The sequence below is a fragment of the Verrucomicrobiia bacterium genome (assembly GCA_019634625.1).
Taxonomy (GTDB): domain Bacteria; phylum Verrucomicrobiota; class Verrucomicrobiia; order Limisphaerales; family CAIMTB01; genus CAIMTB01.
Genome location: JAHCBA010000010.1, coordinates 57,672 through 115,342 on the forward strand (window position 1 = coordinate 57,672; position 57,671 = coordinate 115,342).

At 65.7% G+C, this 57,671-nt stretch carries 39 protein-coding genes and 1 tRNA gene (2 of these 40 cut by a window edge); 19 read left to right on the forward strand and 21 right to left on the reverse strand.

The features are described 5' to 3' along the window. The 16 genes from KF833_08065 to KF833_08140 form a co-directional block, all read right to left on the reverse strand. Positions 1–257, reverse strand: partial view of a hypothetical protein gene (locus KF833_08065; GenBank protein MBX3745253.1) — the 5' portion only. It extends 172 nt beyond the left edge of the window; 257 of the gene's 429 nt are visible here — the first part of the coding sequence; the start codon lies at positions 255–257; the stop codon falls past the left edge of the window. 462 nt (positions 258–719) lie between these two features. After that, positions 720–1,724, reverse strand: coding sequence for a hypothetical protein (locus KF833_08070; protein MBX3745254.1), 1,005 nt, complete (start codon positions 1,722–1,724; stop codon positions 720–722). Between the two features lie 558 nt (positions 1,725–2,282). Next, on the reverse strand, positions 2,283–3,758 hold the full coding sequence (locus KF833_08075) for a glycosyltransferase family 39 protein (protein ID MBX3745255.1): 1,476 nt from the start codon (positions 3,756–3,758) through the stop codon (positions 2,283–2,285). A 220-nt stretch (positions 3,759–3,978) separates the two neighbouring features. Next, positions 3,979–4,374, reverse strand: a complete 396-nt coding sequence (locus tag KF833_08080; protein ID MBX3745256.1) for a hypothetical protein — start codon at positions 4,372–4,374, stop codon at positions 3,979–3,981. Further along, a complete protein-coding gene (locus tag KF833_08085; protein MBX3745257.1) occupies positions 4,371–4,631 on the reverse strand; it encodes an AbrB/MazE/SpoVT family DNA-binding domain-containing protein in 261 nt (86 codons plus the stop codon). Before KF833_08085 ends, KF833_08080 begins: the two co-directional genes overlap by 4 nt. Positions 4,632–4,762: 131 nt before the next feature. After that, on the reverse strand, positions 4,763–5,248 hold the full coding sequence (locus KF833_08090) for a GtrA family protein (protein ID MBX3745258.1): 486 nt from the start codon (positions 5,246–5,248) through the stop codon (positions 4,763–4,765). Further along, positions 5,245–6,030, reverse strand: coding sequence for a prepilin-type N-terminal cleavage/methylation domain-containing protein (locus KF833_08095; GenBank protein MBX3745259.1), 786 nt, complete (start codon positions 6,028–6,030; stop codon positions 5,245–5,247). Before KF833_08095 ends, KF833_08090 begins: the two co-directional genes overlap by 4 nt. Positions 6,031–6,395: 365 nt before the next feature. After that, positions 6,396–6,881: a hypothetical protein gene (locus KF833_08100; GenBank protein MBX3745260.1), complete on the reverse strand. Its 486-nt coding sequence runs from the start codon at positions 6,879–6,881 to the stop codon at positions 6,396–6,398. A gap of 844 nt (positions 6,882–7,725) precedes the next feature. After that, a complete protein-coding gene (locus KF833_08105) occupies positions 7,726–9,012 on the reverse strand; it encodes a hypothetical protein (protein MBX3745261.1) in 1,287 nt (428 codons plus the stop codon). An 821-nt stretch (positions 9,013–9,833) separates the two neighbouring features. Next, the gene (locus KF833_08110) at positions 9,834–10,655 is read right to left on the reverse strand and encodes a prepilin-type N-terminal cleavage/methylation domain-containing protein (GenBank protein MBX3745262.1); all 822 of its coding nucleotides are present in this window, start codon (positions 10,653–10,655) and stop codon (positions 9,834–9,836) included. 1,192 nt (positions 10,656–11,847) lie between these two features. Beyond that, on the reverse strand, positions 11,848–12,861 hold the full coding sequence (locus tag KF833_08115) for a hypothetical protein (GenBank protein ID MBX3745263.1): 1,014 nt from the start codon (positions 12,859–12,861) through the stop codon (positions 11,848–11,850). Next, positions 12,858–14,234, reverse strand: a complete 1,377-nt coding sequence (locus KF833_08120; GenBank protein MBX3745264.1) for a tetratricopeptide repeat protein — start codon at positions 14,232–14,234, stop codon at positions 12,858–12,860. The genes KF833_08115 and KF833_08120 overlap by 4 nt, the downstream gene beginning before the upstream one ends. A 1,739-nt stretch (positions 14,235–15,973) precedes the next feature. After that, positions 15,974–17,281 (reverse strand): hypothetical protein, encoded by a 1,308-nt coding sequence (locus tag KF833_08125; GenBank protein MBX3745265.1) that lies wholly within the window; start codon positions 17,279–17,281, stop codon positions 15,974–15,976. A 232-nt stretch (positions 17,282–17,513) separates the two neighbouring features. After that, on the reverse strand, positions 17,514–22,634 hold the full coding sequence (locus KF833_08130) for a c-type cytochrome (GenBank protein ID MBX3745266.1): 5,121 nt from the start codon (positions 22,632–22,634) through the stop codon (positions 17,514–17,516). Between the two features lie 5 nt (positions 22,635–22,639). Continuing rightward, positions 22,640–25,423, reverse strand: coding sequence for a response regulator (locus KF833_08135; GenBank protein MBX3745267.1), 2,784 nt, complete (start codon positions 25,421–25,423; stop codon positions 22,640–22,642). Positions 25,424–25,427: 4 nt separating this feature from the next. Then, complete coding sequence (locus KF833_08140) at positions 25,428–26,246, reverse strand: transporter substrate-binding domain-containing protein (protein ID MBX3745268.1); 819 nt, start codon at positions 26,244–26,246, stop codon at positions 25,428–25,430. A 591-nt stretch (positions 26,247–26,837) separates the two neighbouring features. Between KF833_08140 and KF833_08145 the strand changes: the two genes are divergently transcribed. Continuing rightward, positions 26,838–28,016 carry a hypothetical protein gene (locus KF833_08145; protein ID MBX3745269.1) on the forward strand — a complete coding sequence of 393 codons (1,179 nt, stop codon included), beginning with the start codon at positions 26,838–26,840 and terminating at the stop codon, positions 28,014–28,016. Between the two features lie 244 nt (positions 28,017–28,260). Beyond that, a complete protein-coding gene (locus KF833_08150; protein ID MBX3745270.1) occupies positions 28,261–28,554 on the forward strand; it encodes a hypothetical protein in 294 nt (97 codons plus the stop codon). A gap of 81 nt (positions 28,555–28,635) precedes the next feature. Here the strand turns inward: KF833_08150 and KF833_08155 are convergent. Continuing rightward, positions 28,636–28,710 (reverse strand) — tRNA-Asn (locus KF833_08155). A gap of 315 nt (positions 28,711–29,025) precedes the next feature. Here KF833_08155 and KF833_08160 point away from each other — a divergent pair. The 5 genes from KF833_08160 (at position 29,026) to KF833_08180 (ending at position 35,421) form a co-directional block, all read left to right on the forward strand. Continuing rightward, entirely contained in the window at positions 29,026–30,552 is a 1,527-nt protein-coding gene (locus KF833_08160) for a hypothetical protein (protein ID MBX3745271.1), read from the forward strand. Positions 30,553–30,828: 276 nt separating this feature from the next. Continuing rightward, positions 30,829–32,373 carry an O-antigen ligase family protein gene (locus KF833_08165; protein MBX3745272.1) on the forward strand — a complete coding sequence of 515 codons (1,545 nt, stop codon included), beginning with the start codon at positions 30,829–30,831 and terminating at the stop codon, positions 32,371–32,373. Between the two features lie 22 nt (positions 32,374–32,395). Continuing rightward, complete coding sequence (locus KF833_08170; protein MBX3745273.1) at positions 32,396–33,184, forward strand: class I SAM-dependent methyltransferase; 789 nt, start codon at positions 32,396–32,398, stop codon at positions 33,182–33,184. Positions 33,185–33,196: 12 nt separating this feature from the next. After that, positions 33,197–34,342 (forward strand): glycosyltransferase family 4 protein, encoded by a 1,146-nt coding sequence (locus tag KF833_08175; protein ID MBX3745274.1) that lies wholly within the window; start codon positions 33,197–33,199, stop codon positions 34,340–34,342. 8 nt (positions 34,343–34,350) lie between these two features. Beyond that, on the forward strand, positions 34,351–35,421 hold the full coding sequence (locus tag KF833_08180) for a glycosyltransferase family 4 protein (GenBank protein MBX3745275.1): 1,071 nt from the start codon (positions 34,351–34,353) through the stop codon (positions 35,419–35,421). Here the strand turns inward: KF833_08180 and wecB are convergent. Then, the gene (wecB, locus tag KF833_08185; protein ID MBX3745276.1) at positions 35,397–36,575 is read right to left on the reverse strand and encodes a UDP-N-acetylglucosamine 2-epimerase (non-hydrolyzing); all 1,179 of its coding nucleotides are present in this window, start codon (positions 36,573–36,575) and stop codon (positions 35,397–35,399) included. The two genes, KF833_08180 and wecB, sit on opposite strands and share 25 nt — an antisense overlap. After that, entirely contained in the window at positions 36,572–37,807 is a 1,236-nt protein-coding gene (locus KF833_08190) for a glycosyltransferase family 4 protein (GenBank protein ID MBX3745277.1), read from the reverse strand. The genes wecB and KF833_08190 overlap by 4 nt, the downstream gene beginning before the upstream one ends. Before the next feature lie 463 nt (positions 37,808–38,270). Here KF833_08190 and KF833_08195 point away from each other — a divergent pair, with 463 nt between their 5' ends. The 3 genes from KF833_08195 to KF833_08205 are packed head-to-tail and all read left to right on the forward strand — an operon-like array spanning position 38,271 to position 44,067. Continuing rightward, positions 38,271–39,728, forward strand: coding sequence for a DUF362 domain-containing protein (locus tag KF833_08195; protein ID MBX3745278.1), 1,458 nt, complete (start codon positions 38,271–38,273; stop codon positions 39,726–39,728). After that, entirely contained in the window at positions 39,725–41,578 is a 1,854-nt protein-coding gene (locus KF833_08200; protein ID MBX3745279.1) for a PAS domain-containing protein, read from the forward strand. Before KF833_08195 ends, KF833_08200 begins: the two co-directional genes overlap by 4 nt. 5 nt (positions 41,579–41,583) lie before the next feature. After that, entirely contained in the window at positions 41,584–44,067 is a 2,484-nt protein-coding gene (locus KF833_08205; protein ID MBX3745280.1) for a PAS domain S-box protein, read from the forward strand. Between the two features lie 984 nt (positions 44,068–45,051). Here the strand turns inward: KF833_08205 and KF833_08210 are convergent. Next, positions 45,052–46,002, reverse strand: a complete 951-nt coding sequence (locus tag KF833_08210) for a shikimate dehydrogenase (GenBank protein MBX3745281.1) — start codon at positions 46,000–46,002, stop codon at positions 45,052–45,054. Between the two features lie 517 nt (positions 46,003–46,519). Between KF833_08210 and KF833_08215 the strand changes: the two genes are divergently transcribed. The 9 genes from KF833_08215 (at position 46,520) to KF833_08255 (ending at position 56,957) form a co-directional block, all read left to right on the forward strand. Then, positions 46,520–47,962 (forward strand): hypothetical protein, encoded by a 1,443-nt coding sequence (locus KF833_08215; GenBank protein ID MBX3745282.1) that lies wholly within the window; start codon positions 46,520–46,522, stop codon positions 47,960–47,962. Next, positions 47,959–48,426 carry a DUF1425 domain-containing protein gene (locus KF833_08220; GenBank protein MBX3745283.1) on the forward strand — a complete coding sequence of 156 codons (468 nt, stop codon included), beginning with the start codon at positions 47,959–47,961 and terminating at the stop codon, positions 48,424–48,426. Before KF833_08215 ends, KF833_08220 begins: the two co-directional genes overlap by 4 nt. Positions 48,427–48,552: 126 nt before the next feature. After that, positions 48,553–49,149 carry a penicillin-binding protein activator LpoB gene (locus KF833_08225; GenBank protein MBX3745284.1) on the forward strand — a complete coding sequence of 199 codons (597 nt, stop codon included), beginning with the start codon at positions 48,553–48,555 and terminating at the stop codon, positions 49,147–49,149. A 34-nt stretch (positions 49,150–49,183) separates the two neighbouring features. Then, positions 49,184–50,242, forward strand: coding sequence for a hydrogenase expression/formation protein HypE (hypE, locus tag KF833_08230; GenBank protein ID MBX3745285.1), 1,059 nt, complete (start codon positions 49,184–49,186; stop codon positions 50,240–50,242). A 217-nt stretch (positions 50,243–50,459) separates the two neighbouring features. Further along, positions 50,460–51,551: an RHS repeat-associated core domain-containing protein gene (locus KF833_08235; protein ID MBX3745286.1), complete on the forward strand. Its 1,092-nt coding sequence runs from the start codon at positions 50,460–50,462 to the stop codon at positions 51,549–51,551. A 485-nt stretch (positions 51,552–52,036) separates the two neighbouring features. Continuing rightward, the gene (locus KF833_08240; GenBank protein ID MBX3745287.1) at positions 52,037–52,573 is read left to right on the forward strand and encodes a hypothetical protein; all 537 of its coding nucleotides are present in this window, start codon (positions 52,037–52,039) and stop codon (positions 52,571–52,573) included. Between the two features lie 413 nt (positions 52,574–52,986). Further along, the gene (locus tag KF833_08245) at positions 52,987–54,279 is read left to right on the forward strand and encodes an aromatic ring-hydroxylating dioxygenase subunit alpha (GenBank protein ID MBX3745288.1); all 1,293 of its coding nucleotides are present in this window, start codon (positions 52,987–52,989) and stop codon (positions 54,277–54,279) included. A 10-nt stretch (positions 54,280–54,289) separates the two neighbouring features. Further along, the gene (locus KF833_08250) at positions 54,290–55,510 is read left to right on the forward strand and encodes an FAD-binding oxidoreductase (protein MBX3745289.1); all 1,221 of its coding nucleotides are present in this window, start codon (positions 54,290–54,292) and stop codon (positions 55,508–55,510) included. A 64-nt stretch (positions 55,511–55,574) separates the two neighbouring features. Beyond that, positions 55,575–56,957: an MFS transporter gene (locus tag KF833_08255; GenBank protein ID MBX3745290.1), complete on the forward strand. Its 1,383-nt coding sequence runs from the start codon at positions 55,575–55,577 to the stop codon at positions 56,955–56,957. Between the two features lie 398 nt (positions 56,958–57,355). Here the strand turns inward: KF833_08255 and KF833_08260 are convergent, their stop codons facing one another. After that, positions 57,356–57,671: the end of a CRTAC1 family protein gene (locus tag KF833_08260; protein MBX3745291.1), read on the reverse strand. Its footprint extends 1,208 nt past the window's final position; the window shows 316 of its 1,524 coding nt (coding positions 1,209–1,524); its start codon lies off the right edge, out of view; its stop codon occupies positions 57,356–57,358.

Here is a 57,671-nt window from a genome sequence, read left to right on the forward strand (position 1 = left end):
GCCAAGCGGTATGATAGAAATATGGCACCGGTCGTGGCCGAGAGATATGCCAAGGCCCGCAAGTTTCTGGACCGGAAAAGCACCAGGGCAACAGCTCCTTCGAGTCCAGCTGCCAAAGCGAAAAGGTTGCGAAATGTCAACCCGGTAACCAAATCCAATGTACCCAAGACCGGATCTGCCGCGACCAGGGATGCGAGCTTTCCAAAGGCCGTGACAACCAACATGCTCCCAATCCCGCGATAATAGATGGTCATCATATCGAAGGTAAAGGGAGGAGCAGAGCCTCCTCCCTTGGCCGACACGCGCCGAACTCCAAATGCTCAGCCGCCCGTATTGCATGAAGTACCACTGGGTGCTACATGACTACTCCCATTTAAGTCCACGGTTACTGTCTTTCCCTCGCAGTCCGGGCTGATCTTGCAGCCATACTTGCAGGTTCCTTGATTGGTGCTGTTGTTCTTGCCGGCGCTCCCGTTCGCATCCTCAATGACGTTGCGGCTTCCGAGAGAGGCTACTGTGCCCTGCTGCGACGTTGAACAGTTGGGGGAGGTGGCAGTGCATGCGTCTCCGACCGAGCCCCCGAAACAGTTTACCGGGTCGCCCGCCTTGTAGCATGCGGCGATTGCAGTGAATGCTGTCATGGCAAGCGCTACCGCGACTATGGTCCGTGGAATTTCGTGTGGTCTCATGATCTGTGCTTTGGTGGGTTACCTATTGCATTAGTTGGCTGCACGGCATCCTCTCCTATAGAAGTAGAGGAAAGTGGCTACTATCAGGATGACGACGGTGAGGACGGGGAAGATGCGCTGGATCGACTTCTGACGGTCGAGGATTCGGTCGAGGCTGCTCTCGCTCGCCTTATACGCGAGCTGCCCAAGCGCATTCGTGTAAAGCAGCCTTCCCTGGCTTTGGACGGCATATAGAAAACTGATGTTGGTGCCGAGAATGGCGTGGGGATGAAATGCTTCGGGCGGCAATGGTGCTGCGCTCCGCACTTCAATGAACCTCACCCCCTCCAACTGCTTCCTAGAACCATCCGGTTTCCGGGCCACGTATTGCATTTCGGCCGGATACACCGGGAAGTCCTCCGGGGCAAGCTCGCCACTGTAAGCGATTTCCCATTGGAACTCGCGCGGTGTGGAGAACCGATGATCTACAAGCTTGAGAAGCAGATTCGCTCCCTGCAACGTGGTGCCGTCGGACGTCAGGAACGTGCCGGCAACCGTGTGCCCGTCGCTGCGATTGGCTCCGCTGAAGTCATGCCCCTCAACTTTAATCCCCCCCCTGTCGGCGTAGGTGATGCCGAGGTTAAGAAGATTGTTGATCTCAAGGAGCGCCAATTGATCTGCTTCGATGGCAGGATTGTTGGTATCCACCTCGATGCCCAAGGCGATTGGATCATAGGAAATGACCGCTCGATCCTCAGGAGTATAGGTCCACCGAATATGGTCTATCCGCGCTTTGATTTCCGGTTCGCTTCTGCCGGGAATCCAGTGCGGGACTCCGATCGCACCGGAAACCTGGTGACGGCGCAGAATGTAGTCGTTGGTCTGGAGGTGAAGCTCGAACAATTCCCAAGGGATCGCAGGTTTGTCGGGGTAATATTTGATGTATCTGGCGTGAAGGACGTTGGGAGGCCGATGGAGATGCTCAACCACCTCAGACAATATCGGCACAGTGCTCGCCGGACAGCAGAAGATTGCCGGCGTGAGGACCAACGCCAAGAGGACACCAAGGTGCCGAGATGCTCTTATTGGGAGCCATAGGCTTTTCGTGAACGAGGTGCCTTCCCCCAGGAGCGGCATGATCTTGTCAGCGAATCTTCGCACCAAGGACTCATGTGCCCTTACGAGCGAATTCACGTTCCACTCGGTAGCCCCATTCAGCCCGGCTGGCAGATTCGCGCGGGTTCCAACACGCAAAGGGGCCCTCTTCATCCGCCCCCCGTCACTCTCCCATGCCCGGAGGGGGTCCCGGCTTCGATCGCCTCCAAGTCTTGCGGAAGTCAGGCGGGATCGATGCCGAAATCCCCAAGCGTCGCCGATTCCTGGATTGCAGGAGTGAACGGGCGCGGGGGCGGGGGGGGGGGAGACAGCAAGCAAGGCTCCCAAGGGCGACGACATCTTCGCCGAACACATCTCCACGAGGCGAGCGATGCCAAATCAAGCGTTGGACTTGCGGTGTCATCAAAAATCTTCGGCGATTGACGGAGTGTGTAGTCGAAATCCGGAGTCCGTGTCAACCGGTTCCTCGGACATTTTTCACTCCACGCCCTGCTTCGCTCAGGGCGATCCCAGGCGTCGATACAGGGTGTTGCCCCATCCAAAGGGCTGGGCGCGGTAGTCGTTCTCGATGACTTCGTGGAGACCGAAGCGGGCGGTCCAGTCCGGGGGGATCAGGATCAACTCGGGACGATGCCGTTCGAGGGCGTCCCGGACATCTTCCGGGGAGATCTGACCCGACCAGAGGCGTTTCCAGGGGATGACCGCCAGTTCCGGCGGCACCGCGAGCCCGGCGTGGAATGCCGCACTCAGCTCACGGGTGAAGATCCACTCCGCACCTTCGGAGTTGGCGCGCAGTCCCTGAACGTAGGGGTTGTCCGCTGCGGCGGGGGCGGAGCGCAGTCGCCGCCACTCGAGGTAGAGTTGTTCGCCTCCAAGAGTGAGCGTGATCGAGAGCACGCCGCACCACACGAGAAGGCCCAGGGCGAACACCGTCTTCCGCCAGAACGATCCGCGGAGATCGGCGCGGATCAGACAGCGCCAGGCCTCGATGAGCCCCACGCCCCCCAGCCAGGCCATGGGGATGAAAAAGTGGACGCTGTAGTACGCCCAGTAAGGCCGATGCCAGGAGTGAACGGCCACGGCCGTGAGCAGCATCACGACGGGAACGAGGACCGCACGATCGCGCCGGACCATGCCCACAAGGAGCCCCAACCCGCCGGCAGCCGCCAACGCCATCTCATTCGCCAGAGTTCGGGGGCTCCATTGGGAATCCCGCGTTGCCGCCTCGGCCAGGGTGCGTTCCGAGAAATGGGAGGCCCGGAATTGTTCGATCGTGCCGGGTTGCCAGAAGAGCCATGCCCAGCAGGCGAAGCCGAGCGCAACGCCGGCTCCCAGGGCGAGCAGGGCATGCCAAGGAATTCGTCGGATCCACGACATACGTTCCCCGGGTCCGGATCGATCCGGCGAGTTCCGCGCCAGAACCACGGTCAGGGCGAGCGCCGGACCCACCAGCGCCGCCGTCAGCTTGATCTGGAGCGCGCAGGCAAAGAGGACCCCGGCCAGCATGGCGCGCCGCCAACCGCGGCCCGGTCCAGGCGGATCCGGTACCGAGGCGACCCAGATCGCGGCCAGCGCCACAGACCAAGCCGGCACTTCCAGCATCACCGACACTCCCAAGCCCAGAAATCCGGACGCCGAGATCAGGAGCGCCACCGCGAACAGTCCCGCGGGTCGGCCTGACCGGACGCTGACGATCCGATACAAGGCCATCAATCCCAACGCCGTGAACGCAAGACTCAGCCAGCGCCCGACACCGACCGACGGGCCGGTCACCTGGAACAGTGCCGCCAGGAGCACCGTGTGCAGCGGCGGCTGATCGTTCCAGATCTCCGAGTACAGCGTGTGACCCCGGCTCACCAGGAGCGCCTTCATCAGTTCGTAACCCTCGTCGGGCCAAAACTGGAACGTCGCCCCCAGCGGCACGAAGCAGCCCAGCACGAGGATGAACCCGGCCGGAACGAGCCAGTCCAGCATGGCGGAAGGTCTCACAAGGACGCCATCAGACTGAAAGGACCCCTGCCGCGCCGTCAATCGCGGCCACGTTCCAAGTCATCTGGCAATCCGTGACGATGCGATGCGTGCCGTTTCCAGTGCCGAGGGATAGTCCATCCGATCGCAGTCGGAAAGGGCTCTTCGGTAAGTGAGTCCTCGCGATCGACACGCCCCCCCTGCGTCGACTACGACAGGACACCGATTACAGCACCCGAACCGAGGCCAACTTGCCGGACGCCTTCTCGAAAGTAGCCATCTCATCGCCAGCACCGCCGTAAGCGCCGTGAATCAATCGGTCCACAAAGCCTGGCTTCGCAGAGGCCAACCCATCCGTCGCCAGCACCTGTGCCGCGGCCCCCAACGATTCGATTTCACCGTCGGCGAACAATCGCCGCAGGCCCATCAGGGCGTCCCGCTTCGACACGCCGTAATGGTGCTGCAATGCGAAATACGCCTCCGCCACCACCAGGTCCGAAACCGCGGCGCGACAGCACCCGCGGGACAGTTCGTCCAAAAACGCCACCGCCCGCGCCGCCTGGTCCGCCGGCTGCCCCAGCAGCAGTCGCAGCACCACCGACGTATCCAATCCAACCCTCACGCCGCGCCCTTGCGTCCGGCCGCGATACTCTCGCGGATCGCCGCCATCGAATGATCCTTCGCATGGCCGGCGTAGGATCCAAGGCAACCCACCCAGTCGCGGGGGCGTGCCGCCTGGCGTCGCAACACCCAGACTCGCGTTCCCGCTTCGTCACGAGGCTCCAGCTCGATCGCATCGCCCGGTTTCAGGCCGAGCGCCTCACACGTCTCCTTCGGAAAGGTCGCCTGCCTCTTCGAGGTCAATGTCAGCCTTGGCATGAGGAGACCCTCCGCAGGGACGCCTTACCCGTCAAGCATACGGTAAGGGGCCCTCGCCCGAAGAACACCCCGAACCCCCGCGTCATCGGCACCATCCCCACCACCACCATTCCCCATTCGCCACTCCCCCCTCACCGCCCCCCAACCCACCCCAGCCTCAGGTTCAGCCAGAAGTTCCACACACTCACCACCACGATCGCCACCAGGTTCGCCAGATACACATTCATCCCCAGCCCGTGCACCTGCGCGTTCAGCAACCCCGCGCTCAGTCCGATCCCCAGCACGCAGATCAAATTGAACCGCGCCAATCGACCCAGCCGCGCACCCGCCCCCCGCCGCGCCCGCGCCAGGTCCCCGAACGTCCATGCCTCGTTCCACACGAAATTGTTCAACACCGCCACCTCCGCCGCCATCACCTTGCTCCACGTCAGGTCCCAACCCAGCCGCCCCGGATCCGCCAGCAGATACAACACCCCCATGTCCACCACCACCCCGCTCCCGCCCACCACGCAGAACCGCAGGTACCGTCCCAGCACACTCCGCCGCCCGTCCGCCCCATCCCCTCCCCCTCCCAACTCCGCCCCCCTCCTCCCTACATCCGCCGCGAGCCGGCTCATCGCCCCTCCGCCCGTTCCCGCCAGGTCGCCCGGCGCTGCATCCACAACACATCCGCATTCCCCGGACTCGCCGCATCGTCCCGGGGCGCATTCACCGTCCGCCGATCCCGCCACTTCCGATGTTCCACATGCCCGTCCGCAAACGTCACGTTCGCCCCGCCCCCATGCTCCGCCGACGGCTTGTCCCGCAGCACCCATCGACCCGGCTGCTCCTCCTCGAAGTTCCATTGCAATCCGAACGACGCGTCATTGATCGTCTCGATCCGCTCGTCCACGAACACCAGCGCCTCCGCCGGACCCGGACGCACAATATCCCCCACACGCAGGTACGTCGTCGCATGCGGCACCTCCACTGGCGAACCTATGAACGCATTCAACGACAACGTCCGCACCCGCCCCTGCCGGATCCCGATCACCGTCGGGTCCCGCGGCGCCGGGCACCGCCACAACTCCGGACCCCCAAGATACGGACCCACCAGACTCCGCCGGAGAAACAGCGTGTTCGTCGCATCCCGCCCCGGCAACCCCAGCCACCCCTCCACCCACGTCTCCCCCAGCGGGATCCCCTCCCCGTCCCGGTTCGGCAGCACCGCGTCCCCGTGATCGTCCGCATACATCTGAAACGCCATCGCGAACTGCCGCAGATTCGACTGGCACGCCGCCGTCTTCGCCCGCCCCTTCGCCGCCGACAACGCCGGCAGCAGCATCCCCGTCAACACCCCGATCACCGCGATGACGACCAGGAGTTCGATGAGGGTGAAGGCACCATGAGGTCGCGCCAACCCCTCCGCAGGATCCCCCACTCGGAGCCCCACGTCCCCCTGAAGGCTTCTTGGATAGGTATTCCTCAAGGTCCACTCTCCCTGCACTCCCATACTCCACCCGGATGCTCCTACCCACCGACACAACGGCAATCTCTGCATGGAGACCGTTGGGCATTGCAGGACTACCACTCTATGCTGCCCACTCGCTTCCGTTACCCGCCGACGCATCAAACCTTGCCCCTCTAGATTTCTCTCATGGCCAGATGAACAACAAGCACCTCCGCAACCGCTTTCTGAACAAACCGTGTCTTGGCGTTCTCCTCTGTCGCGGACCCGGCAAAGACCACAGCACCCGCCACGACAAGCGTTGCTAAGAAACCGGGTCAATGATCAACCGGAGCCGCGGGCCTCTTTCCACTTCCTCCTTCCTTCGAATCCCGCAGCGCCAGCGTGACCACCCTCTCCCACATAATGGCCGCCAATGCAACGCCCGAGAGGTATCCGAGCAGACCAACCGCCAGTCTGTCACCGACTCCTGCCGGAATATCCAAGTACTGGACCAAGGAACCCAGACAAGGACAAGCCTGCCCATTACCCGCTTCCTGGGACCAAATCATACGATAGACAAAAAACACGGACGCCAACCACAGCAACGCGTATCCCTTGCTGCGAAGCGACACAGATGATAGCAATAACGCCAACACAGCGAGTTCCAACGCGATCGCTGCGATCCAGACACCCCGCACGGAAAAAAGCGGCAGCACCAGATCGGGCCGGGACCCGGCACTCGGACTTAACACCACCGAGACCCCCTTCAAGACAACTGTCAGCAACAGAATGAGCCCCGCAGCAGTTACAGAAAGCGCCATGACTCGCGTCAATAAGGGAAATCCGCACTCGCCCGTGGAATCCCTAACCGTTGAGTCATTCTTGGTTTCCATCGGGAAGCCCTCTGCAGCTCAACATCGCGCCAAACCTCCGCTCCACAATCTCGGTCCTAATTGGGACGCTTCCGGCCGCCGTCGACCCAACCAAGATCGACCAAACCCCGCTGACAAAATGGCCATTTCACCCTTAGGCATTATATAGCCAAAGGAAGGGTGCATCCCGCATTCCCCACGCCGCCCGACCACGTTATAATTGAGGCGGGTAGCATGGCTTGCCGTTATGGCAGATCGAATGAATTGCAGTATCGGATAGTGTCGATCAACTGCCACCGCAGGGACTTGAGTCCCATGAATACCAATTCAACTCAGCCCATGATTCATAGTTCGTGTAGTTTTCACAGGTATCCTGAGGGCTGCATCCGCCCAACTGTTTAATCACAATTACGGTCGTGTAGGCTTCGGTACACCTATGTTGGCTGGCGCCAGTCCACTCACAGACTCCAAACGCCTTCCTTGGTGTGTCATTGGTGGTGATCAGCCTTGAACACAAGCCCGTTGTGTTTGGACACTGCGGAGTAGGACTATAACAGCATACAACATAGCCAGGACGGTGCGCGCAATAGCTTGCTGCCGCAAGTGCCGCAACAGGCAGGCAAGTAATCAGCGCGGGGACCCACATATTGCGCTTTGACCTCATTGCAATCGGTGTTTGAGGGTTACGAGTATTCATATATCATTGCCGGGGTTGATGGACTGATAAGAGATCACGGGAGACTGCTATTCTCTCCTCGAAAACGGGGCTTGATTACGGTGCGCTACAGTTGGCTCAACAGCTCTTCCTGCTTGATCCTGCTATGCTTCGTTGAAAATTGATCCTGGAAAGGATCAGTAAAAGGACAGGAGCTGCCACAACCAAAGCGAACAGTGCTCGATACCGTTGGGTCGATCGTCCACTGTCCGATACCATTGCATCCTGCGCGGCGTGATATGCTGCCTGAGCGGCCTTCACATCGAGTAGAGGTGGCCAGGAGTTGGTCAGCATAGAGAAGTTCAAGAGCCCCATCCCATCACCAAAGTGTCCATGCACACGAATCCAACTCACTCCAGGCAGCCTTGGAGCACTTGGCCGGACCGTTCCACCGGTCATGGTGTTCGTGGAACCGATCGAGATCTCGGACCGTATAAAGGGTGGCCGGTCCCCCAACTTGAAGTAATGACGAATTCTGGTGTCCTTCGCCAGGCTCAGCTCGCTCGGTTGCCAGAATTCAGAGATTTCTAAAATGCTGTTTGTCGTGGATTCATTTGCAATGAGCCGCACCCCGGAGGAATCAATGATGTAACTGTGTGCGATAATCGCCCGGTATGGAGATCCGGGATGGTTCGCCGGTTTAATGCTCACAGGAACAAGGACCGGCTCTCCCAGTTCCAACAGACTGTCTCCGGCACCTGCAGCCAGGGGATAGGCGAATCCCGACCTGTTTGTGGCCAGATAGGATTGGGCGCCGTAGGTGTACCACAACGCCATGATAAGATCGTCCGAGCCCATCGGAGCGCGCCTTCGGGTCCAGAGCGCGTTGGCAACGTTTGCAAGGGACGCGAATCCTGCCACGTTTGTGGAAAGGGCGTACAAGTAGTAGAGGTTTTCCCCATCAAACCGTGCCTGAATGTACTCAGGCGGGGCTTCACCGATTGTCTTTCCCTCCACCACCCGCGTTCCCCGTCCGCTCCAGGCGATCGGCTTCAGCAATGCCTCCCAACGATCGTCGTCCAGTACGAAATCGAATGAAAAGCTGCGAGAGAGGGGCGGATCGAAGGGATCGAAAAGATGCTGGTGTATGATCCCCTGAACAGATAATCGTTGTGGAGCGATTGACGGTGACGCATCTCCAGCAGCATGAGCAACTGGAGCGACGGCAAGGTGGAAGATCAGTTGCCAAAGAGCCAGGTGTCGCAGGGAGACTGCTCCACTGCCGGCAGCGTCTTTCGTCACCATTGTCCGCTCGCGAGACCCCATTGCGCCCGTATGGGCGAATTCTCTCTCTTCGCGGTAGGCCCCTTTCAGCCCGGCTGGCGGTTTCCCCCAAGTTCCAACACGCAAAGTGGCCCTCTTCATCCGCCGCCCGTCACCCTCCCATGCTCGGAGGGGGTACGGTTTTCGATTGCCTCCAAGTCTTAGGGAAGTCAGCCGGGATCGATGCCGAAATCCCCAAGCGTCGCCCATTCCTGGATTGCAGGGGTGAACGGGCGCGGGGGGGGGGGGCGCAGTAAGGAGGGCTCCCAAGGGCCACCGCATCTTCGCCGAACCCATTTCCCCAAAGCGAGCGATGCCAAATCAAGCGTTGGACTTGCGGTGTCATCAAAACCTCGGCGATTTACGGAGTTTGTAGTCGAAGGGCGGGATCCGTGTCAACCGGTTCCTCAGAATTTTTTGAACTTTTCGCAATCCGTTCGGAGGCTGCGGGATGGGAGCGCTTGCGAGCTGCTCCTGACCTTCTTCAAGACTTCATCGATCAGCCGGGATCGGGGTTCCAAGTTCGCGATCAGGATGGGTGCCTGTCCTTCGAGTACGAGAGTACGAGTACCGCCCTTCGGGCTGAGTACGGGAACGAAGTGTGATCCGGGCGGGCGCCCTTCTCTCGTCCGGAGCGCGGACAGCCCTGTCCGCCCCGCCCCGCCCGGGTCATGAAACCCGCGGACACGCCTCTCCGCACTCCGAACCGCGACGTTCAAGTTCCTCGACGCCGAAGAAGTTCAGGGCCACGTCGTCCTCACATCCGCGCCGAAGAGGATGGAATCGCTGCATTCACAAAGCCGCAGGCCCTCGCCGAAAAGAGCGCCCGCGTCTCCCCCCATTCGCCATTCCCCATTCCCCACTCCCCACTCGCCACTCCCCAACCCACCCCAGCCTCAGGTTCAGCCAGAAGTTCCACACACTCACCACCACGATCGCCACCAGGTTCGCCAGATACACGTTCTCCACAACACATCCGCGTTCCCCGGACTCGGCGCATCGTCCCGGGGAGCACTCACCGTCCGCCGATCCCGCCACCTCCTATGTTCCACATGCCCGTCCGCAAACGTCACATTCGCCCCGCCACCATGCTCCGCCGACGGCTTGTCCCGCAGCACCCATCGACCCGGCTGCTCCTCCTCGAAGTTCCACTGCAACCCGAACGACGCGTCATTGACCGTCTCGATCCGCTCGTCCACGAACACCAGCGCCTCCGCCGGACCCGGACGCACAATATCCCCCACCCGCCGGTACGTCGTCGCGTGGGGCACCTCCACCGGCGAACCCATGAACGCATTCAACGACAACGTCCGCACCCGCCCCTGCCGGATCCCGATCACCGTCGGGTCCCGCGGCGCCGGACACCGCCACAACTCCGGACCCCCAAGATACGGACCCACCAGACTCCGCCGGAGCAACAGCGTGTTCGTCGCATCCCGCCCCGGCAGCCCGAGCCACCCCTCCACCCACGTCTCCCCCAAGGGAATTCCCTCCCCATCCCGGTTCGGCAGCACCGCGTCCCCGTGATCGTCCGCATACATCTGAAACGCCAGCGCGAACTGCCGAAGATTCGACTGGCACGCCGCCGTCTTCGCCCGCCCCTTCGCCACCGACAACGCCGGCAGTAGCATCCCCGTCAGCACCCCGATCACCGCGATGACGACCAGGAGTTCGATAACGGTGAAGGCCGACAACTCCCCGTTCGAACCGATCTGAAGGCGTCTCCAAATGACCGCACCCCGCATCCACTACTCCTTCCGCAACACGCTGCTCAATGATCGCGACCTCACTCGTCAGAAGTGACTCCAATCTCCACAACATCAACATCAAGAGTAGGCATCTCATTCCTCAGCGTCCACCATAGGCAAGTACCGCGCAACCAGGAGCGCCCAGAACAAAACCGTCATATCGAGCGCCAATCCGTTGAAGCCAAGTTTCAAGCTCAAGCACAACCACCACCATCCCAGCATGACTTACAGCTCCAGACAACCGCGCTCCCTTGCAACCTAAGGCCGCCCTTGCAGTATCCTCATGCACAGCAACCCACCCGTGCACACATATACCAGCATCGCCCACGCCCCGACGCTCGTCCAAAACGTCGAAAGCCCGAGCCAATCCGGGACTGCTCCAAAGCAACGACACCAAATCCCTGAACCATTAAATCCCGACAAGACGCGATAAGTGAACACTGCGAATCCCATCCATGTCAGCATGAACGCCCCTACACTCGACTTCAAGAATGCAACGCTCACAGACCCGACGACTTCGAGGATTCCCGCGAACATGTAAAGGTCATACTCTACAATGCCAAGCAGTGCGTCACGCCTCAAGACATCCCTATCCTGGGAAAGAACCCACGACAACTTCAGGACTCCCGACAAGATGAATGCGCCGCCCGCTGAGACCAAGAAGCAGCGAACGATCAACCGATGCATTGTTGTGCGCATAACAATCGACACTTGAGCCTATTCCCGCCAACCCTTCGACATGGGCCCTCACCACTCCGCCGCCGGATGTCAGACTAAGTCCCACACCCAATAGTTGACAGCTCCATGCGCCAATGGGTATCCGGCCCTAGCTCGAGGATCTTCTCACACTGCCCATTTTGGTGGCTGATTGCACACCAGCCATCGCCGTCACACGCATAAGGACATTCGTAGACCCAGGTACTATACGAATACTGCGCCCCCAACGTGCAGACATCGAAACCTGTGTAAGTGTAACCGGAAGTGCAGTACTGGAGTGCCGGAATACTCCTCTTATAAGTACAGGACGCCGATCCGCAGTAAACGGTGGAGTACGCACGGAATTCTACCATATAGTAGCATGCATAGCTCGACAAGGCGATAGCGAACGGAAGGCTCGTGATCCAACTTCGCACTCGATTTCTGTGTTTCATGGCGCTCAATTGTTTAATGTTGTTTGCTACACACTGCCTCACCCTCGGGCACTTCGCCAGAACCAGGTGAGAAAAATTGTCATAAGACCCAGCATGGCTGCAAACACCAACACTCGACCCCACCCGGGTTCCCTTACCGGAGGTCCGTCCCTATGGACATACAACTTCTGTTTCTCCGCTTCGAACGTAACGAAGGGATCATCCCTCGGTGGTACGACACCATTTGTCACCAGGTACTCCACCGGCCTTCCCCCGGCCCTCTTTCCTCGAAAGTCCTGAACTATTACGCCCTTGGACTCTGCAGGAAGCAACCCAAGATCGACCCCAGCCAAGTCCTTGGTCACACTTATGACCTGGCCACTAACCTGCAAACGCGGTTCCAGCGCAGTCCCATCTGTCGACGCACGATAGATCTTCAACGCAAACTCACTTGGAATATCCAAGCCAGTGTCCGATTCCAACCTACCGCTCGAACGAAAGGAGGCCGCCGGCCGCTCCGTCTTCCCGGTCGCCGTCCCATCGAGGTAGTTCACCCAATCGGGCAGGTGGGGCTCTCCAACCCGCACTTCCCATTCCGAACGCATCTTATAACCCGCAAGGCGCGGCTCTACCGCTGATACCCATACCGGTTCAATCTCGTCCGGCGCACGAACTCCCGAGAACTGGCTCCAGGAGCAACATGCCAACCATATCGCCCCAACCATCGGATCGAACCCCGGTCCGGGAAGCCCGCCCTCCAACAACTGCCCCACACCGTCGTTGATCGTCTCCGTGGGCTGGAAAAGAGTAACGCCCACGACCTGAGCACCATCAGCGGCATAAATCTTGCGTAGCTGGCTGCCACTGTCAGGTATTGCGACATTGGCCAACCAGATCTTCCAGTATTGGTTCGAAACCGCAAAGCCGAAATCTGTCTCCAGAACACCGGGGCGCCCAAGGTAACTAAAATGCTGGACAACCCTCCCTTCTCCCCGAAAGGGAGGTATCGCCCCGGTTGCAGTCAGGACAACAGTCTGGAGAACTAGCAGTCCCGATTTTGATGCGAGTCTCATTCAGTCCCTATGTTTATGGTTCTGATGCCAAGAATACTTCGAGCCTTACCCGGCTGATCGCTCTCCAGATATAACCTCTCCAGAGTGTCATACCCTTCACGCGACCAAGGGTCAGCCACAACAGCCTTCTTGGCAAAACTGATTGCTTGCCGCATGTCCCCCAGCTTAGCCTGGACAAGAGCGATTTGGCGCAGGGCGCGGGGTTCCGATGGCCTGTAGTCTAGCACACGCGCGAATGAATCCCTTGCGGCACTCAGACTGTCCAGTCGGAAGAGCGCAAGTCCCTTGTTGTAATGGAGGACTGGATCATTATTCCTCCAGCGCAGCGCGCGATCGAAGTACTCTAGGGCCTCGTCATAGTGTCCGGCCCCAAGAAGAAGCGATCCCAGATTGTTCTCGGCGACATAATTGCCAGGCCGCTCGCAGGACAGGGTGTGCCGCCAGAGTCCTTCCGGCGTTTCCCAATAGCCGAGCTGACGGCGAGTCTGAACGGAATACGCGATTAGTACTGCAACGGCAGCCGCCGAAGTCCAGGCCCTGCGATTGGTTCGGTAGGCTAGCAACGCATACGTGAAGACTACAAGCCCAACCAGCGGCAAATAGGCGTACTTGGCGGCTGTTGAGTGGGCTCCGATCCGGAGGAAGCCCAAGGATGGTAGAATCAGCAGGAAGAAGGAGAGGAGGCCAAATCTGGAATTCCCTGGTAGTTGCTTCCAAGTTAGGACAGTTGCAAGGATTGCAAGGGAGCCTACCCCGGCGAGGAAAATGTCCCGATTCCCGAGGGCATCGCGGTACGGTCTATAGACGGGTATCCCGAATGGAATAGCGGCCTTTTGGAGGTACCAACCCAGGTTCATCACCGGGTCTAGAAGTCGCCTTGGCTGAAAATGCTCCAGGTTTCCATCTAAGGCACCGATTCGGAACTCGGCGAAGAGGGACATCCCAACCGTCAAGGTCGCCGGAACGATAAAGCAGATGGCATACCGCCATTTCCTGCCTATGTTGCGCCAACCGCGGTGGCCAGCAACGGCCAAAGGAGCGAGAAGGAAAGCAGGTTTCGATGCGAGGGACAGACTGTACCACGCTGCCTGGCGAACGATGGTAGTCGGTTTCCTCCCGGGACCATGCATGGTGACCAGCAGCATGAGGCAGAACATCGCAGCAAGCAGTCCTTTGCGCTCCGATACCCAAGCTACGCTCTCGACCTGCAGTGGATGGCAGGCCCAAAGCGTAGCGCATAGTCCTGCAGGCATTGGGGATATGTGCCTGCGGCGGAGCAGTTCGAAGACCAAGCAGGTGTTGATTAGGTGGATCAGTAGATTGGTGAAGTGAAACGCGGGTGCATTGAGTCCGAAGACATCGTAATCAACCATGTGGCTAATCAACGGGACTGGCTGCCATAGGCCAAGGTTGGGTGTGATTGCATATTGAATCGAGGCCCATGTAAGGCCTTGGCTGACAAAGCGATTGTAAAGAATGTATTCCGGATCATCCAGATTGATGAATGGGAGCCTGAGGACAGGGCTATAGATTACCGCAGTGAGCATGCACGCGATGCTCACTGAAACTCCATCAAGCCGGCCGGAAGCCGGCTCCCGGACCTTGTACTCCAACCTGGTTAGGTCTGAAGTAGCCATGAGTCTCCTTCACCCCTAAGATGCGGTACCTCAGGCCGACGAGGCCCCCTAACGTCAGAATAATCCACATGCCTCGTCGGTCTGAGGCAGCGCCTCGTTAGTGCTGCCGAAATGGAAGCCCGGTTGAGAACAATGAGGGCGGTTCCGAGAAGGATTTCCACACTGGCCGAGAGCCAGGCCAGCAGCCGTCGTGAGACGAAGGGGAGAACCGGATCCAAAGGGGAACCAAGTTCTCGCAATTCCGGCCTGGAAAGAGAATATACCTTTAAGGCAGCCACTAAGAGGACGGCCGCTCCGGCGAGTCGCAAGCCCCAAACCAGTGCCCCCCCCCCCCCCAGACACAGCGCAGGGCCATTTCTTCTCTGCAGCCCTCTCTCGCTTTAGTAGTCGAGTCCATAGGGATATAGGGGATATAGGGGATATAGGGGATATAGGGGATATAGGCGTGTTACATACCGCGAATCGGCGGTCAAGCGAAGTTGCGTGACAATCGCGTTGCGTCGGCGGGCGAGTGTGGGCGCCGTTTTCACGGTGCAAAGCGCGCCGACGCCCAAGGATTCGACGCTTCCGGGACGGGGGGATACTACGACAGGCGGCCGAGGGGCCACAATTCCTTTGCCGAACGCCCTTCCCCGAAGCGAGCGATGCCAAACCAAGCACTGGAGTTGCGCTGTCATCAAAACCTCGGCGATTGACGGAGTTTGTAGTCGAAGCGCGGAATCCGTGTCAACCGGTTCCTCGGACTTTTTTTGCACTTTTCGCAATCCGTTCGGAGGCCGCGGGATGGGAGGGTGGCAGAGCTGCTCCTGACCTTCTTCGGGACTTCATCGATCAGCCCGGATCGGAGTTCCCGGTTCGCGATCAAGATGGGTTGCTCCCCTTCGGGTACGAGTACCGCCCTACGGGCTCAGTACGAGAACGAAGGGTGATCCGGGCGTGCACCCCTCTCTCCTCCGGAGCGCGGACAGCCCTGTCCGCACCGCCCCGCCAGGGTCACGAAACCCGCGGACACGGCTCTCCGCGCTCCGAACCGCGGCGGTCAAATTCCTCGACGCCGATGAGGTTGAGACCCCCGTCGTCCTCACACATCCGCGCCGAGAGGGATGGAATCGCTGCATTCCCAAAGCCGCAGGCCCTCGCCGCAAAGAGCGCCAGCCTCCCCCCCCTCCCATTCCCCACAGTGCGGATCGGCTACAAGTTCCACCCCGATCCAAACCTGTCCGATGCCCGGTTCCGCTCCGTGTCTTGGTGTCTCCGTGAGAGGCCCCCCCTGCGTTGACTGCGACAGGACACTGATTACAGCACCCGAACCGAATACGGTAAGGCAACCTCGCCCGCAAAACACCTCCAACCCGCGCTTCCTCGGCACCATTCCCCCCTCCACCAGCCCGCTCCCTCCCACCACACCAAACCGCACGTACCGCCCCACTCCTTGCTCCCAAGTGCCGTCCTGACTTTGCCTTTCAATCGGCCTGTTAAAGTTCGCGCTCCTCGAGCTCCTGATAACCTCTCAAGACGTTGACCGAAAGCACCTGCAACTCCGGACCCAGGTTGATCTCCGGAAAACGCCCTCTTACATCACTTGCACTTAGCGTGATACGAATGGCTCCTTCCCGGACGGCGACCTTCCGGCACCTGAATCTGGAGTCGGCATTGAAAATGCCCCGGGCCTTTTCACCGAGCAGGTCCAAGACCTTCCAGGATCGATCCGGTGGAATCCGAAGCCCATTGTTTACAAACTCACTCTCAAACTGACGAATGTGCTGCCGAAAAACAGTGACGCTGTTCTCGTTCATGGGAATCGTCACATGGGTGCTCTCAACCACCTCAAGATTCTCGTCCGCACCCATTCTGAAACCGAATAGCCTGCCATTCAGACTGACCAACTGGCAGTTCACGGGCCCTCGCCACAGAGAACCGCCCGGAACCGATACGGCAACACGCAGGACCTGGGAGCCGATCTCTTCACCCAAGGCATCTTTCATGGGGAAGGAACGGGAAAACGGGAGTACGGCCATCGGATCGGGCGCCGAATCGATGGGTGCGATCCCGCCTCCACCCCATTGACCCGTGTGTACATCCGGAACGACTCCGTCGAAGAGAACCGGAATCCCGGTGCCATCCACGGAAGCAGCGACGATTCGCTGATCCGAAGACAACAGGATCTCGCAACTCCTGCCCCATGCCGTTGCCACCTTCAGGACAACTCCATTGTTCAAGACCCTGGCGACGGTCATCCTGATGTCCTCGCTCGACCTGTGCGGAGCAGGAGTCATGACGTTGCCACCCAGCACCCGATCAAGTCGATACCGCATTGAGCCGATGGCAGGATCCAACCAGGATGCGGGATCGGGATCCTTGAGAAACCTCCTTAAGAACGTCTCCACGACCGCCCGCTCTCCACCCGGAATGGAGGCCGCGGATTGCGACCTGTTCACCACCAGGTCCCCGCCGCTCAAGGTCAGACCATAGAGACGACCCGACATAGAGACGAGCGTGTCCGACTCTTCTCCCAGCCACAGCTCCCTCGTTTCGGAATCCCATACCGACTGAATCTGTACTTCGTCCATGCCGCCACGATTGCTTGTGACGCGCACGGCACACCGGCGCATCGGGAGAAGCGTCGATCCCGCCTCCGTTCGGACGACGACGTCAGAAGCATCGGACCAATCCCCAAACTCGAACCTTGCAAGCGGCGTTGAAGCAACTCCGGGGAACGGCGTCTGGGCACCTGCGGAGGGATGTCCCAGCACAACCAACATTGAGATGATTAGACGGTGCATCGCCGGAATGTTCAGTCCATACCACTCTCCGTACAGGCTGCCAAGACGCTTCGATGCCGAAAAGGTTCAGGCCCGCGTCTTCCTCACATCCGCACCTACAAGAACTGGAGCACTGCATTCCAAGAGCAGCAGGCCCTCGCCGGGAAGAGCGCCAGCCTCCCCCCCATTCCCCACTCACCACTCGCAACTCGCAACTCACCACTCACCACTCACCACTCGCCACTCCCCCCTTTTACCGCCCCCCATCCCCGCCGCTCAGCCACGCCAGCAGATCCGCCATCTCCTGAACGCCAAGATCCGCCTCCAATCCCTCCGGCATCAGCGAGATTCCTGCGTCGTGCAGTTCCGCGAGGTCCCGTCGCAGCACCGTCCGCAGACTCCCGTCCGACAGCCGCAGCACGACGCTGTTGGCCGTTTCGGCGGCGATGACCCCATACAATTCCTCCCCGTCCCGGAGCGTGCAGGAGTACGCCTGATAGCCCGGCTGCACATCGGCGTTCGGGTCCAGGATGTTCACCAGGAGCTTCTCCAGGGAATGCCCGCGAACCGATCCCAGGTCGGGGCCCACGTCCTGACCCTCGTCCCCCAACCGATGACAGGAAACGCACAGGCGCCGGAAGGTGTCCCGGCCCCGGCCCGCGTCGCCCTTCAGGGTGAGCGCAGGACGAAACCGTTCGATGACCTCCCGGCGGTCGGTGTGCGTTTCCCTGGAAAACACCGCCTGCGCCCGCTCGCGGACGGCCCGGTCCCCGTGCTGCAACAGGCGCGTCCTCCTGTTCGCATCGAAGGCATGCGCCGCCAGCGTCCCGTCCGACACCTCCTGAAGCACCTGTGCCGCCCACGACGCCCTCGAAGACAACGCATCGAGGATCGCTCCCCGGATCTCCGGCCCGTGACCGGACCATGACGCCAGCGTGAGTTTCGGCACGGCGGCATCCCCGCTGGCGGTCAGTCGCCCGAGGGCGGCACGCTGCACTTCGATCGGAACGGCGGGTGTCAACATCGCGGCCAGGGAGGCCATCGCCGGTTCCCGACCGGAAGGGTCGTGCATCCGCAGCGAAGCCGCGGCGAGGCGGAACTCCGTTCCGGCGGCAGGGTCTTCCACCCCGGCCTTCGCGGCCTCGATCAGGGTCTCGGCCCGTCGTTCCCAACCGGCCAACGGATCGCCCGGGTCCGACCCGCCCAACCGGCGCCAGTCGATCTTCTCCCGGCTCAACAGGTCCAGGAACCGCGCCAGTGCATCCATCTGCCAGGGCTCGAATCGTTCCCCCTCCAACGCCAGCATCGGCTCCACCAACCGGGCCAGCACATCCCGTTGCCCGGTCCCCAGCGCCATCCGGATCATCGGCGCAGCCAGCGGTTCCCAGGCCCCGGCCCCGGCCCGTGCGACCGCGTCCGCCACCGCCCGCGCATGCGGCAGGACCGAACTCAACACCGCGGCCACCAGGAACGGCTGGTCGAGATTCGCGACCGCCAGTTGCCCAAGCGCTTCACCGGCCCGCGGTGAATCCCAGGCCCCCAGGCTGAACGCCAGTTGGAGACGCACCTTCGGATCCGGATCGCCCACCCGTCGCGACGCCGCCTCCACCAGCTCCGGCGATTCGAGCGTCTCCGCCAACCGCAGTGCCTGCGCCCGCAGGCCCGGATGCGGATCGTGCATGGCCCTTCCCACCCGCCACGGCTCCAACCCTCCCAGTCCCTGCAACACCCACAACGCATGCAACCGCGCCAGCCGGTTCGGGCTGCGTTCCTCGAGGTTTCTCAGCGGACCCACCGCCCCCGGGTCCGCCCGCCACAGCAGCATCCGGTGCGCCATGTCCCGCTGCCATCCGTTGTCCGACTCGAGGGCCGCGACGAGTTCCCCGACCGGCCGGTCCGCCAGTCGCAACGGGCGCCGCGCGGCAACGCCCTCCGGCACGACCCGGTACAGGCGTCCCCGCGTGTCCCCTTCCCGGTAGTGCGGCAGCAACTCCTCCCGCCCCTCCTCCGGCAACCAGTGCGGATGCTCGATCATGTACCGGTACATGTCCGCCACCCACAACGCCCCGTCCGGCCCCGTCCGCACCATCACCGGACGCCACCAGGGATCGTCCGACGCCAGGAACTCGCGCTCCTCCTCGCCCGGCACCCGAACCGCCCTGAAACTCACCCCGTCGTCCTCCAGCGCCACCCGCTGCACCAGGTTGTGCACCGGTTCACAGACGAACGCCTGCGGGCGCGCATCGCCCGCGAACAGCAACCGGTCCCGATAGATCATCCCGGAACACGCCGAGGTGAAGTGCCCCGCCTGCTCGAAACTGTGGTACCGCTTCTCCGGGGGCCGGACCGGGTACACCCGCGGGTTCGCCGGACTCAGGATCTGGTGCATCGGGTCCGGCGCCGCCACATGCGGGTTCCTCTGAAGGTAATGGTCCGGCAGGATCTCCTGCCACAGCGGCCAACTGTTCTGCGTCCCGAACCATCGCCCCCAATCGTCCCGGTTCCGCCCGAACTGCGTCGGTCCCGACTGGGGCTCGAGTTCCCCGGTGTCCGGACGAAACCGCAGATCCCGGCTGCCCACCGCCACCTCCCGTCCCGCCCGCAGCGACCGGATCACCGTCCCTGCCCCGTGCCCGCGATGGTGACCGCCCGCCGCCGCATACACCCACCCGTCCAGACCCCAGCGCAGACCGTTCACCCGCAACTGCTGGTTCCCTTCGAGAAACCCCGTCAGCAACACCTCCCGTTCGTCCGCCCGCCCGTCCCCATTCGTGTCCCGCAGGAACAGCACCTCCGGCGCCGCCGTGACGAGGATTCCATCCCGCCACGCCATGACGCCGGTCGGAAAATTCAGCCCCTCCGCAAACACCTCAGACCGGTCGTACCGCCCGTCACCGTCGGTGTCCTCCAACACCCGGATCCGCCCGCCCGGCGCCCCGTTGCCATCCATGCCCAGCGGATAGTCCGACATCTCGACCACCCACAAACGTCCCTCCGCATCCCAATCGAACGCCACCGGATCCACCACCATCGGTTCCGCGGCCACCAACTCGACGCGGTATCCCGGGGACACCCGGATCCGCGCCAACGAAGCTTCCGGCGACAACGGCGGGTAGGCGGTCGGAATCCCCGCCACGGTCGTCGCCGGCATCCCGGAGGCCCGGAACTGTTCCGCCAGGACGTCCCACGACAGCGCCCGGTCGTACACCGCCACCTCGTCGATCTTCCCTTCCAGACCCGTGTCACCTTCCCCGGGCCCACCCAGAAGCAAGGTCGCCTCACCTCCGCCGCCAACCCCCACGACACGTCCCTCGATCTCCGGTTCCCGGCGGTCGTCGAGGTACACCCGCACCGTCTCTCCGCGTCGCACCATGGCCACCCGATGCCAGCGCCGTTGCCCCAGCTCAGTCCGGCCCGCCATCGTCCGTGCCTCCCCCGCCCCACCCTCGAAGAACAATCGACCCGCACCGGCCCCCGCATCGGTTCCTCCGATTCCCAAACCCTCCACCCGCCCTGCCCGTTCCCACGCCAGCAGATGCCCGGTCAACCCCCGCGCCTCCGCCGGCAATCCGTTCCAAAACCAGAAGACCACGGTCCCGTCACCCTCCCCAACCGGAACCCGCGCACGCACCCGCCCGCCCGCGAAGTGCGGCGCCCGGTTGATGCCATCCGGACCCGAGAACGCGGAGGGCTCGAGGGCGGCCCGGGGCGAGACGCCTTCGCCACTCCCCACTCCAGGCAGATACAACGCCACGCCCCCTTCATACGCGCCGTGACATCCGTTCCCCGATCCGTCCCTCGCGACCGAACCGTCCATCTCGTTCAGGCGCCACGCCGCCACCGGGCGCGACGCCAGCACGGCCCTCCAATAGGGACCTTCCAACGCAGCCTCCGCCCGACGCGGCCGCCCGGACACCTCCTCCAGCAAGGTCAGCAGCGTCTCCACAATCCGCGGTTCGGCCTCCACCTCCAACCCCGCGGTCCGCGCCGGCCACGTGGTGTACCCGCCCAGCCGGTGCTGTTCGGGAGGCGGAATGTAGCCCTCCGCCCCATTGGCCAGGCTGATGTTGAAGGTCGCCGGCAACGGACTGCGCGCCTTCAACTTCAACCCCGTCAACGCGTACACCTCGTTGGGCATCGCCGTCATTCCCACCTCCCCGATCCGCACCGCCTGCAACACCAGTTCGGTCCGCTGCCGCTCCTGCAAGTGCAGCGCCTCCAGCGCGTAGATCTCCGGCAGGGTCCCCGGCAACCTCTCTCCCAGCCCGTCCGCCATCCGCCGCGCCCATTCCAATCGCCTCGCGTCCGACACCCGGTAACCCAGCCCGATCCGGCGCTCGGCCATGCCCAGCGTGAGATCCCGCGTGAACCGCAATCCGCGGTACAACGACGCCACCTTCCCAGCCATCTCCCGCCCATAGGCGTCGTACCCGATGTCCCGCGCCGGCGCGCCGTAATCCATCCACATCAGGTCCCCGCTCGTCCCCTGCGACATCATCCCCACAAACGCCTCCCCGCCGCCGTCCGGGTGCAGCATGCCCCGCAAATGGTCCTCGAAACGCCCGAAGTAATCCGAGGACAGCAACGGCGACCCGTAATAGTGCTGGGAGAAGTTCCCCAGCACCGCCAGCGGTTCGCCCCCGACCTTCCGCACCGCCACCACCGACAGGCCCGGATCCACCGGACCCGACGGCCCCACCGCATCGGGACTTTCGTGCCCCGGATGCATGTGCGCCCGCACCGTCCGCTGCCCGAACGGATCGTCCAGCATCCGGTCCGGACGCCGGATCCACCGCCGGTTGAAGGTGTGTTCCCACGCATCCACCACCCCCCAGGCCACCTCGGCCGGCTCCAGCCGCCGCGCCGCCGCACGCACCGCCTCCGCCAGCCGCCCCGGAAGAAACGCCGCATACCGCGGATCCACCCGGCTGCCCAGACATCCCATCGCCGCCGGCGCCGAATGGGTGTGCGTCGCCGAAATCAACATCCGCTCCACGGCGATCCCCGTCGCCCGATGCGCCTCCGCCTTCGCCGCATCCACCAACGCGCGCGGCACCATGCAGGTGTCCACCACCACGATCGCCAGCCGCTCCCTCCCGTCGTCGAGGACCAGCGCCCGTGCCCGCAGGGGATCCGCCACCTCCGAGGCCGTCCGCTCCGTGAACATCCCGTTGACGATCACCGGCAACGCCACCGGCGAAATGTCCACCGACGCGCTCCCGGCCCGGAAGCCCTCGGCCGCCCCACCTGCCACCGCGGCCAAACCCACCAACCATCCCGCCACCAGCCTCCGTGCCCGGCCGGCAGTCCCCAACGCCTGCATCCCGCCATCGAAGCGGTCCCTGTCATCATCGGACCCCGTTACCGGTTTCATGGTCTTCACACTTGCCCCGGACTGCCGGTATCCACCGAACCCGGCGGGCCGCCCGCCTGATCGGGACTCCCGTTGTCACCCGGCTGGCCGGCCTCAACCCGCGCCGCCGCCAGCGCCCGCGCCACCGCCTCGCCCAGGGTCCGCAGCGTGACGGGCTTCATCAGAAGGTCGCGCAGCCCCAGGGCCCGCGCGCGCTCCGCGTTCAAGGTCGCGCTGTATCCCGTCGTCAAGAGGATCGGCAGGTCTTCCCTCAACCTCAGCATCCGCGCCGCCAGTTCCGTTCCCGTCATGCCCGGCATCGTCAGATCGGTGATCACCAGCGCAAAACGTCCCGGCTCCGCAGCCACCCGGGACAGCGCGGCCGACGGGTCCATCACGGCTTCCGCGAGGTAGCCCAGGCTCTCCAGCATCCGCCGGCACACCGTTGCCAGGGCCTCCTCGTCATCCACCACCAGCACCCGTTCCCCGTTCCCGCGCGGCACCGGCCCGGGCTCGGCCGACACCTCCCGCGCATCCGTGTCGGCCGCGGGAAAATACAGGTCGAACCGCGTCCCCTCCCCGGGCTGGCTGTACACGGTGATCCCGCCGCCATGGTTGCGAACGATCCCGCGCACAACCGCCAGACCGAGCCCCGTGCCAACCCCGGGCTCCTTGGTGGTGAAGAAGGGATCGAAGACCCGCTCGAGCGTCGCCGCATCCATGCCGTGCCCGGTGTCGGTGACGCTCAATCGTGCATACCACCCGGGCGCAAGCCCGAGATGGGCCGCGGTGAACTCCGAGTCCAGCCGCACCCCCACAAGGCGCATGCCCAGCTTCCCGCCCGAATCCCCCATCGCATGCACCGCGTTCGTCACCAGGTTCATCACCACCTGGTGCACCTGGGTCGGATCCGCCAGCACCGGCGGCGTGTCCGCCGCCAGTTCCGACTCGAACACCACCGTGGTCGGCACCGTGGCCCGCAACAGCTTCCGCGCCTCGACCATCACATGACGCAACTGGACGATCCGCCGCTCGTGATCCTGCGGCCGGCTGAACGACAGAATCTGCCGCACCAGTTCGGTCGCCCGTTGCCCCGCCGCCAGCACGGCCTCCAGATGCTCCTGCGTCGCCGGCTGCCCCGCGGTCTCGTGCTTGGCCAAACCCGCATAGCCCATGATCACGGACAGGATGTTGTTGAAATCATGCGCGATGCCCCCGGCCAGGGTCCCGATCGCCTCCAGCTTCTGGGTCTGCCGGAACTGCTCCTCCAGTTCCGTCCGTTCCATGAAATGCCCGATCTGCGTCCCCACCGTCGCAAAGGTCGCCATCAGCTCCCCATCCGGTTCCCGCGCCTCGCGGCTGAACAACTCCATGACGCCCAGCACCTCCCCCCGTCGCTCCACCGGGAACGCAATGGCGCCGTGCAATCCAATCCGGGCTGCCACCGCCCTCCGAAGAAAGCCTTCCTCCACCGTGATGTCCGCGATCCACACCGGTTCGCCCCGTGCCCACACCCGCCCGGGCAACCCTTCGCCCCGCGCAAACACCAGCTCACGACTCCGCGCTGAGAATCCTTCCGCCTCCGCCGCCTCCTCCTCCCGTGCCATCCACACCTCAATGCATCGCAGACGTCCCTTCGTCCGGTCCACCTTCCAGAAATCCCCCACCTCCCAGCCCAGACTCCGGCCCAGCAACTCAAGAATCCGCCGCGCCGCCTCCGCCAGCGACGTCGCCTCCGCCAGCACCCGGGTGGCCTCGTGCTGCGCACGGGCCCTCGATTCCGCCTCCTTCCTCGCCGTGATGTCCGAAAACGAGAGGAACGCCAGATCCCGACCCAGCGAATCCCGCACCCGCGCCCCGTCGAAACGAAGCATCCGGTCCCCGCCACCGTCCCCCCGGGACACACCCAACTCCTCCCCGCTCACCGCTTCACCCCGGAGCACCCGCTCCATGGGCGTCCCGCCGGGATCGATGCGCCGCCCGCCTGCCGTGCTCATCCGCACCCGTTTCCCAAGGCGCCCCACACCGCCTTCCTCCCGGTCCTCCGGTTCGAACCCAAACCGCTCCGCCGCCGCCCGGTTCCAGACGAGCATCCGACCCTTCGGGTCCGCCACCATCACGCCCTCGCCCAGATGCTCGACCACCGTCTGCAACCGGTCCTCGCTCGCCCGCAACGCCATCACCGACCGCGCATGCGCCCGCTCCGTCCCGTACGCCCCAAGACAGATCCCGCCCAGCAACAACACAGCCCCCCCGATCGCCCACCAGAATTGCCGGTCCATCCGCGCCGACAACCGGCGCAACTGCGCCTGCTGTATCCGGTCCACCTCCCGTGCCAGCCGGTCCAGTTCGTAGAACCCGATCCGAAGCTCGCTCTCCAACGCCGGCCGTTCCCCGCGCTCCATCGTCTCGTCGATCGTCCGCCGGAAGGTCGCCGCCACCGCCGCCAGCCGGTCCAGCACCTCCACTTCCTGGGGCGTCGCCCCTTCCCGCACCAGCCCCTGCCCCAACAACCGCACCAACCCCACCACCCCCTGGTCCAGCAGCGCCATCCCCTGCTGCCGGTCAAACGGCGCCCCCGGACGCCCGCCGAGATTCGCGTGCAGATAACCCTGCGCCAGGTCCAGCCGCGCCTGCCGAAACCCATCCACCAACCCCGCCGCCCGCCCGATCGTCGCCCGCTGCTGAACGTGCACCCAGGCAATCGCCCCGCACATCGCCAGGGACGCCACCACCACCCATCGTGTCCACGGACGCATCCCCAGTTCCGTCTCCCGCAGACCCCGCGGCATGGTGTCCGTCGCCTTCATCCGTTCACAACACGTCCTTCACGGTCAGATGCACCAGCTCGTCCTCCCCGATCCCAAAGGGTCGCACCAGCTCCCGATGCTCCATGCTGCCCAGAAAGGTCTCCAGCACCCGGTCCCAAGCCTCGCCCAGCGTCCGGTCCCCCCGACGAAACACAAACGCCGGATACCCCGCCACCTCCTCGCCATCCTGTCGCATCGGCTCGAACGGCTCCGCCATCTCCAACCCTTCCGCCCGGCCATTGGCCAGCATCCACCGGATCGTCGGCGCCGAAAGCGCCAGCCCGTCCGTAAAACCGGAAACCACCGCCGCCCGTCCCGCCGCCGCATCCGGTACCCGCACCCGCCGCTCGGCCGGCACCCCCGTCGCCTCCAGCAGCGACTCCTCCACCGACCCCGCCACGATCGCCACCCGGGCCCCCCTCCCGGCAATGTCCCCGTACGAGTGCAGACCCCGCGGATTGCCCGCCAGCACCAGCAACCCCTGCGCCACCCGGCAGGTCGGCCGCGAAAACCGCACCCGCACCGCCCGCTCCGCCGACACGAACATCCCCGCCGCCACCATGTCGATCTCGTGGTCCTCCAGGGCGCCGATCAATTCGCCAAACTCGTACTGCCGCCATTCCAGCCGCTCCAACCCCACCTGCGCCGCCACCCGGCGCGCCACTTCCGGCGCCTCCCCCGTCACCCGCCCCGTCGCATCCACAAAGGCGAACGGCGCCTCGACCGCATACCCCACCCGGAACCGTTCCGCCTCGCGCACCCGCCGCAGCGATCCGTCGTCCCCCCTCCCCGTCATCCACCACCAGGCCGCCAGCCCCAGCATCGCCACCCCCAACGCCAACAGCCCGCTCCTCCCTCGGAGCCGGTTCCAATCCCGACGAGTCCCCTCCCTGTCGTTCTCGCACCTCAAGGTCCCGGCTTGCTACCCAATCTCGCCGCCCCCTGTCACGCCGTATAAACCCGCCGCCACTCCAGCGGTCCATCCCCAAGCCGCTGTGAAGACCCAGTGAATCGGAGGGACGAGCTCCGCGAGTCCGCAATCCATCGCTCCACCTCCTTTCTCCCTCCTCCCTACTCGTACCCAGCCCAATGGGCGGGACTCGTCCCCGTCCTCGATTCCGCAGGCGCACCTTTCGGAGGGCCGAGTTCCACGAGGCCGCAAGGGTGTGGAGCGTTGGGTTGAGGACTCGCTGAGCTCGTCCCTCCGATTCGCTGCCTTCTCGTTCACAACTTCGGGATGCACCGCTCCCATTCCGCGTGCGAACTGGGCTGGGCGAGTACGATTACGATTACGATTACGAGTACGATTACGAGTACGACGGGAACCCCGGAGCATCTCCACCATTGACACCCTTGGTCGTCACCCCCGAGAACCGATCCCGTCAATCTCCCACCCGGACCCCCTTCCATTTTCATGAGGCTCCTTTCCACCCCCACCTCCCAGCCCCACCCCTTCCTCTCCCTCCCCCGCGCCGGCGCGCTTGCCGCCCTGCTCCTCGCCTCGCTCGTCCCCATCCCGTCCCCGGCCCTCGATGTCCGCCCCGGCGACATCGTGACCGCCACGACCCGCCTCGACCCGGCTTCGGGTCGCATGGACGCCCTGGCTCCCATCAATCCCATGGGCCTGGCCGCCGACGGCGATGTCCTCTACGTGCTGTCCACCGGCGCCAGCAGCAACGGGATTGTCCGCAAGGTGTGGCGATACGATCGGTCCACCGGCCGCCACTCCCTGCTGGCCGCGACCCCCATTCCCAACAACTTCGCCCTCGGCCGCAATCTCGTCGCCAAAGGTGCCGGCCCCGAACTCTTCATCGTCCTCGGAGGTTCCGTCAGCCGCCTCGACGGGGTCCTCGCCATCGACACCGTCACCGGCGAGCAACGCGAAATCCCCATCGCCGCCTTCGGTTCAATCTCAACCCTGGACCTGGTCGTCACCCCCCTGGGTTCCCTGCTGGCCCTGCATGGCTTCGGGGGCGTCACCTTGCTGACCCCGGCCGGCGATCGCATCGAGAGCCCCGCGGGCTCGACGATCATCGGGGCTGTCGCCATCACCCCCGACGGACGCCTGCTCGGCATGGCCCCCGATGGACGGCAGGACGACGTCGCCGCCACACAACTCTTCTCGATCGACCCGACACCGCCGCCCTCACCCTGCTCGCCACCCTGCCCGGCCTCGGTATCCGCGGCGTCAGCCACCGCCTCGCCGCCGCCAGGGACGGCCACTTCTACACCTTTTCCCAACTCGGCAATTCCGACTTCGTTCTGCATCGGATCCACGGCACCACCTTCGAACGAACCGTCATCCCACTCGATCCCTCGATCCGGCTCGACTCCGTTTCCGATCTCGATGCCGACCCCCTCGGCGGACTTCTCCTCACCGCCAAGGACACCTCGCTCCAGTCCCAATCCCACCCCTCGGCCCTTGCGCAGACGGTCTTCCACATCGACCCGGACACGGGCACGACCCGGCCCATCCTTGGCAGTCGCACGGTCCCCCTCGGGATCGTTCAGATTGCGGCCGGCGACCGGGCCGACCTCTACTTCACGACCAGCGACACGGGTCGCCGCGACCGCGTCTTCCGCCAGGACCTGATCACCGGCGTGGTCTCCCTGGTCACCTCCCGGGAAGTCCCCGACGGCGTCATGACCGAAGCCCGGCAACTCACCTACGCCAACGGATTCCTTTACGTCATCGACGAAGTTCCCGTGCAGGAAAGCCGCCTGGTCCGCGTGGACGTCCAGACCGGTGCCCAAACCCTTCTCACCTCGCTCGGAGCCCGCCTGTTCCCACGCAACCTGACCTTCGATCCGGTGTCCGGCGACCTCTCCGCTTCACCATGCTCGATCTGGTCCGCATCCCGCCCTTCTCCACCGCTCCTCCCCCTCCCACCCCGGCTCCCCTCGTCGCCAGCCCCGGCCCCGATGGGAAATTGCGATTGGGATGGGAAGACCCGGACGGCCTCTGGCGGTTGGTGTCGGCCCCGGAGGTTCCACACGACATCTGGACCCCGTTCGCGGGCGCCGTGGCCTCCACCCCGTCGGGCGCGTGGGAAATCGAGATCGACCCCGAGGACCCCGCGCGCTTCTTCCAGCTCCGATTCGAGGAACCCTCGGCCAGCACCAGCGACTAGGCACTGGCGAACGATCCCCATGGCTCTCCATGAATTGGATCCGTGTGGGAACTGTGCCCGCCCGGGTGGCACTCCTGGGATTGGCTCCAGAGGCAGGACTCGAACCTGCAACCCCACGGTTAACAGCCGCGTGCTCTACCATTGAGCTACTCTGGACCCCGGTCGAAAAGGGCCGGCCAGACTAACGTTCCGAACCCATCCGTCAATCGGTTTCAGCTCTCCCAACTCCCCGACATTTGCCTTGCCCTCTCGTGGACGGTCCGGCTGGTAATGCACGTCAGTCATGCTCCTGCGCGCTTCTCCGATTCCTCCCCCCGCCCCCCGGACTCGCCCGCGCGGTCTTCCCTGCCTTCTGAGCGGTCTCCCGCTTGGGGCCGTCCGCATCGCCTGCCTTTCCGCCTGCCTGCTGGCTCCCACCTTCGCCCCCGCCCACCCGCAGTCCGCTCCCCGCCGGAACCCGAATGGCTCGCCATGGAACCCGGCCTGGTATCATTCGGATACGACCCCCGCGACGGCGAACTCCTCGGTGTCCACTACCCCAGCGGGCGCCCTCGCAAACTCGTCCCCGTCCCGCCGTCGCCCTCAAACCGCCTCCCTTCCACCCTCGCCGACACCGGCCTCTTTTCCGACCTCGCCACCCTCACCCCCTCCCCGGGCCTCCATCCCTTCGCCATCAACGCCCCGTTCTGGTCCGATCGCGCCATCAAGCAACGCTGGTTCGCCCTCCCCGCCCACTCGCCCCCCCTCGACATCCGCCCCGACGGATCCTTCGCCTTCCCCACCGGCACCGTCTGGGTCAAACACTTCGAACTCGAAGGAGTCGTCGGCCACCCCCAACCCGCCCGCCGCCTGGAAACCCGCCTCCTCGTCAAAACCGATTCCGGCGCCTATGGCGTCACCTACCGATGGGATGCGGACGGCATCGACGCCCACCTCGTCCCGGCAGCCGGCCTGGACGAGCCCTTCCTCACCGCCGACCAGGGTGCCACCCGCCAGCAGACCTGGCGTTACCCGGGCTGGGGCGAATGCATGCGCTGCCACACCGATCCCGCCCATCACGCCCTCGGATTCCATATCCTGGACTGGGATACCGACAACCTTCGCTCCCAGGAGGTCGCTCTCCTCGATCCCGTGACCCATACCCCCCTGGCCCGGCATCGCATCGAGGCCTTCTCCCACGGAACCTACCTCGTCTTCGAGGTCCATGGCTCGGTCCGAATCCGTATCGAGGGCCGCCCCTCGGAAACGACCGTTCTCAGCGGCGTGTTCCTCGACGACGCCCCCATCCCCGCCACCACCGTCCATCTGGCGGCTCCGGATCGTGGCACCACCCTCCCCGCCCCGGCCCTGCTGACCCTTCGCGCCAGCGTCGTCCCCGATGGAGACGCCCCCACCCCTGTCACGTTCCTCGCCAACGGACAGCCCCTCGGGACCATCCCCCACCCGCCCTACGCCCTCGTCTGGTCCAATGTCCTCGCCGGCATCTATCACCTCGAAGCCCGCGCCCCGGACCGCCTCGGCCGCATCGCCATCTCCCCTTCCACACCCCTCACCGTGTCCTTCCCCGAGGCGCAAGCCGTGTTCCTCGGTTACGAACCCGCCGCCCGCGGCACCTGGGAAGGGCGCCTCGGCTCCCTCGGACACGCCCTCGCCGCCGGCCCCGTCGAATGGCCGGATTCCATCGCCTTCCAACCGGTCGCCCAACCCCGCGAACACGTCTGGGAAGAGCGCACCCGCGACCGCCGCGCCACCCTCCCCTTCCCGAAACTCCATCCCCCGGTCCCGGCAGAGGACGGACTCAGCGTCTCCTGGTCCGGCACCCCGGGTGCCCTGTACCGCCTCCTCACCCGGCCGGACTGGGCCACGCCATGGACCCCCCTCCCGATCGTGGCGTCCTCCGCCTCAGGAGCCTTCCAGGCCTTTGATCCCTTCCCCGACCCCGGCCTCCCGCCCGCGCGCTTCCTCACCCTGGAAGAACTCGCGACTCCCGCCCACTGACCCGTCGGTGCCTCCCCGGGTTGTGGCTGGGAAAGCAGCGCATCGGAGGGACGAGCGCCGCGAGTCCGCAATCCATTGCACCACTCCCTTTCCCCCCCATCAGTCCTCGTGCTCAGCCCGAAGGGCGGTACTCGTCCTCGTCCTCGAACCCGCAGGCACACCTTTCGGGCGCCGCCCTGGCCCTCTCCATGCCCAATTCCGGACCGCACGGCCGACCCGCCCGCACCCGAAAACGGTGTTGCCCCGGACCCGCCGGACCCGGACTATCCTGCGACGATGTTTCGTGAACTGGGACTCCCCGCATGGGTGGCCATTTATTTGGTGGCCATCCCCCTGGCGGTGATCGTCGGCGTCAGCGTTGCGGACCCGTCCTCGCCGAAAAGCCTGCTGACCCTGGCCATGCTCCTCGGGGTCGGTCTGCTCCCGCTGATGCTGCGCTACTACCATGAGTCGCTCATCATCTGCTGGAATTCCGCCCTCGTGGTCTTCTTCCTCCCGGGCCGCCCGACCCTCGCCATGATCATGGTCGCCCTCACCCTGGGCATGGCCGTCCTGCACCGCGTCATGCAGCGCCGTCCCCTGACCCTCCCCGCCGGTCCCACCATCGCCCCGCTCGTCATCATTGGAATCGTCGTCCTGGCCACCGCGCTGGCCACCGGCGGCATCGGCGGACGTGCCTTCGGCGAGGAAATGTGGGGCGCCCGTCGCTACTTCGGCGTCTTTTTCGGCATCCTCGGCTACCTCGCCCTGATCTCATCGCCCATCCCCCCCGAACGGGCCCACCTGCTGGCCGGCCTCTTCATCCTCTCCGGCGTGACCGCCGCCGTCAGCGATCTGGCCTATGCCTTCGACCTCACCTTCCTGTTCCTCCTGTTCTCAACCGAACTCGCCTTCCTTCAGGCGGTCGGCGACCAGATGATCGGCGGGTTCACCCGGCTCACCGGCGTCTGCTGGGCCGCCTGGGCGGTCTTCAATTACCTGCTCCTCCGGTACGGGATCCGCGGCCTCCTCGACGTGACCCGCCCCTGGCGAATGGGCCTCGCGGTCCTGGCACTCTTCGGAACCCTCATGGGAGGCTACCGCTCCTACATCATCCTCACCATTCTCATCATCGGCTTCCTCTTCTTCCTCGAAGGTCTCCACCGCACCAAGGTGCTGTTCTTCACCCTGCTGACCGCCCTCCTCACCACGCTCGCCGTGCTCCCGAACGCCCGGGCGCTTCCCCTCGCCGTGCAGCGTTCGCTCAGCGTCATCCCCTTCGTCAATGTGGACCCCGTCGCCCTTCGCGATGCCCAGGGCACCCTGGACTGGCGTCTCGAAATGTGGAAGACGGTCCTCCCGGAGGTGCCGCGATACCTGCTCGTCGGCAAGGGGTTCGCCTACAGTGGCACCGACTATTACCTCACCGAACAGGCGTTCATCCGCGGACTCGTCCAGAAATCGTACGAGGGCGCCCTCATCAGCGGCAACTATCACAACGGCTTCCTGACCGTCATCATCCCCTTCGGCATCTGGGGCCTCATCGCCTTCACCTGGTTCATCTCCGTCGCCTTCTGGGCCCTGGTCCGAAACCATCGCTATGGCGACCCGCGCCTCGCCGGCATCAACCGCTTCTTCCTCGCCTCGTTCCTCACCAAGCTGGTGTTCTATCTCACCATCTACGGGCAGTTCGACCTCGACCTCCAGGGCTTCACCGGCCTCCTCGGCATGAGCCTCGCCATCAATCGCGGAATCCGCTCCCCGGCCCGTGCCCCCGCCTTCGTGCCCCAACCCCGGGGCGGCCTCGCACAATCCGAATCTCCCGCCCTCTCCCCCGCCTGAAGCCCCTCCCCATCCCCAACCCATGCCCACGCCCGAGACGTCCCCGTCCGAGCTCAATCACCTGAGGCAGACCTGGGAAACCCTCGGCGCCGAGGACCCCCTCTGGGCCGTCGTCAGTCATCCCTCCAAACGCGGCGGCGGCTGGAACGTCGCCGACTTCCTCGCCACCGGCCGCTCCGACATCGACCGCCTTCGCTCCATCCTCGCCCGACATCCGGGCACGCCCGACCGTTTCCGCCATGTCCTCGACTTCGGCTGCGGCGTCGGCCGCCTCACCCAGGCCTGGCGGCCCCACGCCGATTCCGTGACCGGCGTGGATATCTCGGAACCCATGATCCGTCAGGCCGAACGCCTCGCCGCCGGCCACCCAGGCATCCAGTTCCTCGTCAATGTCCGCCCGGACCTCGCCGCCCTCCCCGACGGTCACTTCGATCTCTGCTTCTCCTACATCTGCCTCCAGCACATGCCCTGGCCCCTCGCCCGGGCCTACCTCGCCGAATTCGCCCGCGTCTGCACTCCCGGGGGTTGGCTCCTCTTTCAGTTGCCGTCCCGCCCCCCTCCCACCGCCGGCCTCGCCCGCCTCCGCCAATCCCTCGTCAATCTCCTCCCCTTCGGACTCGACCGCTCCTACCGCCGCTGGAAACACGGCAGCGCCGCCGTCTTCGACGTGTACTACACCCCCCCGGACACCGTCATCCAGACGGCCACCGACCTCGGCCTGACCTTTTGCCTCCGCGAATCCGATCCCTCCGCAGGACCCGATACCGAAGGCTTCCTGTACCTCTTCCGCCGCCCGGCCGGGCCCGCCTGACCCGCTCCCCAGATGGACCCCGCTCCCCCGGCGGTTCCTTCCCCGATCCGCCCCCTCATCCTCCACGGCGAAACCCTGGGCTGCGCCGGCGCTCAGCGTGTCCTCGCATTCTTCCTCAATGGCACCTGCCCCGATGCCGTCGAACCCACCCTCGCCCTCGCCCCCAATCCCAAACTCAGCCCCCTGATCCCAGCCCTCACCCCCACCCATCCCCTGCCCTCCAACCAGCAGTTCTCCCCCGTGGGCCTCGCCCGCCAGCTCCTCTCCCTCCGCCGCCTGATCCGCTCCTCCCGCTGCCACCTCCTCCATGGCTGGACCGCACGCGATTGGGAACTGACCGCGCTCGCCTCCCGCCTCTTCCGCCTCCCCTCCATCGGATCCCTCCACGAACATCCCCGCGCCCAGCACATCAATCCCCGCCGCCAGCACCTCATGCGCGCCTGCGCCCGCCACGGTCTCCACCGCGTCCTGTGCGTCTCGGACGCCGTCGCCGCCGCCTGCCGCTCCGTCGGCTACCCCGCCGAACGACTGCTCGTGGTCCGCAATGGCATCCCCGCCCGCCCCACCCCCTCCCCCCCCGCACCCGGTCCCGTCATCCGACTCGGCTACCTCGGCATCCTCGACGACTCGAAGGGCCTCCCCGACCTCTTCCAACTCCTCGACCTCGCCGCCCCGCATTCCCCCCCGTGGTCCCTCCAACTCGCCGGCGGGACCCTCGACGCCGCCGGCGAAGCCTGCGTCGCCCAAATCCGCAACACCTACCGCTCCCGCCCCTGGTGGCCCGCTGTCTCCTGGCTCGGCTGGGTTCAACCCGTCAACCCGTTCCTCCAGTCCATCGACCTCCTCCTCATGCCCTCCACCGCGTTCGATGCCTTCCCTACCGTCCTCCTCGAGGCCGGCGAAGCCGCCCGCCCCGCCTTCGCCCATCGCATCGGCGGTGTCCCCGAAATCGTTCAGGACGACAACTCCGGCTGGCTCTATGACCGCACCGATCTCCCCGCCGCCGCCCGCCTCCTGACCCGACTTCTCCACCACCCCGGTCTCCTGACCCGCGCCGGCACCGCGGCCGCCGCCCGCATTCGGACCGAGTTCGCCGTCGATCGTATGGTCGCCCAATACGCCAGCGCCTACCGGACCCTCTCCCACCCCGCCCGGTGATCCCGCCCATGCGCCTCGCGGTGGATACCAACGCCACCTTCACCACCCGCGCCGGGGTGGCCCGCTATATCCGTGGACTTCTCCAGGGACTCCGCACCCTGGACCTTCCCCAGGGCTGGTCCGTCGAGGAGTTCGCCTGGCCGGTCGAGAACTTCGCCTTCCGCCAGCCCCGCCGCGCCTGGCGCACCTTCTACCGCGAATGCCTCTGGACCCGCACCGTCGCCCCACGCCACCTCCGCTCCCGGCACATCCGCCTCCTCCACAGCACCGCCGCCCCCCTCCTCATCCCCCCCCGCGGCATCCATCACGTCGTCACCGTCCACGACATCGCCTTCCTCACCCACCCCGACCGCTTCCGACCCTGGCACCGCCGCATGGCCGTCCGCGGACTCGCCCGCGCCCGCCGCGCCGACTGCATCGTCTGCATCAGCCGGTTCACCGCCGATGAACTGGTCCGCCACGCCGGCTTCGATCCCGGCCGTCTCCGCGTCGTCCACAACGGCTGCGGCCTCCCCGCCCCCGTCTCCCCGCTGCCTCCCCTGCCCCAGAACCTGCGCCACCCGTTCTTCCTCTTCGTCGGATCGCTCGAACCCGGAAAAAACCTCGCCCTCCTCCGTCAATCCTACGAACTCGCCCGCCAGTCCGGACGCCCCCTCCCCGACCTCGCCATCGTCGGGGCCCGCTTCCCCGGCCTCGCCGCCGAAGGACCGCCCCCCCCCAATTGGCACTACCTCGGCCACCTCCCCGACCCCGATCTCGCCGCCCTCTATTCCCAGGCCGTCGCCCTCCTTTTCCCCAGCCGGTACGAAGGCTTCGGCCTCCCGGTCGCCGAGGCCATGTCCCTCGGCTGCCCCGTGGTCTGTTCCCCCGTGTCCAGCCTGACCGAAGTCGCCGCCGACGCCGCCCTGCTGGTCCCCCAGGAACCCGCCGCCTACCTCGACGCCGCCCTCCAACTCGCCACCCTTCCCTCCCTCCGTCTCGACCTCGTCCACCGCGGCCGCCAACGGGCCCTCCACTTCACCTGGGAACGCTGCGCCCGTCAGACCCTCGACGTCTATCGCGAAGCCCTCGGCGCCTGATCGCCCTCGAGAAACCTCCGGCACGCCGCCACAATCCGTCCCGCCGAACGCCCATCCCCGTACGGGTTCCGCCGCGCCGCCATCTTCCGGTACGCCCCCTCATCCCCCAGCAGCCGTTCCACCTCCCGCACAATCGTCTCCCGCCGCGTCCCCACCAGTCGGACCGTCCCCGCCGCCACCCCCTCCGGTCGCTCGGTCGTCTCCCGCATCACCAGCACCGGCTTCCCCAAACTCGGCGCCTCCTCCTGGATCCCCCCCGAATCCGTCAACACCAGCGTCGCCCGGGCCATCAACCCCACAAAGGGCAGATACGACAACGGCTCGAGCAGATGCACGTTCGCCCGCTGCCGCGCCCGGCTCCCCGCACCCCCGCGCAACCACCGCTCCACCGGCTCCCGCACCCTCGGATTCAAATGCACCGGATACACGAAATGCACCTCCGGATGCCCCCGCGCCAGATCCCCGATCGCCCGGCAGATGTTCTCAAACCCCTCCCCGAAACTCTCCCGCCGATGCCCCGTTATCAGCACAAACCGCGGCACTTCCCCCGCCCGCCACGACTCCGGCAGCCCCGGCACCTCGAACTCCTTACCCTGGACCCGCCGCCGCGCGATCATCAGCGCATCAATGACCGGATTGCCCGTCACCCGGATCCGCCCCGCCGGAACACCTTCCCGACGCAGATTCTCCCGGCTCCACCGCGTCGGCGCAAAATGCAGCGCCGCCAGCCGCGACGTCAGCACCCGGTTCGCCTCCTCCGGCCACGGCGCCATCATGTCCCCCGTCCGCAATCCCGCCTCCACATGCCCCACCGGGATCCGCCGGTAGAACGCCGCCAGCGTCGCCCCAAACACCGTCGTCGTGTCCCCCTGCACCAGCACCAGATCCGGCCGGTCCTCCGCCAGATACCCGTCCACCCCGCTCACCGCCCGCGCCGCGAATTCCGCCAGGCTCTGGTCCGGCCGCATCAGGTCCAGATCCGCGTCCGGCCGGATCTCGAAGGTCTCCAGCACCTGGTCCAGCATCTGACGATGCTGCGCGGTCACGCAGACCCGGCACTCGATCCCCTGCTCGCCCCGCAACGCCAGAATCACCGGCGCCAGCTTGATCGCCTCCGGCCGCGTTCCGAAAATCACCGACACCCGCCGCTTCATCGACGCCCCTCCCCGCCCACGCCTCCCAGCCCCTGCCGTCGCCGCACCTCCTCGTAGAAGTCCTCCACCCGCGTCACAATCCCTTCCCACGCGTACTCCCGCGCCACCTTCTCCCGCCCCCTCTCCCCCATCGCCCGCGCTTTCTCCGGATCCCCCAACAGCTCGATCAACCGCCCCGCCAGGGCCTCGGAATCCTGCTCGACCAGATACCCGTCCACCCCGTCCTCGATGGTCAGAAACGGAATCCGACACCCGATCACCGGCTTCCCCATCGCCCACGCCTCGATGTACACCCCCCCAATCCCTTCCTGCCGCGACGGCAACGCAAACACATCCGCCGCCGCCAGGGCCGACGCCTTCAGCGGATCCATCGCGTCCACCCGCCCGATATCCACCACCCTCCCATCCCCCAACGCCGCAATCCGCTCCCGGCTGTCATCATAGTGCGGCCCCATGAACACGAAACTCGTCTCCGGCTCCCGCGCCCACACCTTCGGCGCCGCCGCCAGCAGCACATCGAATCCCTTGTACCCCAGCTTCTGACCCAGAAAGAGCACCATCTTCCGCCGAATCCCGTGCGCCGCCCGAAACCCGTCCGCATCCCAGTCCGACGCCAGCAGCGGCCCCACTCCTATCCGGCAGATCCGCTCCCGCCCCACCCCCAGACGCTCCATCTCCTCCCCCTCCGCCCGCGTGAACACAAACACCCCGTCCGACCGCCGCAGCACCCGGAAGAAATGCCGCATCAACACCCGCCCCAGCCGCGTCTGCATCCGCGGACTGTAATTCGGTGTCACGAAAAACGGGCACCCCCTCCGTCGCGCCAATCCCAGCGATGCCCACGTCAGATGCTCCCGCCCGATCCGGATGTTGTGCACCACGTCCGCCTCCCCGCACCGCGCCGCCCAACGCCGCTCGAACCACCGGCTCAACAGCGGATACCCCGCCTCCGGAAACGGCACACACCACGGAACCACCAGCGCCATCCAACACCGCGCCGCCAGCGTCGGCTGAACCCGCTGCACCCGGATCCCCCCCACCTCGTACGCGTCGTCCCCCCAGGGCGCCCGCAACGTCGAGTCCAGCAGGTACCGGTTCCGCTGGTCCGTCCATTGCGAAAACACCGTCATCCCGTGCCCCCGCTCCCCCAGCATCCGCCCAATGGTGTACCAGTGGAGCTGTGCCCCACCGACGCTCGGATAATACGCTGTCGCTGTGTGGATGATCCGCATCGCCCCGTTCCCCCGCATCGTGGCCGTACCGCCCGCTCTCGTCCCGACGCCGGGCCCCGGACTGTGCCGCCCCGACCGCCCCCGGACAAGGATGCACCGCCCGACCTCGGGCGCATCCCAGGCTTTTGGCACCCGCCCAAACCACCCCTCGCACGACTCGTACGCAGCCCGAAGGGCGGTCCTCGTCCTTGTCCTCGATCCCGCAGGCACACCTCCTCGAGCCTCGCCTTGTGGCGGGCGCGATGGGTTCGATCGTGTTCGGACCTCCCATTCCGCATCCGACCTGGATCTCAGGTCTCAGGCTTCAGGCTTCAGCCTTCAGGTTTCAGGCCTCAGGCCTCAGGTCGGGCTTGGCCCCCCGCCCACCCCCCCGCAAATCCCGCTCGCGGGCCCGCCGCGCCTTGCGTTAGAAATCCGCCACCCGGAAGTCCCAAGCCGCTTCCGGGTATGAGGAGGACTGTCATTGATTCCATCGCCAGAACCCATTCCCGATCCCGCGCCCTCAGGCCCTCTCCCGCCCCCGCCCGGCATCCGCCCCGCCCTCGTTGCCGCCCAACGCGGCCCCGCCCATTACCGGGATCCCCGCGCCATCCGCGCCCTCGTGGAGGCCGCGCTCGCCTCCCTGGATCTCCCCGATGACTTCGTCCGACCCGGCGACCGCGTCGTCCTCAAACCCAACTGGGTCAAGGAACACGACGAACGCCGCCCCGGTCCCGATGCCTGGGAACACGTCGTCACCCACCCCGCCGTCATCGAAGCCGTCCTTCGCTGGGTCGCCCCGCGCCTTCGCGGTTCCGGCTCGATCGTCGTCTGCGATGCGCCCCAGACCGATTCCTCCTTCGCCACCCTCCGCCACTACTGCCAGTTGGACGATCTGGTCTCCCGCGCCCGCGCCGATCACCCGGGCCTCGCCATCGATCTCCTCGACCTGCGACCCGAGGAATGGCACGCCGTCGATGGGGTCACCGTCTCGAAGACCTCCCTCCCCGGCGATCCCTTGGGCAGCACCCGCGTCGCCCTCAACGAAGCCAGCGAGTTCGTCGGGTTCCATGGCTGCGGCCGCCTCTACGGCGCCAGCTTCAATATGGAGGAAACCAACGCCCACCACGCCGGCGTCCTCCACGAGTATCTCCTCTGCCGCACCCCCATGGACGCCGATGTCCTCATCAACCTGCCCAAGCTCAAAACCCACAAGAAGGTCGGCATCACCTGCGCCCTCAAAAACCTCGTCGGCATCAACGCCAACAAGAACTGGCTCCCCCACCACACCGAAGGCACCCCCGCCCAGGGCGGTGACCAGTTCCCCGCCCACACCGCCAAGGCCCGCCTCGAACATGCCTGGATGGGCGCCGCCAAACGCTTCCTCAAAAACCGCCCGCGCCTGTCCCGCCTCTTCGTTCCCCTGAAAAAGGCCGGACGCCTCGTCTTCGGCAACACCCAGGCCGTCGTCCGCTCCGGCAATTGGCACGGCAATGACACCTGCTGGCGCATGGTCCTCGACCTCAACAAGTGCCTCTTCCTCCACACCGGCTCCGGCGAACCCCGCTCCCATCCCCTCCGCTACCTCGCCGTCGTCGATGGCATCGTCGGCGGCCAGGGCAATGGCCCCATGGCCCCCGATCCAGCCCCCGCCGGCACCGTCCTCGCCGGCACCCACCCGCTCGCCGTCGATTGCGTCGCCGCCACCCTCATGGGCTTCGACTGGCCCCGCCTCCGCCTCCTCGAACGCGCCTTCCACCTTCGCCCCCCCACCTTCGTCCCCTTTGCCCCCGCCGAACTGCGCGTGGTCTCCCCCCACCCGCCCTGGAACCGTCCCCTCGACACCCTTTCCGATACCTTCGCCTTCGAACCCCACTTCGGATGGCTCGGCGCCATCGAGTCCCGCGCCGCGCCCTTCCCCAGACCCCGCCCACCAAGATGAACCCCAACCGCTCCATCGCCCGGACCCAGGCCCCCCCCCCCGCCCGAAGTCACCGGCCCCACCGGAACGCCGCCCGCCTCACCCTCCACGTCCGCGTCGCCGAAACCGCCCGCCTCGAACGCGCCAACCGCCTCCTCCGGGTCCTCCTCGATACCCAGAAGCAGGTCCCCATCGCCTCCTCCCCCGACTCCTTCCTCCGCGAAACCTGCCGGCTCCTTGTCGCCTCCGGCGTCTTCCGCCTCGCTTCCATCGCCACCCTTCACCCCACCGGTTCCCCCTCCCTTCAACCCGTCGCCCACGCCGGCTTCCTCGCCTCCCCCCCGGAACCCTCACCTCCCCAACCCGTCCCCGTCCCCCAGCCTCCCCATCCCCTCGCCCTTGCCCTCGCCCGAAACCTTCCCCACGCCGTCCCCGATCTCGCTCCCCTCCGCTTCCTGCCCCCCTGGAATTCCCTCCCCTTTCCCGCCCCCCCCTCCCCCGCCACGCTCGTTCCCCTCGCCGCCGATGCCCGGCCCCCCTTCGCCCTCCTCTGCCTCGCCCACACCTCCCCGGACCCCCTCGACCCCGACACCCTCGCCCTCCTCACGGAACTCGCCCGCGATGTCGTCGCCGGTGCCGATACCATCCGCCGCGACCTCGCCCGCAGCCACGCCGTCGCCGAACTCCACGCCAGCGAGGAACGTCTCCGCCTCGCCCTCTGGGCCGCCAATCAGGGCCTCTTCGATCTCAATCTCAAAACGGGCGAGGCCATCGTCACCCCCGAGTACGCCACCATGCTCGGCTATGACCCCGCCGACTTCCGCGAAACCAACGACCGCTGGCTCCAACGCCTCCACCCCGACGACCGCGAATCCGTCCGCGCCACGTTCCTCGACTACCTCGCCGGCCGCATCCCCACCTACCAGGTCGAGTTCCGCCAACGAACCCGCTCCGGCGACTGGAAATGGATCCTGTCCCTCGGAAAACTCGTCGAACGCGACGCCGAAGGCCGCCCGCTCCGCATGCTCGGCACCCACACCGACATCAGCGCACGCAAGCAAACCGAGGCCGCCCTCCACGCCGCCGATCAGGCCCTCCGCGCCAGCGAAGAGCGCTTCCGCCACCTCAATGCCGAACTCGAAGAACGGGTCGGCCAGCGCACCGCCCAGCTCGAAGCCGCCCTCGCCGAACTCGACGCCTTCGCCTACTCCATCTCCCATGATCTCCGTGCCCCCCTCCGCGCCATCGTCGGGTACGCCGGGATCCTCGCCGAAGATCACGGTCCCCAACTCGACCCCAAAGCCGCCTCCCTCCTCGATGTCGTCCGCAACGAGGCCAGACGCCTCGGCCAGATGGTGGATGACCTCCTCCGCTTCTCCCGCCTCGGCCGCCAACCCCTGACCCGCATCGCCGTGGACATGAACCCCCTCGTCCAGGCCGCCCTCCGCGAACTCGCCCCCCACCTCGCCACCCGTCAGGTCGCCCTCCAGCTCTCCCAACTCCCCGGCGCCGTCGGCGATCCCTCCCTCCTCCGCCACGTCTGGATCAACCTCCTCGACAACGCCCTCAAGTTCAGCCGCCACCAGCCCCGCGCCGAAATTCACGTTTCCGGCTTCATCCGCGACGGATTCGCCACCTACTCCGTCCGGGACAACGGCGCCGGCTTCCCCATGGCGCATGCCCACAAGCTCTTCAACGTCTTCCAACGCCTCCACGCCGCCGACGAATTCGAAGGCACCGGCGTCGGCCTCGCCCTCGTCCATCGCATCGTCCAGCGCCACGGCGGCCGCATCTGGGCCGAAGCCCAACCCGACCACGGCGCCCTCTTCCATTTCTCCCTCCCCACCCACCCTCCGGACGCCACCGCCTGATCCTCATGCCCCTCGACCCCACGTCGCCTCGCACCCTCCGCGTCCTGCTCATCGAGGACTCCGAACCGGACGCCGGCCTCGTCCTCCACGAAATCCGCCGCCACGGCTATCGCGTTCATCACCAGCGCGTCTCCGACGCCGCCGCCCTTCAGGTCGCCCTCTCCGCCCAGATCTGGGACCTCATCCTCGCCGATTACTGCCTCCCCCGCTTCACCGGCCTCCAGGCCCTCGAAATCGTCAAGGCCCAGGGTCGTGACATCCCCTTCATTCTCGTCTCCGGCAATATCGGCGAAGATGTCGCCGTCGGCGCCATCAAGGCCGGTGCCCACGACTACCTCCTCAAGGACCGCCTCGCCCGCCTCGGCTCCGCCATCGAACGCGAACTGCGCGAGGCCGAGGCCCGCCGCTCCCGCCGCCAGACCGAAGACCAGCTCCGCAAACTCTCCCAGGCCGTCGAACAAGGCCCCGCCGTCGTCTGTATCACCGACCCCGCCGGCACCATCGAATACGTCAATCCCCGCTTCACCGAAGTCACCGGCTACACCCCCCCCGAGGTCGTCGGCCAGTCCGCCCGCCTCCTCAAATCCGGCCGCTGCACCCGTGCCGAATACGAACTGCTCTGGGACACCATCTCCCGCGGCGAAACCTGGCGCGGCAATTTCCTCAACCGCCGCCGCGATGGCTCCCAGTACTGGGAAAGCGCCACCATCGCCCCCATCCGCGATGCCTCCGGCATCATCACCCACTACCTCAAACTCGCCGAGGACATCACCAGCCAGAAGGCCGCCGAGCAGCGCATCCGCGAACAGGCCGAACTCCTCGACCACGCCAGCGATGCCATCCACGTCCGCACCCTCGATCACGTCATCCGCTACTGGAACCTCGCCGCCGGCGCCATCTACGGCTGGCAGCCCGGCGAGGTCCTCGGCCGCAAATACACCGACATCCATCCCCACGATTCCCAGTTCGTCAGCGCCCAGGCCGCCCTCCTCGAACACGGCGGCTGGTCCGGCGAAATGAAACACCCCACCCAGTCCGGCAAGGTCATCGATGTCTTCTGCCGCTGGACCCTCGTCCACGGCGAACCCGGCCATCCCGCCTCCATCCTCGCCATCCATACCGACGTCACCGAAAAGAAACAGATCGAGTCCCAATACCTCCGCGCCCAGCGCCTCGAAAGCCTCGGCTCCCTCGCCGGCGGTATCGCCCATGACCTGAACAACATCCTCAGCCCCATCCTCCTCGCCGCCCCCCTCCTCCGCGAATCGGTCACCAACCCCGACGACCGCCGCATGCTCGATACCGTCGCCTCCAACGCCCGACGCGGCGCCGAAATCGTCAAGCAGATCCTCACCTTCGCCCGCGGTGTGCCCGGCGAACGCCTCCCCGTCCAGCCCAAATACCTCATCGAGCAGACCCTCCAGATGGTCCACTCGACCTTCCCCAAACAGATCCGCGTCACCCACCGGACCCCCAATGACCTCTGGCCCATGCTCGCCGATGCCACCCAGATCCAACAGGTCCTCGTCAACCTCTGCATCAATGCCCGCGATGCCATGCCCCGCGGAGGCACCCTCTCCATCACCGCCACCAACGTCACCCTCGACGAAACCTACGCCGCCCGCACCCCCGGCGCCCAACCCGGTCCCCACGTCTGCCTCCGCGTCGGCGATACCGGCTGCGGAATCCCCGATGATGTCCTCGACAGTATCTTCGAACCCTTCTTCACCACCAAACCCCCCCACCAGGGCACCGGCCTCGGACTCTCCACCGTCCTCGGCATCGTCCGCAGCCATGGCGGCTTCATCAATGTCGATACCCTCCCCAATCGCGGCAGCACCTTCGAAGTCTATCTCCCCGCCCGCCCCAGCAGCACCGCCGTCGCCCCCCGCAACGACGAAACCCCCGCCCCCCGCGGCGGCAATGAACGGGTCCTCGTCGTGGATGACGAATCCCCCCTCCGCGATGGCCTCCAACGTGTCCTCGAACGCCATGGCTACCGCGTCCTCACCGCCGCCGACGGCGCCGAGGCCATCAGTCTCCTCGCCCAGCACCGCGCCTCCCTCCATGCTGTCGTCTCCGACCTCATCATGCCCGGTCTCCACGGTCCCGAACTGGTCCGTGCCGCCCTCCAGATCGCCCCGGACCTGCCCTTCCTCGGCATGACCGGCGCCTCGGAACGCGATGGCTTCCAGGCTCTCCAGCACCTCCCCCTTGCCGCCCTCCTCACCAAACCCTTCCCGGCCGAACGCCTCCTCGCCGCCCTCCACCAGGCCCTCCATGGCGCCAAAGGCGCCCCGACCCCGTCCCACACACCCGTGGCACCCCCCACCCCTCCCGCACCTACCCCATCCCCGGCGGCCACCACCACCGCATCACCCACTCCCGCGCCCCCAGCACCCACGCCAGTGCCGCCGCCGCCAGATACGGACCGTACGGCAGGCGCGCCGACCACTCCCGCCGCCCCGCCGCCGTCAACCCCAGCGTGATCACCAGGCCCGCGATCGAACTCCCCAGCAACGCAAACACCACCCCCGTCCACCCCGTGAACGCCCCGATCGCCGCCATGAACTTCACATCCCCCAACCCCATCGCCTCCCGCGGCACCGTCACCTCGTCCCCCACCGCCTCCATCCACGGCACCGTCCCCGGATCCACTTCCTCCTCCCCGATCCGCAGCATCCCCCCGCGCAACTGCAGCCGCACCGTCACGTTCCGGTAACACCGGTCCGGCAGCTCCAGCCGCGTGGCGTGAAAAGCCAGCGTGTCCGAGACCCGGTAGAAGACCTCCTCGTACGGCAGCACCCGGTCCGGCAGATGCAGATCGGTCTCCGTAAACACCATCCGCGTCCCCGTCGGCAGCACAAACCGTTGCCGCCCCAGCAACAGCTTCCCCAGCTCCAGCATCCCGTACACCAGCCCCGCCCCCAACCCCGCCCCGATCAGCGACGCCTTCAGCGACGGCCATACGAACTCCTCCCCGTGCATCCCCGGCGCGATCACCGAAAAGGCCACCCCCGCCACCGCCCCCCCCAGCGTGATCTCGTCCGGAATGATCAGGTGCTCGAGATCAATGAAGGTCGCCACCACCAACCCCGCCGCAAACACACAGAACGCCGAGGCCACCCACACCCCGGTCCCTCCATGCAACACCCACAATCCCGCAAATAATCCCGCGGTCAGCAGTTCCACCCAGAAATACCGCGAAGCGATCCCCCCCCCGCACGACGCACACCGGCCCCGCAACAGCAGCCACGAGACAATCGGGATGTTCTGCGCCCATCCCACCCGCACCCCGCACCGCGGACAGTGCGAAGGCGGATGGATCAGACTCTGCCCCCGCGGCATCCGATGGATGCACACGTTCAGAAAGCTCCCCACGATCGCCCCCACCACCGCGTACACCGCCGTCCAGAAATGAAACGGCGCCCCACCCCACCCCGTCCCGTCCATCATCCCCGCCGCCATCGTCATCACAACGCCTCCCCCCCGCCATACACGTTCGCCCACAACGCCCGCCGCATCACCTCCACAGGGGCTGTCCTCCCGCTCCAGATCTCCAAGGCCGCCGCCCCCTGGTACAACAACATCCCCAACCCGTTCGCCGTCCGGCAACCCGCCGCCTTCGCCGCCGCCAGAAACGGTGTCTCCGCCGGCCGGTACACCATGTCGTACGCCCCCCGCGCCTTCCCCAACGAAAATGTCCCCGTATCCAGCGGCAGCCCGTCCCCAGCCTTCAACCCCACCGAGGTCGCATTCAACACAAGGTCAATCTCTCCCTCCGGATATCCCACCAACACCCGTGGCGCCTCCCCCCCCATCCGTGACCGGATCTCCTCCGCCACCTCGACCGCCTTCGCTTCCGTCCGGTTGACCAGCCACATCGCCCCCACCCCCTCCGCCGCCAGTCGCAATGCCGCCACCCGCCCCGCCCCCCCGGCCCCCAGGACCAGAACCCGCGATCCCCCCGGTTCCCACCCCAGATCCTCCCGCAAGGACCGCACAATGGCGTCCGCATCGGTGTTGAAACCCCGCATCCGCACCTCCCCGGCCTCCTCCGGCTCCATCTCCCCCAGCGGTCGCCACGTCCCTCCCCCGTCGCGCCCCTCAAATCGCACCGTGTTCACCGCCCCATACCGCTCCGCCGACTCGTCCAGCTCCGCCATCATCCCCAACGCCAGCAGCTTGTGCGGCACCGTCAAATTCACCCCCACAAACCGCATCGCCGCCGCCCCCGCCAGCGCCTCCCCCAGCGCCTCCGGCCGCACATCGAACGCCCCATACCGCCAGTCCAGACCCAGCGCCGCCATCCCCGCATTCTGCATCGCCGGCGACGCCGAATGCCGCACCGGATGGCCGTACACGGCGCACAACCGCGTCCCCGCCCCCAATGCATCGCCAGCCACGCTCGATCCCGTCGCCATGTGGCCGGGCGTTATAGTGGCCCGCCTCCACCCCGGCAAAGCCCAATCTATGAACGCAACCAGCGTGCATATGCACGCTGATTCCGTCCATTTTGCCCGCGCCGGGCGCATCTCAGATTCTCGGAACTCGCCCAAGCCATCCCTCGTGCGTACTCGTACTCAGCCCGAAGGGCGGTACCCGTCCTCGTCCTCGAACCCGAAGACACACCTTTTCAAGCGCCGCCTTTGGGCCCGGTGCATCCCCAGGTTGTCGGTGAGGAGGCGGCGAATCGGAGGGACGAGCTCCGCGAGTCCTCAACCCAACGCTCCACACCGTTCTGAAGGTTTGGAGCGCAGACTCTCCCTCCCCGCGGCAGCCCTTCGAGCGATGCGGAGGCATGAAATCGGAGGGCCGAATTCTACGAGGCCGCAAGGGCGTGGAGCGAGGGGATGCGCACTCCCCATTGCGATCCCCGCCCCCTCCGGTCATCCTATCCCGCGTGTCCCGCGGCGCTCCGGCGCCCGGCCACCGATCGCCATGCACCCGGAACCCTTCGCCCCCGAGATCCCCGCCTCGCGATGGCGTCGCCGTTCCCTCCTTGCCCTCAGTCTGGCCCTCCTCGTCGCCGCCTCGACCGGCTGCCGCACCTACGCCACCAAAACCGAGTCCTACCGCCAGAACTGGCGCGCCGGCCAGGTCGAACAAGCCGCCAAAGCCTTCTCCGACCGCGCCGAAAACCGCGCCCAGGGCCGCGACGCCGTCATCTGGCGGCTCGAACAGGGCACCGCCCTCCGCGCCGCCGGCCGCTACCCGGAAAGCAACCGCGCCTTCGAAATCGCCGAAGCCCGCATGTCCGAATTCGAGGCCCGCGCCCGGGTCCGCGTCGCCACCGAGGCGATGTCCGCCGTCACCACCCCCGCCAATCTCCCCTACGAAGGCCGCGCCTACGACCGGATCATGGCCGCCACCTACCGCGCCCTGAATTACCTCGCCCTCGACCAGCAGGATCAGGCCCGCCCCGCCCTCCTCCGCGCCCACCAGTATCAGCAGGATGCCGTCGCCGAAAACGCCCGCCGCATCGAACGCGCCCAGCAGGAGGCCGCCCAGCGCGGCCACGCCGCCGCCATCGACAACACCCGCCAGCACCCCCAGTTCCAGCAGCGCCTCGACGGCCTCTACGCCCCCCTCTCCGCCCTCCAGCCCTACGCCGAGTACGTCAACCCCTTCACGGTCTGGCTCGACGGCGTCTTCTTCCTCGCCCAGGCCAGGGACTTCTCCGACCTCGAACGGGCCCGCGTCTCGCTCCAGCGATCCCTCGCCTTCAACCCCAATCACCCCGCCATCCTCGCCGACCTCGACGCCTGCGAACGCCGTCTCCGCGGCGAACCCCTGCCCGCCGTCACCTACGTCATCCTCGAAAACGGTCAGGCCCCCGTCCGCCAGCAGGTCCGTATCGACATCCCCATCGTCTTCGCCAACGTGTCCTACATCGGTACCGCCTGGCCCGTCCTCCAACCCCAGTCCGGCCACCTCCCCTCCCTCGCCGTCGATGCCCACGGCACCCGCCATGCCAGTGCCCAGATTGCCAGCATCGACCGCATCGTCGCCCGCGATTTCGAGGACGAAAAACCCGCCATCGTCACCCGCACCCTCGTCTCCACCCTCGCCAAGGGAACCGCCGCCTTCGTCGCCAATCAGGCCGCCAGCCAGCAGGACGAAGGCCTCGGCGCCCTCGTCCGCCTCGCCACCCTCGCCTACCAGGCCAGCGTCAACATCGCCGATACCCGCACCTGGACCACCCTGCCCAAGGAGTTCCAGATCGCCCGTCTCCCCACCCCTCCCGACCGCCGCCTCGACCTCGTCTCCGCCGGACATCCCCCCGCCCGCGTCCACCTTGAGGAGGGCCACGTCAACGTCGTCTATGTCCGCTCGGTCAGCAGCATGGCCCCCCTTCGCATCTCCCAACTACGACTCAAATGAAACTGCATTCCCGACCCATCCTCGCCCTGTCCCTGCTCGCCGTCGTCGCCTTCGCCGCCGGCTGCAACACCTCCAGGCACCAGGTCAATACCGTCGAACCCGCCAATCCCCACTACGTCCGCCAGCCCATCGAGGACAAACGCATCCTCCGCGATCGCAATGTCTCCCGCTCCGTCGCCATCCTCACCGTCATCGAGGGCGTCACCCCGGAAGGCCTCCAGCGCATCGGAGTCGAAGTCCAGAACAGGCGGACCCAGTCCTTCCGCTTCAACTACCGCTTCGACTGGTTCGATCTCCAGGGCTTCCCCGTCAACACCCCCACCGCCACCATGATCTCACGCCAGATTGAGGGCGGACAAATCCTCGTCCTCGACTCCGTCGCCCCCCACCCCCACGCCCGCGACTTCCGCCTCACCCTCCAGGAAAGCACCCGCGACTACTTCCCCCGCATCCGCCGGGAATAACCCGTCACAACCCGTTCCCAACCCGTCCCCATGGTTCCCCGTCCCACTCCTCCAGTGACCCCGGCACCACGACTCCTCCCATCCCATTTTCCCCGGAAACCATCCCCAACCCCTGAAGCCGTTCCCATGAAATCCCTCCTCCTTGCCACCCTCACCCTCGCCCTCGTCGCCGTCACCCAGCCCGGCTGCACCCGCCGCGCCCAATACGTCGATGCCAGCGGCGGTCGCGTCCTCGTCACCCTCGACCAGATCAACATCCAGGACTTCTCCATGGCCGCCGAGGACGCCATCACCGACCTCCTCGCCTCCGGTGTCCTCGATCGCGTCCCCTCCTCCCCCGCCGTCATGGTGGTCAGCCGGGTCATCAACAACACCGCCCAGCAGGTCGATACCGACCTCCTCACCAAGAAGATCCGCGTCGCCCTCAACCAGAGCGGCAAGGCCCTCACCATGACCACCCGCGGACCCGGTGGCACCGCCGAGGACGAACTGGCCCGCGAAATCGCCCAGGAATGGCGCGACCTCGGACTCGAACCCACCCCCTCCCGCCCCCCCGACTTCAGCCTCTCCGGCAAGATCATCGAGACCTACACCCGCGCCGGCAACTACCGCCAGGCCGCCTACACCTTCCAACTCGCCCTCACCGACCGCCGCGGCCTCGCCGTCTGGGAAGGTGAAAAGGCCGTGGTCAAACAGGGTCGCCGCCCCTCCGTCGGCTTCTGACCCCGCCCCACCCGCCGGGCCCTCCTCCGGTTCCATGGCCCCTGCCGCCTTCGACCTCGACTGCCCGGTTCCCCTCCGGAATTACCCGCGCGTCCTCCTCGCCCACGGCGGCGGTGGACGCCTCATGCACGACCTCATCGCCACCCTCTTCACCGCCACCTTCGCCAACCCCATCCTCGACCGCGCCCACGACGCCGCCGTCCTCGATCCCACCGGCCCCGCCGAACGCCTCGCCTTCACCACCGATTCCTACGTCGTCCGCCCCCTGTTCTTCCCCGGGGGCGACATCGGTTCCCTCGCCGTCCACGGCACGGTCAATGACCTCGCCATGGCCGGCGCCCGTCCGCGCCACCTCAGCGCCGGCTTCATCATCGAGGAGGGACTCCCCATGGAAACCCTCTGGCGCGTCGTCCGTTCCATGCGCCTCACCGCCGACCGCTCCGGGGTCGCCATCGTCACCGGCGACACCAAGGTCGTCGATGCCGGCCGCGGCGACGGCCTCTACCTCAACACCGCCGGCCTCGGAATCATCCGCCATTCCCTCCTCATCGAACCCCGCTCCGTCGTCGCCGGCGACGCCATCGTCGTCAGCGGAGACCTCGGTCGCCACGGCATGGCCGTCATGGCCGTCCGCGAAGGACTTCAATTCGACAGCGCCATCGAAAGCGATTCCGCCCCGGTCGCCAGTCTCGTCCTCGACCTCCTCGATGCCGGGATCGAACTCCACTGCCTCCGCGACCTCACCCGCGGCGGCCTTGCCGGCGCCCTCAACGAAATCGCCGCCACCGCCGCCCTCACCCTCCGCTTCGAAGAGGCCTCCGTCCCCGTCCGCCCCGATGTCCGGGCCGCCTGCGAAATCCTCGGCCTCGACGTCCTCCAGGTCGCCTGCGAAGGGCGCTTCGTCGCCTTCGTCCCGCAACACGACGCCGACCGCACCGTGGAATGTCTGCGGCGCCATCCCGACGGCACCCACGCCGCCCGCATCGGCACCGTCCTGCCCCTCCCCGACGGCGGCGTCCGCCTCGTCGGCACTCTCGGCGTCGAACGCCCCCTCCCCATGCCCGGCGGCGAACAACTCCCCCGCATCTGCTAAGACGCCGTAGCCGCCCTCCGCTCGCCCCAAAGGACGCCTGCCCCTGAACTGCCCTCCGCCCCCCCTCGCACGACAGACCCTCCCCGCCTGGCGGAACCCGCTCAGGGCCAGCCGGGAGAGATCACATGTTAAATTCAGAGATCTGAACTCAAATGAGTTCCCTGCGCCGCCCTGGCTCATACCACCATCCAGCCGGTACTTCCCTACGCCTGTCAAAATGACAATCAGGCTCCATCAAAAGTTCTGCTCCGCCGCAACCTTCGTCGCATTGTCGGTCCTGTCGCTGTTGCCCTGCCTGGCGTCCTTGCCGTTGAACCCGGACATGGCCGGCCGGCCAACCCACGACTGGATCAAGCGCGATCCGGTCTGGAACCCCGGCGGCGGCGGGGGATGGGTTGCGACCGGCGAGACGCGCAACCTGTACGACGGACGCCGCGTGGTGCAGGAACCCAACGACGCCAACACCCCAACTGTCACCTACACGCGGGGTCCGGACCTGAGCGGGACCCTCGAAGGCGCCGGGGGCATCGGGGGGTTGCTGGCCCGATCGAACGGGTACAATCCCGCCAATGGGTCCTGGAGCACCCACCACTACTACCACGCCGACGGCGGCGGGAACATCACCGCCCTGCTGAACAACCACGCGACCTCGGCGGCGGTCGAGGCGACCTACCGGTACGACCCGTACGGACGGACGCTCTCCCAAAGCGGTGCGATGGCCGATGCCAACACCTATCGGTTCTCCTCAAAGCCGTTTCACCCCGCGATCGGGCTCTACGACTACGGATTCCGATTCTACGACCCCATGCTCCAGCGGTGGATCAACCGGGATCCGATTGGGGAAAGCCTTCTGATATTGGCCTCGCAGGGGAATGGGTCTCGGGCCGTGCCGGCGGAACTTGTAATCGGATCCAACCTTTTTCAGTTCACCGGCAGTGATCCAGTCAACCACGTGGACACAGACGGCCGAATTATAGTTCCTACGTTAATCGTCGGCGCTGCGATCCTAACAGGTTGGGGCCTTTGGGAGCTTGCCGATGCGATACGGAACGCGCAACGGAGTGCGGAGAACGCATCGCAGAATCGGGAGCGTCAGAATGATGCCATTGCGGATCCGCTAACCGCCTACTGCCCGACTAAAAACCAGGCAGTCGCGAATGGCCTGGGCGATATGGCACCGGACATTTACAGGATGGCGACTGGACCAGGGACGCTTGCAGGGGGACCCCCTGGGTCAGCGAGTGCAGGAGAAGCAGGAGTCACGATCATTTGGACAGGTACTCGACCGGAGCCGGAGGATAAGAAATGAATGGAAGCATCGAAAGGGAACGGAGACAGGCGCGTGTCCTGGCGATCGCATCGATACTGATAGGAACTACCTGTATTCTCAGTGTGACGCTAGTCTACTTCTTGTATGGAGATTGGTTGGATCTTTACATGCAGCAGGAGCCAACCGAGGCCACCAATGCCTTCCTGATAAGAGCAATTAAGGCATCTGCCTTCAGACTAGTGCCGGGTCTGTGTATTCTACTAATTGCCGTCGGAGTCGGCAATTTGCGTTACATAAAAAAGGAGGAGAAGGAGTTGGCCCCGCAGCAAAACATGTTGAAACACTGACGAGGCTTTCAGGCCGGCGCGAAGCAGGTCGGCCACCCGCGCCTGCCGCTGCGGATTTGGGCCAGAATGCTTGTCCAAGATTGCGGTATCTGGTCCCTGGATTGGTTGGCCGCGGACTGTACACTTGACATTCTGTTTGGCAACCCAAGCGAAAACCACGGAGAGAAATGGAACCCCATGAATTCGACGTTGTATCTGCTTCCGTCCACCACCACCGCCATCCTCGCCGCGCTGCTGCTGTTTGCGCCGTACCCGTCGTTCGCCCAGGCGAAGCATGAACTGCTGACCGCGGCCGCATGGAACGCTCTGGTGGCGGCGGACTACGGAGTCGCCATCGACAGGGCCGGGGAATGCATCGGGGAGTTCAAAGAGGCGGCAGGCGCGCTCCAGGCGGACCTGGAACGGGCTGGCAAGCCTTTGCCGAGTGGCGGCGTCACGGGAGCCGCTCGTGACGCGATCCTGGCGAACGGGCCGTTGAACAGCGTGGCCACCTGCTACTTCATCATCGGCGAGGCCAGCCGCCTGTTCGTCCGGACGGACCCCGCCAAGTTCGTCGCGGCCCGAAGTGCCTACGAGGAGGCCAAACTGGGCTTCGGACGCGGCTACAACACCAACGGGGTGTTCTGGATCCCCGCGGAGAAGGCCACCCTTCGACTTCAGGCATTCGCCACGGTGACCAACAGCGTCACCCCAGCCTCGCCGCCGCCGCGGTGACGGCGTTGATTGTCTGATGTGCGCCTGGGGGGCATGCCGGAAGACGTGAAGCTTGCGCCGTGACGCCGCAACGACCCGGGCAGATGTCACCGGGCCCCCGATCGCCGGGTAAGCGTGCCCGGTAAAAGGCGGATTCACCACGAAGGCCCGAAGGACACGAAGAGGGCAATGGTCGTTAGGGCCGCCCGCAACCGCTACGGTTCGATCCAGATCGGCCTTTCCATGGCGCCCATGCCTTCGCGGGCTGCGCGTCCTTCGTGGTTTCTTGCGCAGCGATTTGGGCCACACGTCCGGCCTTGCGTGCCCCGATCCGATTCCCCACCCTGCCGCCGCGCCCGAGCCAGGACCCTGTCAATTTGACAGTCAGCCGGCTGCCTCGGCGCCGGCGCCGCCAGGCCGCATGACGTTCCGCCATGAATGCCCAGTCACCGAAGGGTCCCCTCTCCCTCCCCGCCGGACGTCGGCCCGGCTGGACGCTCCCAGGATGTTACTTCGTCGATCCCGCGATCTACCGCCTTGACCTCGACCAGATCTGGCGCCCGGGCTGGCTGTTTGCCGGGCACGCCTGCGAGATTCGTGAACCCGGCGAGTACTTCGTCGTGGAGATCGATGCGGACTCGGTGATCGTGGTGCGCGGCGCCGGTGGGTCCGTCCACGCTCATCACAACCTCTGCCGGCACCGGGGTTCGCAGATCTGTGATGAACCCTCCGGGCGCGTCTCGAAATGGGTTTGTCCCTACCACCAGTGGACCTACGGCCTCGATGGCGCCCTCCTGGCGTGGCGCGGCATGCAGTCCGATCTGCGGAAGTCCGATTTCGGGCTCCATCCGGTGCGCGTCGAAGAGGTCGGGGGGTTGATCTTTATTTCGCTGGCGGACGATCCCTGGCCTTTCGCGTCCGCCCGCGAGGTGCTCGCCCCTCTGGTGGGGCCCCAGGGCTTCCGCAAGGCCCGGGTCGCGCACGTGGCCGATTACCGGGTGCAGGCCAACTGGAAGATTGTCTGGGAAAACAACCGCGAGTGTTACCACTGTAACGTCAACCACCCGCAGTACATCAAGGCCAACTACGACCATTTCAACGCCGACGACACCACCGCCCGCATTCGCGACCTCATGAACGACGCCGCAGCCCGGGTCGCCAGTCGATGGGAGGCCCAGGGCATCCCCACCCACGATCGGACCGGGATGACGCAGTTTCCCGACGCCGAACGGGGCATTTGGTACAGTTCGAACCGCACGCCGCTCGCCGATGGCTGGGTGAGCGAAAGCCTCGACGGCGCCCAGGTCGCACCGCTGATGGGCGATTACCGCGATCCCCGGGTCGGCACGCTGCGGATTCGTACCCTGCCCAACTTTTGGAACCATTCGAGCTGCGATCACGCTGTCAGCACCCGGTTGCTGCCCGCCGGCCCGGAACAGACTGCGATCCGCGTGTGGTGGCTGGTGGACGAGAACGCCGTCGAAGGCCGGGACTATGACCTGACCCGGTTGACACCCTTCTGGAAGCTCACATCAGAGCAGGACTGGACCCTCTGCGAGCGCCAACAACGCGGGGTCCGGTCCAGCGCCTATCAGCCGGGTCCTTACTCGACCTTCAAGGAGTACAACGTCGAGTCCTTCGTGAACTGGTACCTGAACCTGCTCGCCCGGCCCCGGCCGTCCACGGGGACGGGCGCAGGCATCTCCCCTTGCGCTCAGGTCTCTTGAACCTGCCGACATGAACACGCTTGCGGATGCCGAATGCGTCGTGGTGGGTGGCGGCGCCGTGGGCCTCGGCGCCGCTTATGCGCTGGCCCGGGCCGGGCTGCGCGACCTTCTCGTGCTCGAACGAGCCGGGGAGGTCGGCGCCACCACCACCTCCCAGGGGGCGGGTTTATGCGGCCAGGTGCGCGACACTCCCGAGCGAACCCTCCTGGCGATGCACTCGGTCCGCGTGTTTCGCGAACTGCAGGCCTCGTCGGTTCCCCCCGACTGGCACGAGGTTGGCTCAGTGCGCCTCGCCTTGAGCGACCGGCGGGCGGACGAGTTTCGGAAGCTTGCCGATTCGGCGACGGCAGCCGGGCTCGAGGTGCATCTCCTGGACGGTGCCGCCGCACGCCCATTGTGGCCCCTGATGGACTTCTCGACGGTGCGTTCGGTGCTGTGGTGTCCCAGCGACGGCTATATGACTCCCCGGTCCGTGGCGGAATCGTACGCGCACGCCTGCCGGGAGATGGGGGTTCGAATCCAGACGGGAACCCGCCTGGAATCCGTGGAGATCCGGCAGGGCCGGGTCACGGGCATCGCCACCGATCGTGGCCGGGTCCGCTGCCGGTGGGTGGTGAACGCTGCCGGCGCGCACGCCTACCATGTCGCCCGCCTCGCCGGGCTCGAACTTCCCATCGTACCCGTCCGGCACGAATACTACGTCACGGTGCCCATGGACGGCCTCTCGCCCGACCTGCCCTGTTTCCGCATCCCGGAACTCACCCTGTACGGACGCGTCCGTGAGGGCGGCCTGCTCCTGGGAGGATGGGAGCCGAAGGCGCTTCATACCGATCCGCGAACGTACGAACTCGCGGGCGCGCCGCCCGAGGTGGTCATCGACCGGCCCGTGCTCGACTCCTTCGAGTCGGCGTTCGCAGCCCTGCTCCCTGGGGCGCGTGGCGCGGAGCGGAGCTGGGTGGGCAAAGGCTGGCCGACGTTCACGCCCGACGGGAGGTTCATCCTGGGCGAAAGCTCGCGGGTAAGGGGCTTTGTCATGGCGGGCGGCTGCAATGCCCACGGCATCTCGGGCTCGGGCGGGATCGGAAAGCTGCTGGTCGAGTCACTGCTCGATCCCAACCCGGGTTCCTATGTCCGCAGTCTCTCGCCGGATCGCTTCGACGGCACAGGCTGGAACTGGGACGACGCAAGGCGCGACGCCCAGCGCGTGTACGAGACCTACTACGGCGTCTAGACCGCTGCTCCCTCCCCCTTCACAGCCCCTGTTCCCCATTCCCCATTTCCGATTCGCCATCCCCATGTCCCATCCGCCCTCCTTCCGCAAGGATCCGGTCTATGAACATTGGCGCTGGCGGATCTTCGCCATCACCTGGCTGGCCTACGCGGGATACTACCTGACCCGGAAATCCTTCTCGGTCGCCAAGATCGAGATGGGCAAGCCCGGGGAGCTTGGCCTTTCGCACACCGAGATGGCCTGGATCGATGGAGGGTTTCTGGTGGCGTATGCGTTGGGCCAGTTCGTGTGGGGCTTGAGCGGCGACCGGTTCGGCACGCGCCGTGTCATCCTCACCGGCATGATGGGGTCCGTGGTCGCCGCGGTGGCGATGGGTCTGGCCGTTCCGGAGTGGCTTCCGGTTCCGCTTCAAACCGCCGTCGCATCGGTGGCCGGCCCCTGGGGTGTCTCAGTCGTGGCCTTCCTGCTGGGCGGCCTCTTCTTCGCCCAGGGATTGTTCCAGGCCTCCGGCTGGGCGCCGCTGGCCAAGAACATGGCTCAGTTCTTTTCCCGCCTGGAACGCGGAACGGTGATCGGACTCTGGTGCACCAACTACGCGGCGGGCGGATTCATCGCGTCGATCTTTGCCGGTTACGTCGGCGAACGCTTCGGCTGGCGCGCCGCCTTCCTGGTTCCAGCCTTCGCCCTGGCCGGTGTCTGGCTGCTGTTCTGGCGCTTCCAACGGAACCGCCCCGAAGACGTCGGACTTCCGCCCATCGAGACCTATCACGGCGAACCTCCGGAGGTCCGGCCCGACGCGGAATCCGACTCGTCAACCGACGCTGGGGGCAGCCGATGGGCGGTGGCGATGGAAGTTCTCCGCACCCCGATGGTGCGGCTTCTATGCGTGATCTATTTCTGCCTGAAACCGACGCGCTACGCCATTTTGTTCTGGGGCCCCAAGTACATCCACGACCGCCTCGGCACCGGCATGATCCACTCGGGGTTCCTGAGCGCAATGTTCGAGGCCGCCGGTCCCCTGAGTGTCCTCCTCGCAGGGCTGTTCTCGGACAAACTCTTCGGATCGCGCCGGATGCCGGTCGCGGTGATCTGCCTGGGTCTGCTCGCGCTCTTGTTGTTCATGCTGGACCGTCTGCCGCCCAATGCGTGGATTCTTGGGGCGAGCCTCTTTCTCCTCGGCCTCCTCACCTACGCGCCCGACTCCCTGGTCAGCGGGACGGCCGCCCTCGACTTCGGCTCCAAGCGTGGGGCCTCAACGGCCTCGGGCATCATCAATGGCTGCGGTTCCATTGGCGCGATCGTGGGCGGCACGCTTCCCGGGTTCCTCCAGGAACAGGGCGGATGGCACGCCGTCTTCACCTTCCTGGGTGCCGCCGTGCTCCTCGCGGCGCTCCTGCTCCTTCCCCGCTGGAACACCCTCCCCAGCCCTGCTGCCAAGGCCACCTGAGCCGCATACAGCCAGTTCAACTGAATCGTGAACTCATCCCATCCCGGACGAACGCCGGAACTCCCGCCGCCTCCAGGCGCGACAGCAGCAAATGAGCCTCTTCAATCTTGCTGAATGTGCTGACGGTAACCATGCAGTTCACAATGCCGACGTTGCTATCAAGTCGCAGCCTCGGCTCGGGCTGCGCCTCCTTTGGATGACGCTGGGATCGTGCGCCGGGGGGAAAGGGATTGTCGAGTTCTCAGTTGCGGTACAGTGCATCCCGGAGTTGTCGGTAGAGGTGCGAACTCCGCCAAGCGGCGCTTCGGAGGGCCGAGTTCCACGAGGCCGCAACGGTGTGGAGCCTGTCCGAGGATTCTCATGGGTGCCGGGACGCGGCGGTCCCTTTTCATCGTCCCTTACAGCTGCTCCGGGTGGAGGACCACCACCTCGCGATCCAGGAACACGTTCGTCATCGTGGTGCGCACTCCACTCGGCCATCGGATCTCCAATTCGCCCGTCCCTCCGACCGACCCGCAGCCGAAGTGGACCCGCGGATCGCTGGCGGAATAATAGCTTCCCGAGGTCACGCTCCGCTTCGTTTGGGAACGGTTCCCCACGCTCAACCGGATGGTGGCTCCTTCGATGATCCCCCGTCCTGCGAGGCGAACCCGGAGCCACCGGTTTCGAGTCGGCGTCATGTTCCTCAGAAGCAGCGGCTCTCCTTCGATGTCC

Coding starts and splice junctions, on each gene's coding strand:
- KF833_08075 (MBX3745255.1), bottom strand. CDS start 3,758: ATGCTGGACTGGCTCGTTCCGGCCGGGTTCATCCTCGTGCTGGGCTGC.
- KF833_08085 (MBX3745257.1), bottom strand. CDS start 4,631: ATGCCAAGGCTGACATTGACCTCGAAGAGGCAGGCGACCTTTCCGAAG.
- KF833_08090 (MBX3745258.1), bottom strand. CDS start 5,248: ATGAGCCGGCTCGCGGCGGATGTAGGGAGGAGGGGGGCGGAGTTGGGA.
- KF833_08100 (MBX3745260.1), bottom strand. CDS start 6,881: ATGGCGCTTTCTGTAACTGCTGCGGGGCTCATTCTGTTGCTGACAGTT.
- KF833_08105 (MBX3745261.1), bottom strand. CDS start 9,012: ATGAAGAGGGCCACTTTGCGTGTTGGAACTTGGGGGAAACCGCCAGCC.
- KF833_08110 (MBX3745262.1), bottom strand. CDS start 10,655: ATGCGGGGTGCGGTCATTTGGAGACGCCTTCAGATCGGTTCGAACGGG.
- KF833_08115 (MBX3745263.1), bottom strand. CDS start 12,861: ATGAGACTCGCATCAAAATCGGGACTGCTAGTTCTCCAGACTGTTGTC.
- KF833_08120 (MBX3745264.1), bottom strand. CDS start 14,234: ATGGTTGATTACGATGTCTTCGGACTCAATGCACCCGCGTTTCACTTC.
- KF833_08125 (MBX3745265.1), bottom strand. CDS start 17,281: ATGCACCGTCTAATCATCTCAATGTTGGTTGTGCTGGGACATCCCTCC.
- KF833_08130 (MBX3745266.1), bottom strand. CDS start 22,634: ATGAAACCGGTAACGGGGTCCGATGATGACAGGGACCGCTTCGATGGC.
- KF833_08135 (MBX3745267.1), bottom strand. CDS start 25,423: ATGAAGGCGACGGACACCATGCCGCGGGGTCTGCGGGAGACGGAACTG.
- KF833_08140 (MBX3745268.1), bottom strand. CDS start 26,246: ATGCTGGGGCTGGCGGCCTGGTGGTGGATGACGGGGAGGGGGGACGAC.
- KF833_08145 (MBX3745269.1), top strand. CDS start 26,838: ATGAGGCTCCTTTCCACCCCCACCTCCCAGCCCCACCCCTTCCTCTCC.
- KF833_08150 (MBX3745270.1), top strand. CDS start 28,261: ATGCTCGATCTGGTCCGCATCCCGCCCTTCTCCACCGCTCCTCCCCCT.
- KF833_08160 (MBX3745271.1), top strand. CDS start 29,026: ATGGAACCCGGCCTGGTATCATTCGGATACGACCCCCGCGACGGCGAA.
- KF833_08165 (MBX3745272.1), top strand. CDS start 30,829: ATGTTTCGTGAACTGGGACTCCCCGCATGGGTGGCCATTTATTTGGTG.
- KF833_08170 (MBX3745273.1), top strand. CDS start 32,396: ATGCCCACGCCCGAGACGTCCCCGTCCGAGCTCAATCACCTGAGGCAG.
- KF833_08175 (MBX3745274.1), top strand. CDS start 33,197: ATGGACCCCGCTCCCCCGGCGGTTCCTTCCCCGATCCGCCCCCTCATC.
- KF833_08180 (MBX3745275.1), top strand. CDS start 34,351: ATGCGCCTCGCGGTGGATACCAACGCCACCTTCACCACCCGCGCCGGG.
- wecB (MBX3745276.1), bottom strand. CDS start 36,575: ATGAAGCGGCGGGTGTCGGTGATTTTCGGAACGCGGCCGGAGGCGATC.
- KF833_08190 (MBX3745277.1), bottom strand. CDS start 37,807: ATGCGGATCATCCACACAGCGACAGCGTATTATCCGAGCGTCGGTGGG.
- KF833_08200 (MBX3745279.1), top strand. CDS start 39,725: ATGAACCCCAACCGCTCCATCGCCCGGACCCAGGCCCCCCCCCCCGCC.
- KF833_08205 (MBX3745280.1), top strand. CDS start 41,584: ATGCCCCTCGACCCCACGTCGCCTCGCACCCTCCGCGTCCTGCTCATC.
- KF833_08210 (MBX3745281.1), bottom strand. CDS start 46,002: ATGGCGACGGGATCGAGCGTGGCTGGCGATGCATTGGGGGCGGGGACG.
- KF833_08215 (MBX3745282.1), top strand. CDS start 46,520: ATGCACCCGGAACCCTTCGCCCCCGAGATCCCCGCCTCGCGATGGCGT.
- KF833_08220 (MBX3745283.1), top strand. CDS start 47,959: ATGAAACTGCATTCCCGACCCATCCTCGCCCTGTCCCTGCTCGCCGTC.
- KF833_08225 (MBX3745284.1), top strand. CDS start 48,553: ATGAAATCCCTCCTCCTTGCCACCCTCACCCTCGCCCTCGTCGCCGTC.
- hypE (MBX3745285.1), top strand. CDS start 49,184: ATGGCCCCTGCCGCCTTCGACCTCGACTGCCCGGTTCCCCTCCGGAAT.
- KF833_08235 (MBX3745286.1), top strand. CDS start 50,460: ATGACAATCAGGCTCCATCAAAAGTTCTGCTCCGCCGCAACCTTCGTC.
- KF833_08240 (MBX3745287.1), top strand. CDS start 52,037: ATGAATTCGACGTTGTATCTGCTTCCGTCCACCACCACCGCCATCCTC.
- KF833_08245 (MBX3745288.1), top strand. CDS start 52,987: ATGAATGCCCAGTCACCGAAGGGTCCCCTCTCCCTCCCCGCCGGACGT.
- KF833_08250 (MBX3745289.1), top strand. CDS start 54,290: ATGAACACGCTTGCGGATGCCGAATGCGTCGTGGTGGGTGGCGGCGCC.
- KF833_08255 (MBX3745290.1), top strand. CDS start 55,575: ATGTCCCATCCGCCCTCCTTCCGCAAGGATCCGGTCTATGAACATTGG.